This is a genomic window from Haloferula sp. A504 (assembly GCF_044385805.1).
GTDB lineage: Bacteria > Verrucomicrobiota > Verrucomicrobiia > Verrucomicrobiales > Akkermansiaceae > Haloferula.
On sequence record NZ_JBISBU010000045.1, the window covers coordinates 1 to 43396 of the forward strand.

At 62.6% G+C, this 43396-nt stretch carries 33 protein-coding genes; 15 read left to right on the forward strand and 18 right to left on the reverse strand.

Annotation, left to right across the window (positions count from 1 at the left end; genetic code table 11):
* Positions 1-427, forward strand: a 427-nt coding sequence (locus ACG2LG_RS17605; protein WP_396261185.1) for a hypothetical protein, incomplete at its 5' end; no start/stop codon positions are given.
* A 95-nt stretch (positions 428-522) separates the two neighbouring features.
* Here the strand turns inward: ACG2LG_RS17605 and ACG2LG_RS17610 are convergent.
* The 8 genes from ACG2LG_RS17610 to ACG2LG_RS17645 all read right to left on the reverse strand — a co-directional run bounded on the left by ACG2LG_RS17610 (position 523) and on the right by ACG2LG_RS17645 (position 12829).
* Positions 523-1836, reverse strand: coding sequence for a glycoside hydrolase family 16 protein (locus tag ACG2LG_RS17610; RefSeq protein ID WP_396261186.1), 1314 nt, complete (start codon positions 1834-1836; stop codon positions 523-525).
* A gap of 106 nt (positions 1837-1942) precedes the next feature.
* The gene (locus tag ACG2LG_RS17615; protein ID WP_396261188.1) at positions 1943-3070 is read right to left on the reverse strand and encodes a patatin-like phospholipase family protein; all 1128 of its coding nucleotides are present in this window, start codon (positions 3068-3070) and stop codon (positions 1943-1945) included.
* Between the two features lie 19 nt (positions 3071-3089).
* On the reverse strand, positions 3090-5798 hold the full coding sequence (locus ACG2LG_RS17620; RefSeq protein WP_396261190.1) for a RyR domain-containing protein: 2709 nt from the start codon (positions 5796-5798) through the stop codon (positions 3090-3092).
* Positions 5799-6099: 301 nt separating this feature from the next.
* The gene (locus tag ACG2LG_RS17625; RefSeq protein ID WP_396261192.1) at positions 6100-7431 is read right to left on the reverse strand and encodes a hypothetical protein; all 1332 of its coding nucleotides are present in this window, start codon (positions 7429-7431) and stop codon (positions 6100-6102) included.
* Between the two features lie 7 nt (positions 7432-7438).
* On the reverse strand, positions 7439-8455 hold the full coding sequence (locus ACG2LG_RS17630; RefSeq protein ID WP_396261194.1) for a toll/interleukin-1 receptor domain-containing protein: 1017 nt from the start codon (positions 8453-8455) through the stop codon (positions 7439-7441).
* A gap of 34 nt (positions 8456-8489) precedes the next feature.
* Positions 8490-11462 (reverse strand): NUDIX domain-containing protein, encoded by a 2973-nt coding sequence (locus ACG2LG_RS17635; protein WP_396261195.1) that lies wholly within the window; start codon positions 11460-11462, stop codon positions 8490-8492.
* Positions 11463-11822: 360 nt separating this feature from the next.
* A complete protein-coding gene (locus ACG2LG_RS17640) occupies positions 11823-12491 on the reverse strand; it encodes a hypothetical protein (RefSeq protein ID WP_396261197.1) in 669 nt (222 codons plus the stop codon).
* Positions 12446-12829 (reverse strand): DUF2188 domain-containing protein, encoded by a 384-nt coding sequence (locus tag ACG2LG_RS17645; RefSeq protein WP_396261199.1) that lies wholly within the window; start codon positions 12827-12829, stop codon positions 12446-12448. The genes ACG2LG_RS17640 and ACG2LG_RS17645 overlap by 46 nt, the downstream gene beginning before the upstream one ends.
* Positions 12830-12886: 57 nt before the next feature.
* Between ACG2LG_RS17645 and ACG2LG_RS17650 the strand changes: the two genes are divergently transcribed.
* Both ACG2LG_RS17650 and ACG2LG_RS17655 read left to right on the forward strand, forming a co-directional pair.
* Positions 12887-15490: a DUF294 nucleotidyltransferase-like domain-containing protein gene (locus tag ACG2LG_RS17650; protein ID WP_396261201.1), complete on the forward strand. Its 2604-nt coding sequence runs from the start codon at positions 12887-12889 to the stop codon at positions 15488-15490.
* Between the two features lie 247 nt (positions 15491-15737).
* Entirely contained in the window at positions 15738-16187 is a 450-nt protein-coding gene (locus ACG2LG_RS17655; RefSeq protein ID WP_396261203.1) for a division/cell wall cluster transcriptional repressor MraZ, read from the forward strand.
* A gap of 36 nt (positions 16188-16223) precedes the next feature.
* Here ACG2LG_RS17655 and ACG2LG_RS17660 read toward each other — a convergent pair whose 3' ends face one another.
* Positions 16224-17948, reverse strand: a complete 1725-nt coding sequence (locus ACG2LG_RS17660; RefSeq protein ID WP_396261205.1) for a TIR domain-containing protein — start codon at positions 17946-17948, stop codon at positions 16224-16226.
* Positions 17949-17967: 19 nt separating this feature from the next.
* Here ACG2LG_RS17660 and ACG2LG_RS17665 point away from each other — a divergent pair, with 19 nt between their 5' ends.
* The gene (locus tag ACG2LG_RS17665) at positions 17968-18249 is read left to right on the forward strand and encodes a hypothetical protein (RefSeq protein WP_396261207.1); all 282 of its coding nucleotides are present in this window, start codon (positions 17968-17970) and stop codon (positions 18247-18249) included.
* 317 nt (positions 18250-18566) lie between these two features.
* Here ACG2LG_RS17665 and ACG2LG_RS17670 read toward each other — a convergent pair whose 3' ends face one another.
* From ACG2LG_RS17670 to ACG2LG_RS17680, 3 genes are all read right to left on the reverse strand, one after another.
* A complete protein-coding gene (locus ACG2LG_RS17670) occupies positions 18567-22940 on the reverse strand; it encodes a TIR domain-containing protein (protein WP_396261208.1) in 4374 nt (1457 codons plus the stop codon).
* Between the two features lie 6 nt (positions 22941-22946).
* Entirely contained in the window at positions 22947-24749 is a 1803-nt protein-coding gene (gene tssC, locus ACG2LG_RS17675; RefSeq protein WP_396261210.1) for a type VI secretion system contractile sheath large subunit, read from the reverse strand.
* A 174-nt stretch (positions 24750-24923) separates the two neighbouring features.
* Complete coding sequence (locus ACG2LG_RS17680) at positions 24924-26201, reverse strand: sigma 54-interacting transcriptional regulator (protein WP_396261212.1); 1278 nt, start codon at positions 26199-26201, stop codon at positions 24924-24926.
* A 279-nt stretch (positions 26202-26480) separates the two neighbouring features.
* Between ACG2LG_RS17680 and ACG2LG_RS17685 the strand changes: the two genes are divergently transcribed.
* The 11 genes from ACG2LG_RS17685 to ACG2LG_RS17735 all read left to right on the forward strand — a co-directional run bounded on the left by ACG2LG_RS17685 (position 26481) and on the right by ACG2LG_RS17735 (position 37021).
* Positions 26481-27062 carry a hypothetical protein gene (locus ACG2LG_RS17685; protein ID WP_396261214.1) on the forward strand — a complete coding sequence of 194 codons (582 nt, stop codon included), beginning with the start codon at positions 26481-26483 and terminating at the stop codon, positions 27060-27062.
* A gap of 201 nt (positions 27063-27263) precedes the next feature.
* Complete coding sequence (locus ACG2LG_RS17690) at positions 27264-27647, forward strand: hypothetical protein (protein WP_396261216.1); 384 nt, start codon at positions 27264-27266, stop codon at positions 27645-27647.
* A 6-nt stretch (positions 27648-27653) separates the two neighbouring features.
* Complete coding sequence (locus ACG2LG_RS17695; protein WP_396261218.1) at positions 27654-28712, forward strand: ThiF family adenylyltransferase; 1059 nt, start codon at positions 27654-27656, stop codon at positions 28710-28712.
* Positions 28705-29208 carry a hypothetical protein gene (locus ACG2LG_RS17700; protein ID WP_396261220.1) on the forward strand — a complete coding sequence of 168 codons (504 nt, stop codon included), beginning with the start codon at positions 28705-28707 and terminating at the stop codon, positions 29206-29208. Before ACG2LG_RS17695 ends, ACG2LG_RS17700 begins: the two co-directional genes overlap by 8 nt.
* Entirely contained in the window at positions 29205-29849 is a 645-nt protein-coding gene (locus tag ACG2LG_RS17705) for a hypothetical protein (protein WP_396261222.1), read from the forward strand. The genes ACG2LG_RS17700 and ACG2LG_RS17705 overlap by 4 nt, the downstream gene beginning before the upstream one ends.
* A 22-nt stretch (positions 29850-29871) precedes the next feature.
* A complete protein-coding gene (locus ACG2LG_RS17710) occupies positions 29872-30165 on the forward strand; it encodes a hypothetical protein (protein WP_396261224.1) in 294 nt (97 codons plus the stop codon).
* A 19-nt stretch (positions 30166-30184) separates the two neighbouring features.
* On the forward strand, positions 30185-31150 hold the full coding sequence (locus ACG2LG_RS17715; protein ID WP_396261226.1) for a hypothetical protein: 966 nt from the start codon (positions 30185-30187) through the stop codon (positions 31148-31150).
* Between the two features lie 3 nt (positions 31151-31153).
* On the forward strand, positions 31154-32806 hold the full coding sequence (locus ACG2LG_RS17720; RefSeq protein ID WP_396261228.1) for an AAA family ATPase: 1653 nt from the start codon (positions 31154-31156) through the stop codon (positions 32804-32806).
* Positions 32807-32809: 3 nt separating this feature from the next.
* The gene (locus ACG2LG_RS17725) at positions 32810-34306 is read left to right on the forward strand and encodes a proteasome accessory factor PafA2 family protein (protein ID WP_396261229.1); all 1497 of its coding nucleotides are present in this window, start codon (positions 32810-32812) and stop codon (positions 34304-34306) included.
* Positions 34307-34331: 25 nt separating this feature from the next.
* Positions 34332-34526 carry a hypothetical protein gene (locus tag ACG2LG_RS17730; protein WP_396261231.1) on the forward strand — a complete coding sequence of 65 codons (195 nt, stop codon included), beginning with the start codon at positions 34332-34334 and terminating at the stop codon, positions 34524-34526.
* Positions 34523-37021 (forward strand): proteasome accessory factor PafA2 family protein, encoded by a 2499-nt coding sequence (locus ACG2LG_RS17735; RefSeq protein WP_396261233.1) that lies wholly within the window; start codon positions 34523-34525, stop codon positions 37019-37021. The genes ACG2LG_RS17730 and ACG2LG_RS17735 overlap by 4 nt, the downstream gene beginning before the upstream one ends.
* A gap of 164 nt (positions 37022-37185) precedes the next feature.
* Here the strand turns inward: ACG2LG_RS17735 and ACG2LG_RS17740 are convergent, their stop codons facing one another.
* The 6 genes from ACG2LG_RS17740 to ACG2LG_RS17765 all read right to left on the reverse strand — a co-directional run bounded on the left by ACG2LG_RS17740 (position 37186) and on the right by ACG2LG_RS17765 (position 43300).
* Positions 37186-37602, reverse strand: a complete 417-nt coding sequence (locus ACG2LG_RS17740; RefSeq protein WP_396261235.1) for a hypothetical protein — start codon at positions 37600-37602, stop codon at positions 37186-37188.
* A 41-nt stretch (positions 37603-37643) separates the two neighbouring features.
* Positions 37644-39323 carry a hypothetical protein gene (locus ACG2LG_RS17745; protein ID WP_396261237.1) on the reverse strand — a complete coding sequence of 560 codons (1680 nt, stop codon included), beginning with the start codon at positions 39321-39323 and terminating at the stop codon, positions 37644-37646.
* A 150-nt stretch (positions 39324-39473) separates the two neighbouring features.
* Complete coding sequence (locus ACG2LG_RS17750; protein ID WP_396261238.1) at positions 39474-40148, reverse strand: DUF4230 domain-containing protein; 675 nt, start codon at positions 40146-40148, stop codon at positions 39474-39476.
* A 14-nt stretch (positions 40149-40162) separates the two neighbouring features.
* On the reverse strand, positions 40163-41362 hold the full coding sequence (locus ACG2LG_RS17755) for a hypothetical protein (protein ID WP_396261240.1): 1200 nt from the start codon (positions 41360-41362) through the stop codon (positions 40163-40165).
* Entirely contained in the window at positions 41359-42459 is a 1101-nt protein-coding gene (locus ACG2LG_RS17760; protein ID WP_396261242.1) for a WGR domain-containing protein, read from the reverse strand. Before ACG2LG_RS17760 ends, ACG2LG_RS17755 begins: the two co-directional genes overlap by 4 nt.
* Positions 42460-42706: 247 nt before the next feature.
* Positions 42707-43300: a hypothetical protein gene (locus tag ACG2LG_RS17765; RefSeq protein WP_396261244.1), complete on the reverse strand. Its 594-nt coding sequence runs from the start codon at positions 43298-43300 to the stop codon at positions 42707-42709.
* Positions 43301-43396: the final 96 nt, after the last annotated feature.

Sequence of the window (43396 nt, forward strand, 5' to 3'; positions counted from 1 at the left end):
GCATTCCTCTGGGGTCCGGGGCGCGCGGGAGCTGGCTGACGGCCGGATTCTCTCTTGGTCGTGGGATAAGAGGCTGCGCTTGTGGAACGGGCAGAGCGGTGAGTGCCTGGAGATCGTTGCACAAGCTGATGCCGCCAACCTTCATCCCGAATGGCTCCATGCTCGATTCTTAAAGGAGTCCCCTGATGCGGTTGCTGGAGATTTTCATGCCATTTCCTCCAAGCGATCGGCACATCTTCGCCACAAGAATACCCCATCCCCGCTTGCTGCTTGGAATGCGGAATCCGATTCAGAAGCGCCCTTGCTGTTCCCCGATGGCACCGCCGTCGTCACCCAACAAAACGGTCAAGTTTGCATCCTCAAGCTGTATCACGGCAACCGCCGAGTGACCCTCGAAGAAGTGGAAAAGTCGCTTGCTTGCGTATGAACGTTCTCCAGTTCACTGGAGTCCGGATCTGATGCCTATTCGACAACCGAATCCCTCTCAGCAGTTGAATTCCCTGAGCCGACTCGTAAGCCTCATCACTGGCCCGGCACCACGGCCACTCGGTAAAACCTCCGCGTTGCCGAAGCCGCACTGGTATCCGTCAGTTCAAAGTCCTGCTCGGGTGCGATCGTCGTGGAGACCAAATCCCATTCTTTGAGATCATCGGAGCGTTCCAAACGATACCAGAGCTGGGGGTCGCCGGTGAGCTGGAGATGGAAGATCCCCGCGACATCGAGGGATACCGCGCGCACGCGTGGAGCCATCGGCTCCAACGGGATAAACGCAAAGCGGCTGATGACGACCTCGACCTCCTGCCCATCGGAGGGAGACGTGCCGTTGAAGAGCCAGAGGTTCATGCGGACGCGCTCGTCGCCGGGAGTGGGTACGCTGGCACTTGTGTTGCTCCAGGTGGCGATCTGAGGAATGGACGCGGGCGGCGGTGCGAAGGTTCCGTTGTGGCTGACGTAGTCCACGCGACCCGCCGACCAGGTGAAGCTGTGGGTGGTGGGGGCAGTGGCGGGAACGCTCCAGCGTGTGAGATTGCCGGAAAGGATGTAGGGCTGGACGACAAACTGGGCATTGGTCGAGTCTGCGGCATTGCCCCAGCGTGAAAACTCGACATCAATCTCACGATGACCGCCGGTGGTGGTGGGATCGTGGTCGTAGGTGAAAAGCCCGAGCACGACATTGGGATCGAGATCGTCCACGGCGGAATCGAGGAAGAAGCGGTAGCTGCCGTAACCGAAGGCGCGACTTGAGACGACCTCCGGGCAAAGCCACTGGCCGTCGCGGAAGGTGATGCGCAGGTGCAAGCGACCAGTTGCATCCACCCAGACGTTGTCGGTGCTGTCGGTGAATCGATTCGGCCCCGGCCCGAACAGGTAGCCACCGGAGTTTTTCACGTCCCAGTCGTAGCCGCACCAGTGAAAGGCATTCGGACTGCCGCGCTCGGTGATGACGCTGGCCACCGAGTTCGTCTCCAATTCCTCGGGAAGCACCGCCAGTCCATGCGCCAGCGGCGGCGTGTAGCTCTGGGGCACGAGAAACGCCGCGATCTTCGTGGCATACGCATCCGCACCACCGGTGGTGATGTCGCAGGACCAGGTGCCGTCGTTCTGGATGACCGTCAGCGGCGCGGCATCGGTGGGTTTGGTCCACCACCCCTGCACGAAGAGATAAACCGCGACCCGGAAGTCCGCCGGCGTGACCTCGCTGACGACACCCGAGAGGTCGGCAGGGGAACCCATCACCGGCACGGAGGTCAGGGAAATGCCGGGCGTCTGCGCGGCGAGCGGCGCGGCCCACGCCAGCCACGCCGCAGCCGTGATCCTCGACCATTTGGTTTTCATCCCGACGAACGGCTGACTCTACCACCATCCACTCGGACCCGGCGAGCGGCATGTCGGGCGGGGGCGTGGAATCGAAGGTACCCGGTGGCTGCTTTGGGCGGAGCCCTCACAACAAATGCTCCAGCCGGACGTGGTGCTGCGCATACGCCGCGCCGGCGCGCTGCAGCCACGGGATCATCGCGAAGTTGTCCGGCCGGAAGCGCCCGGCGAATTCGCTCTCGGCCGCCGCCACCTCTTGCCGGTTGAAGACCTGATTGTAGCGCACGTAGGCGAACTTCTTCTCGCCGTCGGCGAGCACGCCGGGGCCGGCAAGATCTCCGAGTTCCATGTCGATCGGATCCCCGAACTCGCACTGCCCAAGCACCCGGCAGATCAGGTCTTGTTCGGTGTTGATCGACTCCGTCAGCTCGATCGGCAGGTTCACCGCGTCCTGCAGGATGCCCAGCCGATCCCGGCGGCCCGGGCCGGTCGAACTCTTCGCCCGACCCGTCCCCACCGAGACCACCCTCAGGCGGTCCGTTCCGCAGGGCCATCCGACCCGGTAGCAGGGCAGCGTGGCGGTAAGAAAGGCGATCACCGACGGATTCGCGTAGGCGGTGACGCCTCCATCAACGAAGGTGAACTCGGTGCCACCGAGCACGACCTTCTCGGGCGGGAAGAACACCGGCAGGGCGCTGCTCGCCCTTACGAGCTGCCACAGCGGAATGTCGAGATTGCAGTCGGGCAGGTCCCGCTGGTTGAACTTCGCCCGCGGATTGTTGGTCACCGGCCAGGCCGACCCCGAGTCGGCATTCCTCATCACCACCATCAGCAGGGTCCGCAGCTTCTCGGTGCCGAGCAGCGCCGGCACTTCGCCCTGGTCGTCCTCGCTGAAATAGCCGCGCAGGAATTCCGAAAGTGCCTGCGCGGAGTAGAGGGCCTTCCGCCGCTTCAGCAACGAGGGCCTCGCAAACATCCGCGGCCCGATCTCGGCATACATTTCCCGAATGTGAACCGCCGAGTCACCCCACGAGAGAAAGGTCGCAATGATCGCGCCGGTGCTGGTCCCGGCGATGAAATCGAAGTGATCGGCCAGAACCAGTTCGGGATTCCGGTGGTGCTCCCGCAGCAGCTCCTCCATCCGCACCAGGATCTCGATCGCGAACACCCCACGGATGCCACCCCCATCGATGGTGAGGATGCGCTTGCGGCTCGTCCCGCCAGCTTCCAGGGAGTCTGACCGCCGCGATTTCACTGGGTCGGGTCTTTCCTGCTCAATCACCTCCGCAGGGCTCAGGAGGCACCCCGGGCACCAGCCGATATCCCATCTCGTCCAAGACCGAGTGCATCGCCCGCACGATCGCTTCGTCGAGCAACTTGTCAGCCTCCGTGAGGGTCGCGAAGGGCTGAAGACTCCGGTGCAGCCTGAGCTCATCGGTCGTCTCGTCGCAATGCTGGTATCCTCGGATCAGGTGATCCCGCACCCAGAAGTCATGTTCCGCCATCGCCAAGCCTTCATCTACCTTGTCCGGTGGCCTCTCTCCGGCCGACCGCGGGACGGTCCGCTCCAGTTCCAGCCCGGCGAGCTGCGCCTTGACGAGCAGCAACCGGGCCGGCTTGCGATTGCCGTCCTTCTCGCCCTCGGACAGCTCCGAATAATCCTTCAGGAGCGGATGGGTCAGCGGGCCTTTGGCGAGGTCGTCGTTGCGCCTTGCGCCGTACCGGTAATTGTCCTTTTCCATTTTCGCGGTCATCCACGATTCATGGGTCGCCTCCGCAATGCGCTCGATGACGTAAGGGTCGCTGAGTTCGGGCTGCGGAGGATCGAGGAAATCCTCGGTGACGTGCAAACGGATCACGTCCGGCGTGGGTAGGGAGTTTCGGGTAAACCACCCCGCACCGCACACCCGGCTGGTCGAGACGAGGGCCTCGATCGAGCGCGCCCCGTGCAGGAATTTCTCAGCGAACAGGAAGGCCCGCACGACATCCAGCCCGACCTTGGCAAACTTGGATTTGGGATCGATCACGCTGCCGCAGTGAGTCTCGATCATGTGGCGGACGATGCCTGCCCGTCGGATCCGGTGGATCCCGATCGTCCGGTCGAGCTCGGTGATGGCGTTGGGCCCCTTGATGTCCAGGTAGCCCCGCAGGCGGCTGATGAAATCCGGGACCTTGGCATTCCTTAGTCCGGAATCGTATCCGCCATGCTCGTTCCGCTGGTCGAAGGCCTCGAAGCTCTCGCACTTCCCGCCGGCGAAGACGAAGATCGCTTTGCCAAGCGGGTGCATGGCACGGCCGTCCCAGAACTCGGCATCCTGCATCGGTGCGAGGAAGTACTTCAGCCAACCAAACTCGCCGCCGAAGTTCGAGTCGAACTCATCGAAGAAGATCAGAGGCAGGTTTCCCCGGATCGTCTCGTCCCGGACCTGATGCAGGGCCTCGTAGAGTTCCTCCTCGTCACGGAATTGCGACATGTTGAAGGTGATCGACTGCTTCTTGCCGCCGAACAGGGAATTCATCAGCTGCTTGATCGCGAAGGACTTTCCGGAACCCGGGGGGCCGAAAACGGCGATGGACAGCGGTCTCGTGTCCTTGGAGTTCTCCTGATAGGCACGTACTGCGCGCCGGAAGGCGTTGATCCTCTCGATCTCCTCCCGATCGACGGTGAGATAGGCTCCGAAGTGAACCTTGGGAATGTCGTCGAGCGCGGCCTCGGCGCCGCGAAGGATGACCTCCGTCGCGAGTGCGGCCACCGCCTCCTCCTGGTCGCCGGCGGCATCCCGAAGGATGTGGCAGGTCGGCTCGCCCTCCTCGTGCGGATCGACTGGACCATAACCATACCGATCTCCGGTTCCTTCCTCCTCGATTTCCGGGAATGCACAGCGGAACATCTCCTCCGGCTTCGGCTCCGGCTTCTTTCCCGGTTCCGGCTTCTCCTCCTCCGGCGCGAATGCCTTGGCGAGCGGTTCAGGCAACACCTCGCCGACCCGCGGCCCCGCGGCTTCTTCACCGCCTCCTGTCTCCAGCGCGGCCCGGCCCGCGCCGAGAGCACGTGACGCAGCGATGAACAGGGGATACGACTCCGGAGCCAGCGTGTTGAGGACCACTCCCGCCGTGAGATACGAGCCGGCCCCGAAGATCATCCCGGGGAACTGGTCGTCGTAGACGCCCTCGTGGCATTCGGGATGGTAAAGAAAACGGACCAGACGTCCCCGTTCCCAAAGACCTTCCCCGGCTGAAGCCTGATACGCCAGATCCGCCGGGTCCCGCGAAACAATCCCAACCCCGCTCAAGCCGAAGCGAACGATCACTCGGCGGCAGCGGGCGAGCTGCCCGAGGACACCTTCGCCCCAAAGCGCCCGCAGCAGATCCTCGATCGTACTGTCCCATGAACTGCCCTCGGAAAGCCGCTCACCCGCATCGCGTAGCGCCGAGGCCGACAGCACCACCGTGAGCCGTTCTGCGCACTCCGGCGCGAACTCCCGCAAAAGCGGTGAACACGGATCGACCACGCTGGTCTTCACCAGAATGCTACCGCATCCTTTCGCCCGCTCGCGGAGCTGCCGCCAGGCAGCGGCATCGTGGGAGAAGTCCAGGCCCAGGTTCTCGACCACCAGGACGTCCCCGGCTCCGAGTTCAGGAACATCCGGGGCTCCGGACTCCCCGAGACGGCATCCCAGGAACTCGCGAACCCGCCACGTCTTGTCGAACCGGGCCCACACCTGGAATGCCTCACTGGGCTTGTTCTTGCGACGCGCAGCCTTGGCCATGGCAGCGGGCCCGAGCACGTCCGCATCCAGTCGGCCGCACACCTTCCCGAGGAGTTTAGCCAGGAAATCCGCCCCACCCGGGCTCTTGTTCAGGAAGGCCTTGTTTCCGGCCGACGCGTAGGAGCCTTCGGCCTCGGGATACTGCACCAGGTGGAAGTCCGTCAGGCGATCGCCCGTCACTACCACCCTCCGTGGCACGCGTTCTTCAGACATGGAGTCAGCCTGCCCTAACGACCTCGCCGAAGCGAGTCCGAACTCAAAGTGTTGGGTAGGCTATCTCGACTTCGCGAGGATCGTTGTCTCCGCACCCTCCGAAACGTCGACGACTCGATGGGAACGTGAACGGGGAACCAGCTTAGAACCGCAACGCGCGATCCCATCATCAGCAGCCAACAGCCCGTCCAGAACTCGTGTACCGCATCTTCGAATGCACGCCCTGAGTTCGTTCTCCAAGACCACGCCGAAAGGTCCTCCAACTGAAAAACCGTGGGCAGCAATCATTCCAACCACTGAATCATCGGGGCATCACGAGTTCAACGACTACGTCTGAGACCTCATGGCGATACTCGGGTGCGACTTGCGGCAAATCCTGGGTATAGATTCCCTGCCCCCGTAGCGCCGGGTCGCGCGCCCGTTCATCGATAAGCTCTTTTGCCACGGGATCAGGTGCCGCGAGGACGAGGAGGCTGATGGTTTGCCCCTGCCGAGGGGGATATTCGCTGTTGCCGATTTGTCCTCTGGTGGACCACTCCCCACTGTCGCGAATGTCAAAAACGCCATTTGGCGGAAGCTGCAAGAACCAGCCGGGTGCAGCAGGATCTTCAACGTTCACAAACAACAGCAAGGTGTGGTCTTTTCCGAGATTGCCACAGTGCCCTGAGACACTAAAGAAACCACCATCTGGCAGCCTGCGAACCTCTAACTTTGACTTGTTTTTTATGCTGTCAATCCGCACCGGGGAACCCTCGGCGGGCCCGTGTGAAGCGTCCATCAGCCAAGTCGCGATCTTTTTCGGCTTCCGATTCGCATCAAAAATCCCCCAAAAGGGCTCTGCCGGGTGATGAGTCTTCCAAACTTGATCGAAGGCCTCGAAATAGACGAACGGCACCTCCAGCACGTGCAACGCCTGATAGTATTCTGCCTGGGCCTGCTCATCAGGCAACTTGACACCGTCGTCGAGGCTATTCGTTGGCAGTCCCACCTCCTTGCAAAGGATGGGGACTCCAGTCGCCTTTGCGCGCAACTCTTCGACCTGGGCCTTGGTCCACCTGCTGGCCCCCGGTTCGGATGTTTGGCGGTTCCAGAACGGATGGACATTGGGAAACAACCAATCGCCCACAGTCAGCAACTCGGGGATACTTGTATAATCCTCAATCTGCTCGCTTGTGGTGACGGGTTTCCCGCTCCATTCGCGCAACTCCTTGATGCGTGACCTCAGAACATCGAGTGTGTATCGATTCTCGCGCCCGATTCCTTCGTTGCCAACGCAGTATCCGTCCACCACTCCAGCGAGAGACCGGGCGTTCTTCCACTCCTCTTCGTTTTCGGGATTGTAAACACCCAGAATCACAAATTCGATACCCGCCTCCCGGGCAAGCTTGGGGATCTCCATCTTGAGGCCATCACAACCATAAGTGACGATGCCGCCAAAGCCGGCAGCCGCGAGGGTTTCAAGATCAATCGTGATCTCATCAGCGCATTCAGGCATCGGTGATCTCCCTGTGGGGGAATATGCAACCCAACGGGTGGAACGAAAAGACTCGTCGAGATAACCTGGAATCCCAGCGTTCAGGGAAGAGGTCATACTTGCAATAGCGGCGGCCAAAATGTAGGCTTGTGTTTTCATGGTAGAATCAGTCAGTGAGAAAGAATGATAGCGAGCTGACGGGAGAGACACTCGGATTATCCTCGGGTGGCCATGCGTAAACTCCTGAACGCGCGGCCGATTGATACCGTTTGAAGTCGCTTTTCGGGACGATGTAGGATTTCAAGACAAAATGGTCGCCAACGTTCGGTGGAAAACTCGCGTTTCCAACCTGAACCTCCTTGCTCCATTTGCCGGTCTCATCGGGATGAATCCGAGCCCCGCCGTACTGGGGCCGCTCGATCCCGTCTGCGGCGGTCACCGTAAGGAGAATCGCGCCGGCTTCGGAGATGCCGTAGGCGATTCCTTCCACCGTCACACGGGCTCCCTGCCCCGACGCGAAGCGGAAAGAAGCCCTTCCGCCATCGTCTGGCCTGGTGATTTCAACACGCTGAATTGAAGGGTCCATTTTCGTGGACCCGTCCCCGCTTCGGTTTTCGACAGCTTGGTTTTTTTCGTAGTAAACCCACAAGGCCGAAATACCGGCGAGAACGATGAGCACCACAGCAGCCAAAGGAATTTGTGAACGACGGCCAGCCTCAGAATTTAGAGCTCTATCAATATCTTTAATGAGATCCCTAATCCCTGACTCAAATCCTTCGGGGAACTTGACCGCATGGGAGGTGGTTAATTCTTCCAGGGAGGGCGGGAGATCTCGAGATTCCGGGAGCTCTGCACCATCAACCATGACAGGCATGACTGGGTTGCCAGTCGCTAATGCGATTTCAACTTCCTTGCGGTGCCAGTCGACAGAATCCGCTTTCAGACGCTCTTTCAAAGTGTGAACCCACCCGGGGTCAATAATGACGATAACCAAGGAAGATGACCGGATCTTCTTTTCTATCACTCGCGGGAATTTGGATGCGGGCGGAATGCTAGTTTTGTCGAGGAAGACATTCTTCTTCCCGAATTTTTTTCGCAATCCTTCAGCAATACCACTCACCAAAGCGGGAGTGTCCTTATTATTCCTCGTCCGACGATAGGAGATGAAGATATTCGGCTTCATGCGTTCGAATCGACTTAGGTAGTTATTAGGTAAATTATCCCACCACCCACCCCGCCTTCGCGAGGATCTTGGGCCACTGGTGGACGGCGTTCCGGTCGTAGCCCTTGATGTCGTCGGGCAGCTTGGACCACGGCACGAGATAGGGGCTGATCTTGCGCTCGGTGTCCTTTTTCTCGCCGTGCCGCCAGCCGTCGTGGAGGCGCTCGGCGTTCCAGCGACCGTGCTCGGCTTCGGCCATGCTTTCGATCAGCTCCTTGTCCTCGTCGGTGTCGGCGAACTTGAACACCGGGATCTCTTCCGGCGGCAGTTCGCTTTTCTCGACGGTGAAGCCATGGCTGCGCAGGATCTCGGCGGCGTAGAAGGCCTGGTGGCGGTTCGAGTGCTTGAGCCCGGCGGTCAGCCGAGCCCACGGTCGCAGGTTCGGCTCCTTGATCCGTTGGCTCTGGTCGAGCAGGTAGGCTTGGTGAACCGCCTTGCCGGGTTCCTCCCATTGCTTTTCCCATTCGCTGTCGGGAGCGGCCGAGCGGAAACAGAGCATCGCGGAGAGCGTCGGAACATCGTCGGGCACGAGCATGCCGTCGGCCCGGCCCTCACCGGCATGGTCCAGCAGCTCCTTGAAACGCTCCGCGGCCTCGCTCTCGTCGTCGATCACGGCGGCCTTGGCACCGAGCGCCCAGGCAAGGGCCAATTCGGCGGCTGAGATCTTGCCGCCACCGAGGCACAGAAGCACCACCTTCGCCGGGTCCACCCCGGACGCCAGCAGGTCGGTCCACATCTGAAGCGGTTCGTGGATGGTGAAGTCGCCTGCACCGGGGGTCTTCACCGGAACGACCGGCTCGCCCGCCGGCCGGGTGCCCGGTGGCAGGTGCTCGGGGATGTAGCCATGCACCGATCCACCGGTGGATTCCTCTGCGGCGTCTTCCCTGGCGAGCTTGGCCAGCAGGCCACAGACGCCGGCGTCGGTGCCGCCGCTGAGCACCTGGGCGTCGCATCCGGCGAGCGCGGCCCGCAGGTGGGCGTCGAAGCGGGACAGGCGCCCGGCATCGATCTCGCCGGTGGCTCCGGCGATGATCAGGGCGTGGCGGTCCGCGTCATACTCCACCAGGGGATGGAGGTCTTGGGAATTCCACGATGAGCGATCGCAACCCTGCCGGCCGAGCTCCGCTTCACGCGCGAACAGGTCGGCGGCGCATTCGAGAATCGCCACCATCGGGAAATCCTCGCCCATCGCGTCCTCCAGCCGTTCCAGGCTGCGCCGGATGTCGGCCATCGGGCGCGGGTTCTCGGAGCTTCGGGCCGCCAGGCAGAGCGCCTCGAAGGCCCCGCCGTCGTCGCCGAGGAAGAGCCGGATGCGGGTCAGCGCCAGCCAGGCGCGGTTGACCTCGATCCCGGCCTCGATGTGAGCCTTGCAGCGCTGCGCGGCCGCGCGCAGGGAGGGCGCCAGCAGGTCGAGTTGCTGCTTCCTGGCGCCGGCGATCACCTCAAGCTCGACCAGCCCACAGAGGTGGTAGGGATCTTCGGGCACCAGTTGCACGGCACCCTGCAGGCTGCGGCGCGCCAGGGCGCGGCTGCCCGGGCTGCCGATCAACACCCGGCCGAGCCAGCCCAAGGCCGTCGCGCGGCGGATCCGGTCATCATCCTCGAGAAACGCGTCGAATCCCTCGTCCGGTTGCGCGACCGATTGGAGAAGCTCCAGCCCCTGTCGGAATTTCGGGTCCTTGGGCTTGTCCTGATGCATCCGGCACAGCGCGTGACCAAGCTCCATCCGGATCGCCTCGGCGCAGGGCGCATCGGTCCCGGCGTGGGCATCGAGCGCCTCGATCAGGGTTTCCCAGTCCCAGGCCGAGCGCGCCAGGTGGGCGATCCCGAGGGCCAGCTTCGCCTTTTTTCCAGGATCCGGTTCAAGCTCGATCAGCAAGCATTGATCCTCGATGCGCCGGTTCCGCTCGGCGCAATCCATCTGCGCGGCGTACTCGCCGACATAGGCATCCACCTGCGCGACGAAGCGGCCGAATTCGGCGTCCGCCGACTCCAGCGCCGCGGCCACCCGGGCCGCCTCGCGTTCGCAGTGGGTGGGCGGCTTGAATCCGCTCTTGTAGAGCCGGTCGTGGGTCACCTCGGAATGGGCGTGCTGGAGCAGCGTGCGGACCTGGATCTCCGCGACCCGGTCGCCGATTTCCTCCGGGATGGTCACGCCGAGCAGGCTTTTCACCCGCGAGCTGCCATCCTTTTCCATCGGGATCCGCACCAGGAAATGCACCGACAGGTAGCCGAAGGCATCGCGGGCATGCCGCACCGCGGTGTCGTCATCCTCTTCGATCTCGAACACCTCCCGGATCTGGCGGCAGATCAGCTCCGCCTCGCGCTCGGTCGGGGCGATCATGCGTCCACCGCAAAGGTCGGTGAGATCGTGGACCGGGTCGGAATACTTGTCCGCCTTGCGCAGGCACTTCCCGGCGAAGCTGTCGACCGCCTTCGGGCGGGCCTGGACGATCGCCAGCGGCGCCCAGCGCGAACGCAGCTTGTTGAGCACGTCCACCAGCGCCCCGGCGTAGGTCTTGTAGCGGGGCAGCTCGTCGGTGGCGTAGACCTCGATCTGTCGCCGGAGCCAGTTCCATGAGAAGAACTCGAGGTGCGGCGGCATGACCTTGTCTTCACGGGCGAGCTTCTGGAGCTCGACCGGCGTGACCCAGCGGAACGCCGAGTGCTCGTCGCTCAGCGTCACCTCGGGCCGCGAGTCGGTGAAATCGTGGCAGAACATCGAGTATTCCACCTCACGGCTGTTCGTGACGATCACCTTCTCGGGCTCACCCGGCAGCTCCGGGATCACCAGTCCGGCCTCCTCCTCCGCCTCGCGGCGGGCGGCCTCAGACGCCGTCTGGCCCTCGTCGATCTTGCCACCGGGAAACTCCCACATGCCTAGAAAATGCCGGCTGGTGCCGCCGCGCTCGAGGATGAGAATGAGACCTTCGGGATCGCGGACGAGGATCGAGGCGGAGTGTTTCATGGAGGGGAGAAAATAACGATGGGGATCTGGGATCAATCAGGCCACGAGAGCCAACATAGACGGACAAGGGTTTCACCAAGCTTACCGCCTATTGCCTAACGAATCGCTGTTCGCTAGGCAAGCACGCCTCGGTGTCATCGAGGATATGCGCGGTGGATGAGAGACCGTGCAGAGGTGCCGGGTGTTTTCCGCCGTGCAGGCACCGCCGAAACCGCCGATGGGAGATCCACCACCGCACTCACTCACCGGAAATGGTGGACATCGGCCCGCCTGGATGGCCTCCCTGCAAATCCCAAACCGCGAACGCCGGAAGTTCGGGACGCGGCCCAGCCGGGTCCATTGCTTCAAGTCCGGGCAACCTTACCCGGCCTTCGATCTCGTCCCGATCCACTCCCTGACCTTGTCGCAGAATTCGGCGATGATCATGCGGTCCAATTCGGCTTGCTTGCGCATCCTTCCATCCTTCGTGAACTGGAGATCCGCCAAAAATTCGTTGTATTCGCGCCAGATATCGTGCCCATCGGGATAGTCGTCCCGTCCGTCGCCGTGGCGGTATTCATAGAAAAAATCCCTCACGACCGTGATCAACTCCTCCGGACTGTCGTCATGGACCTGAAAGTCACTCCCGTCGAGGTCGCTGATGGCCGCCTTCGCGGATCGCCCAGTCGATTCCACGATGAGGAACTTCTTCGGGAGGCCTTTCCCATATTCGACGGACTTCCTCGCGTAACACTCCCACGCCCAGTCGATTCCGAGCTCGAAGGGCATGTTCATCCGGTAGTATTCCCCCGCTTTCGACGCCCTGTTCCTCGACAGGTCGTGGAATCCGAAGCGGCAGAGCGGAATCAATCCCGCGATCTTGTCGAGTCGAACTTCTTTGCAGTCCAGCCTTTCTGCCGCCGTCTCGGGCCGGTAGCCGAGCCGGATCACCGCGAAGAGCACGGCCCTCAGGAGGGGGATGTAATCCTTGTCGTAAGGACAGTTTATGAAGACACCTTGGCGGTAGTCTTTCGTTTCGGGCGGGGGCATAAGCGGGCGGCTGCCGTTGCCGGGATCCGGGTTTCAACGAGACCGCTGCGGTCGTGCACGAAGATCACCATGTCGCCCCCCTTCGCGGCGTTGTCCTTCGCGAATTGCACCGCCTCATGGCGGGTAGGCCGAATCCGCAAAGCACGCCGTGCGTTCGGTTTCACCACGGCCCAGCCCTTCCCGTTCGAGACGACATGGATGGGCTGGGGGCCTGCCTTGGACTTGGCCATGCCCAACAATCTACCCTCCACCGACTCAGCGTCAATGACGATCCCCCTTGCATGTCGGGCGCGACGATGCCGAAACGTTCCAATATCTGAGCCATGGCTGACCGGCATCTGGAGTTTGCTTGACCGTGGCGGGTCCCGAGGCGGATGACTCTGGCAAAAATGCCCATGAAATGTTCACCCGAAACTCCCGAGACCCACGAGGACCGCGTCCGGGGTCTGCTCGGCGGATCGGCTCCGCTTGAGATCCACCGCCAGTGGCTCGCGGACAACAACCAGCTCATCCTCGGCCCCGATCTGGACAACGCCCGGGAGATCATGAGCGCCCGCACGGCCGTGCACGACGTGCTGGTCGCCCGCTGGGCCGAGGCCCGGCAGCAGGAGTTCGGGTATGAACGACCCTTCGCGGTGGTCGCCCACGGGGGCACGGGTCGCCGCGAGCTGACCCCCTGCTCCGACCTCGATTACACGCTGCTGTTCGACGATGACATCGAGCACAACGCATTCGTCCAGAGTCTAGCCGCCGAGACCTGCGAGTCGCGGACCTTCGAAGAGCACCACGGCTTCGCTTTCGAGCCGACCCGGTTCAATCTCGACGTCGCTCCGTTGCTGGATGAGAAAGACCTAAACTCGTTTCTCGACATGCGTGCGGTCTACGATCCGACCGGTTTGGCGGAGAAGTTCCGGGCGCGCATCCGGGCCACCTACGATCCCTTCCAGCACTTCCTCCACGTCCGCGAGTTCTGGCGGACGCAGCTCAACCGCTCGCCAGCCTGCGACCGAATCGACGAGTTCGACATCAAAAACGACGCGCTGCGCTTGTTCCAGAGCGGGGTCTGGACCCTGGCGGGCCGGGACTATCTGCACAGCGGGGAAATCTATCGCAGCCAGGTCCACCCGCGCGATCTGGAGGCCTACCTCTTCCTCCTGCGGATCCGCTGCTGGATGCACCTCCGCAAGCCTCCGGCGGCAATGACGGCGCTCGGCAACCACCCCCAGGACGTGTTCCGCTTCGACGACTTCGAATCGTTCGGCGAGATGGCCGGGCCGGACGCCGGGCCCAGGGAGCAATTCGAGTTCGCCAACGAGGTCCGCGCCCGCTTCCTCTCGGCGCGCCGGCGCGTGCTGGGATTCGCCCGGGGCATCATCCACACCGAACTGCGCCGCGGCCGGCAGGTCCGGCCCGGCAGCCCCATCACCCTCGGTCCCGGCGGACTGTTTCACGCCGAGGCGCGGCGGTCCCGCACCGACCCAGGCCGCAGCCGCGCCGCGCTGTCCCTCCTGCATGCCGCCCAGCGCTACGGGGTGCCGGTCGATCCGTCCGAGCTGCAGGGTGCCTTCGACAACGCCGGCGACTGGCTCGAACGCGTGCCCGAGGTCGCCATGCTGTTTTCCGAACCCCGGGGCAGCCTCGCCGACAGCTTCGAATTTCTTTCCCAGATCGATGGCGCGGAAGACCGCCTCTTCCCCGGGCGCCGGGCCTTCGAAGCCTCCCTCGATGAACGGGTCCTGGCGGAACGTGCCGATCTGCGGAGCCGCTTCGAACTTGGCAAGCTCCGGAGACTCGAAGAACTGCTCAGCATCCAGGCTCCCTCCCCCACCGACGGCGACCCCGGCGCGGTCTCGCCTGCCGCCGCGGCCGCGATGCTCGACAGCGACCATCTCACCGCAGTGAAACTCGCGCTCAAGACCAAACGCCTGCCGCTGACGGTGGAGGACGAGAAGGCACGACTCGACGAGAGCCGATCTTGGATCGAGCGGTTCTCGTCGGGCTTCTCCGGTGTCCCGCTGGAGGAATACTACCGCCGCTTCGGCCGCGAGTATGGCTTCGCCGATGACATCCTCGCGATTACCGAGTTCCTCATCGCCAACCGCCGCGCCTTCAAGGACCACACGCTGGAAGGCCAGAACGATCGCGAGCAGGTCCGCAGGTTCCGGGATCGCTGTGCCACCGAGCAGCGCCTGCACGCGCTCTACGTCTTCACCTGTGCCGACCGCTTCGAGTGGGGTGCGGAAAGCCGCGAGCCCGCCCGCTGGTTCGTCATCCGCGAGCTCTACCTGAAGACCCTCCACGCCTTCCGCAGCATCTCTCCGGATGCCGCCGCGGTTCTGCGGGCCGATGGCTACGATGCGGAAGCCCGGGCGGTGATCGAGGACCTGGGCACCGGCTTCTTCGGCGGGCTCTACGGACGCCACAAGAACCGCTTCGGCAGCCATCTCGTCCAGCTCGCCTCCCGCGACACCGACGAACCCAAGGCCGCCATCCTCCACGACGGGGCGGCTGTGATCCTCGGCGTGGCGGCACGCGACTTCCCGGGTCTCGCGGCGTGCATCACCGGCGAACTTTGGAAGCGGGGGGTCCGTGTCGGACAGGTCCACTGCTTCAGCGCCCGGAACCACGGCCTCGTCCTCGACTTCTTCCACCTCGCGCCCGATCAGGACATCGACACGCAGAAACTCCCGGCCCATGTCGAGGAGGCAGTGGCCCGACGCCTGCATCTCGATTCAAGCGAGGCGCTTCCGGAACTCGCCGGCACCATCGAACTCCACGAGCCCCAGCCCGGGAAATGCCGGATCCGCTACAGCGGCTCCCAAGACAGCGCCGGCCTGATCCACGCCCTGTGCTGGAAACTCTTCCACCATCTGCGGGCCGACATCCACGGGCTGAATGCCCACAACACGCGCACCGGCCCGGTGATGCTGGCGCATGTCTCGCTGCCGCACGATCTGGCTGGCGATGCGGCCCGGCGGATCATGGAGGAGAGGTTCTGATACCAATGAACGGAATAGGCTGGTAGAATGGCAGGAGTGATTTTCCTCAAGCTCAAGGCGTGACGAGGGCGCGGTGCGGGCACCGCAACCGAGGAACAACGCCGAGATTGAGGAAAAGCGCCCGGACTTCCTTCCCTTCGCGAAGCGACTGACGTTCAAAACCTTCCGTAGTCACCATTCTACCAGCCTATTCCGTGAGTTGGTATGAGGATCAGCCAGGACCCTCGCGAACCGATACCCACCCATCATGAATCCCGAACTCCACTACCACGGCTCCTTCACCTTGACCCTGGACCGCGACCACCGCGTCCGCATCCCGGTCGAATGGAGACCGGAGGCAGGGGGCACGCTCCTACTGCTCCCCGCGAGGAGCTTCGACCTGCCGATGCTGAAGGTCATGAGCCGGTCCTGCCACGAGGGCATCATCGCCATGATCCGCGAAGCCCCCACACCCCCCGCCCGGCGCCAGGCGATCGCCGCCGCCTTCATGGCCATGTCCCATGAAACTGCGGTCGGGCCACACGGCAAGCTACGCATCCCGAAGCCGCTCTGCGAGAAGGCGGCACTCGAACCGGGTGGCGAGGTCGTCGTCGCCGGTGCCGGCGATCACTTCATGATCTGGAACCCGGCAAACTTCGAAACCATGTGTGAACTCGCCACCGACGCGCTTGATGACGACAACCTCGGGATCCTCTGATGCCCGATCCCAGGCAATCAATCGCCTACGCACGGCCTACGCACCACGGGAAGGCAGGAAGCGAAGCAACCGGGGAAACACCGATTCAAGCGAGCCCGGGTCCGGGCAGACGATCGATTCGCGGAACCGCAACTGGCCCGGGAGGCTCCGGGGATCAAAACCGGAAATCACCGAGATCAGCTGGGCGTCCGGCTTGTTGCCGCTGAGGATGTCCTGATGAAAGCTGCGCCACTCATACTCGGGCCACCCCTTGACAAGATGCTCGACCTTGCGCCCGACCGCGATCAGGCACCGGGCGCTCTGCAAGGCCTGGTCGATGGATTTTCCGTAGTCGGAGTCGCAGAGCGTCCGCTCGCTGAAGAAGATCTCCAGCGCCGTGCGACGGCTCAGCTCTTCGTGGAGGCGGTGGGCGAAGTCCGCATCCTCGGAGGCGAAGGTGATGAACACATCCGCCGGTTTTCCTCTCATCCACTCCCCACCACCGCTTGCCACGACATCACGATGCCGGGAGATGATGTTGCGGGTGACGGGGCATAGATCAAACTGGCGGCTCTCGCCCTCGGCTTCTTCGTAGTCATCTTGATCGTCATCGTTCAGTTGACCTCGATCCTGCTTATCTTCGCGGAACTCCTCGACCACCTTGTCGAGTTTTTCAGCTTCCCTCAGCAGCCCTCCACGGAACAGAAAATCGGGTATGAACTCCCGGTTGACCCTGCCCTCGTCCTTGCCCTCATCCTTGACCTTCATTTGGTCCCAAACCCGATTGACCTCAAAGAGCCCGATCGGCGAGTCGAGGAGCCGGCCCTCAAGCAACTCTCCATCGCAGAACACCGCCTCTTCCGGCACCCGCAGCTGGACGATCCGGTCGATCTCAATTCCCTGGTCCTCGGCGGTGATGTTGAGGAAGACGTCGTCCACCGCCGGGCGCGGCTTCCCTTCAAACTCCACCACCAGCGAATCCGGCCCGCGCAACCATTTCAAGGGCACCTGGGCGGTGCGATGATGCAGTTCGTCGGGGAACTTGTGCATGATGAACCGCTGCCGCCATTCGCGCCACGCGGCCTCCGCGTCCCGATCGATGGATTGCCCGTTTTCATCGCACTCGAACACGTAGCGACACGCCCATTCCGGTCGCGGATCGACGATGATCAACTCTTCGAGGAGCTCGCGACCGATGATCAGGTCCGGATTGAGCAGTTCCTGACGGTTGTCCGAACCACCGTTCGCGATGTTCCACCCCACCGGATCCACATCGCGCCAATTCAGGCAGTAGAATTGCTTGCCTCCCATGGAGACGACCACCAAGGCTCCGCCGCTCGCAAACCGGAAGCGGAAATCCGCACTGCTATGATCCAAGAACGACTCTCCCGTCCCATTGAGCACCCCGTCGATTGAGCCCTGTAGGTCAGAGACTTGCTGATCGGAATTCTTGGCTTCGTCTGTCAGGGATTTCTTCTGTTCTCTCCGATGAATGGCCGGCGTCGAAGCATCGAAGGCGACCCGGAGACAGGATCCTCTTCGCGCGATGCGGGCGGCCTTTTGCTTCTCGGCCTTCTCTTTACACTTCTCGCACTTCTCGGTCTCTTCCCGGCTCGCCAGCTTCTCGCACTCGGCGCAACCGTCGGCATTCTCCGCCACCTCCCTCCGGCAAGGCTTCCTGCTCAATTGGAACTTCTTCAAGAGCACCTGCAGGAAACGATTCTCCACCTCGACCAAAGCGCGCGGCCCCTCGACCGCCCCGAGATCTTCCTTCTCGTCCATCGGTTGCATCATGATACCGGTGTCATCGCAGGAAAAGACAGAATTTCGCGCGTCCACGAGGCCACAGATCGAGCGGCACGAATCAAGGCCCGCGCACTTCCGGCTCCGCTTCAGCGCTTCCGCCGATACCCCCGGCCTCATCCACACCCTCTGCTGGAAACTCTTCCACCACCTGCAGGCCGACATCCACGGCCTCGCCTCCAACACCACCCGCTCCGGCCCGGTGATGCTGGCGCGTGTCTCGCTGCCGCAGGATCTGGATGGCGGTGCGGCCCGGCGGATTGTGGAGGAGAGGTTCTGAGATTCAGACTTGGAATGATACGCGGTCCTCCTCAGCACTTCACCACGCCAACTCCATCGGAATTTTCGAAGGGGCGGAACACCTATCTATGCCCCGACTACGCGAGTCTACTCCGGAGGGTCGCCGGCATTCTCAGGGCTCGACTTTTCAAGAAGAGTTCCAAATGCCTCCGGCAGTCTTAGTTCCGGCCTGTCACTGCGGCGGGGCCGTGGTATCCAGCGCCGTGTCAAGACACTTTCCTCGACCTGGAGGCTTGTTGAATCCCTCTCATCTTCATCGCTGGAATCGACTCTACCAGAATCCAATTTTGATGCGCGTCAAACACCGTTATCCTCGAAGACTTCACCCGCTTTTAGAGAAACTCTCTTCGGACCTTGGTAAAGCTTCAGAAAGCACACCTCGCCGTTCATTTGCGTCACGACCAAGTTCCCGTCCGGGAGAAGGCAGGCGGCTTCCGCGTCAGATTCTCCGTGCCACGCAGCCAGCGGCACCCCGCGCGATTTATGCCACAGGCAAGCGCTCCGTGCCAAGGAACTAGCGGACAAATCTCCAATGACACATGATTCGCTCTGAGCCAAATTGAGCATATGTCGCCAATTGGGGAAGTCCCCAAAAGCTTGGGACTCCATGTAATGCTCATCACATTCACCCCTTTCAAGATCCCACACACGGAATCCGAGTTCCCTTGTCTCCCGATCTTCAGACCACGAGAGCAAGCGATGGTCCTGCAATTCGGCAGCCCCCGCAATCCCTTCGTTGTTCTCCCGTAGGATCTTGCAACAACTTCCCGTCTCGTGATGCCAGATCCGGATGGTTCCGTCCGCGGACCAGGAAGCTATTCTGCCACCGGAAAGGAATGAGACTCCACCGACTCCAACTTCCCGGGTGTGGCCTTCCAGAACCACCGGAGATCCTCTCCCGTCGACGTCCCAAATCAGGATCGCGCCCCTCGATGACCAGGCAATCAGGCGCCCGCCGGGCAACTCACGAGCTCCTCTGAGGAAGCCTTTGCTGCCCCACCCCCGTCCTTCGAGGACGCTGATGCAGGTTCCACCCCGCTCGTCCCACACTTTGAGGGCTTCGCCACCCCAAGTCGCGAACCGTCCTTCCTGAAGGCGAATCGCTCCACTACAACCCTCCACGTGGCCCATGACGGCAAGCTCACAGACTCCCTCATTCCCGTCCCATATCCTGAGCATCTGGCCACTCCAGGACAGCAGCTTGTCGCCTGCCAAGGCCAGGAGGCCGGATATCTTCGGCCTGGTCTCAGGGCTAAAGGTCCGCAAACACTTACCGCTGGCGACATCCCAAAGGCGGATCTCCCTGTCCTGGGACCATGAGGCGACACGACCATTGGTTAGAAGCACCGCTCCCAGCGCGGCTCCTGCATGACGCTCGGTGCCTTCGCTCGCAGGCGGCTCCTGAGCGGCACGCACACCGCTACCGCTCTCGCGCAATCGCGGGCTCCCTCCCCCACTGAAAGGCACTCCCCCGGTGCCGGGGGCGCTGATTGCCTTGTCACAGTTCCAAAGCCTGAGGGTCTGATCCCAGGACCAGGAGATCAGGCGGCCATTCACCGCCAACAATCCGCCGATCACCGCATCGGTGTGCCCCTCAAGGACGCCAAGACAAATGCAGCGAACCGAATCCCAGAGTCGGAGCGTCCTGTCTCGGGACCAAGAAAGCAGCCGATCCTCCGCCAGCTTGAGGGCTCCTTTGACCTCGGCGGTGTGACCCCTCAGAACACCACTGCATTCCCCGCGGGCGACATCCCACAAACGGAGGGTTCCGTCACTGGACCAAGAGGCCACCTGATGCTCACCCAACACCATCGCGCCTCGTATGCCACCTTCGTGTCCGCTTAGCACCCTGAAGCACTCCCCGGTGTCGCAATCCCACAGTCTCAGCGTCCTGTCCCCCCACGAAATAATCCCTCCATCCTTCAGTTGGGCGGCCCCTATGATCTTCTTGGTATGGCCCTTGAGGACCTTCAAACAGGTGCCTGTCTCGCAATCCCACAAGCGAAGATTCCCATCCCATGCCCAGGAGAGCAGGCGACCGCCGGCAAGCTCCTGCGCTCCAAGAACCAAGTTTTCATGCCCTTCCAGGGACAGCAGGAATCCGCCCGTGGCAGCATCCCAGAGTTTCAATGTTTCATCATTCGACCACGAGAGCACGCGCCCATCGGAAAGAACCATTCCGCCTGCGACCTTGTCCGAATGTCCCCTGAAGACTGCTTCACAGGCACCGCTCGAAAGGCACCACAGCCGAAGCGTCCAATCCCTTGACCATGAAAGAAACCGGCCCGGGCCACACGCGAGCACGCCCAGGACACCTTCCGTGTGGCCCTCGAATATCCTGACGCAAGAAGCGGTAGATGCGCTCCAGAGGCGGATGGCTCCCGCCTCCCAAGACCATGAAAGAAAACCGTCTCGACCGACTGCCATCGCTCCGTTCACACACTCGGGATGTCCCCGGAGATCCGCGAGGCGCGCCCCAGTATTGGTGTCCCAAACACGCAGCGTCGTGTCTATCGGTAAAGCCGACCACGATACGAGATTTCCGTTACCCAAAGCCCGGGCTCCCGAGATCTCGGCATTGTGTCCCTCAAGAACCGAAACACATGCCTCAGCCCTCGGGGTGGAGGGCCGGCGGCTGTTCCTCCACCACAGCCAGTCGCAGCCACCATCGGCTACCCACTGCTGGGCACCCTTGGTCAGTGGGCTTTCATCGGCATACTCCATCGCAAGCTGGAGCAGGATCTTGTACGCGGGCCATTCGGCGGTCCCGCGCCGCAAGATGTGCGCCTTTTCATGGAAAAACGATCGCTCTACGCCTGTTGCCTCGCCGGAACCGGCGGAGGCATCGGGAATGCTCCGGAGGTCCGCCAGCAAACCCTCAAGCATCCCTCTCCGGACCTTCTCCATCAAGTAGCCGAAATCAGCGAGCAGGCGTAGACATCGCGGCTCGTCCTCAAGCGCCAGCAGATGGCTTGGCAACCATTGGATGAAGTAATCATCCATGCGCTCCGGCCCGTCGAGATATTGCCGCCAGCCATGCTCCGCCAGCTCACGGTGCCCATCGGAAGCGGCAATCACGTAGTGTCCCGCCGCTTCCCGGTTGGTGATCCAGTCGCACAAGGACCGGTGGAACGGTCGGATACTGGCGTCGGGGCCTTCCCCTTCGATCGGAAACATCGATCCCAACCGGTTGAGACAGCGGCTCAGCTCCGTTTCGGAAAGGTCTCCGCACTGGCGCTTCAGGAAGCCAAGCGTCAGGGGTTCAAATGCCGCCAGAACGGGCTGCAGGATGGGCGTGATCCTTTCCTCATACACGTCCAGATCACCGCCAAACTGGCGATTGAAGAAATGTTGATAAACATCACCGAGCCCACGCGGAAACTCGTCGCACCTGGCAAGGCTAAGGTGGCCAGCACCGATCGCGTCCACCACGTGTTTGACATAGAGAAAGACACCCTCGCTGCGCTCCACAATGGTATCAATCTGCTCGCGCGCGATCGTCGGAATCCGGGCCTGCACGAAGGCCCGTAGATCCTGGACGTTCTCCTCCTTCGCCGTGTCGAGAACATACGGGGAGAGCCCTTGGAAGGACGCTACGATCTCGGGCTCAGGACGGGAGGTCACCAGGAAACGCAGCCAGCCGGGCGTCTTGTCGGCACAGAGCGTGAGAAAACGCACAATCTCGTTCTGGCGCCGGCAGCTTGCCTCGTCGAGCGCATCGACAAGCACCACAATGGGCCGGTCGGGCTTGGGAAACCGGTCCGAGAGGGGCTCAATCATGAGCTTGTTGAATAGCGTGTATGCCTCGTGATACTCGCCAACGATGCTCTCCAAGGGCAAACGGGCGAGCAAGTCCCGATAGGCGGGCAATTGGGTCGAAAGCTGGTAAACGATGGAGCGGACCAATTTCGTCGGATTCCGCTTCTCCTCACTGTTGATGTCACAAAAGTGAAATGCCGCAATCTCGCGACGGTTGTCCCGGATCCATGCCGCGATGGCGCTCTTGCCCGCTCCGGGTGCCCCGGTGATCCAGAACAGCTTGGCTCCGTCGGGGTCGTGAAACCACTCGTCAACCTCGGCAAAGACCCACTTCCTTCCGGTGAAATCGCGCAGCAGTTTAGAAATATCCGCCGTAAACGATATGGGCTCAAGCACGCTGAGCAGGCGACTCTGGGCGCCCTCGCAATCCAACTCCCTCTCCTCCAGGGCACGGCACAACTGGACGAACTTCGTGCCATAAAACGCCGCTTTCTCGTTGAGAGGAATGCATTCACGCATATCCAGCCACTGAATCCGGCATATCGAGAGCGGTGGCTCGCTGTCCACCACCATCACCGGGACGATCCGGAGTCCTTTCGAAAGGGCGTGCGCTACCTCGTTCAGGCAGAAGCCATCTGGCCGCCTCACCGAATGAGGCGTCAGCAACAACACCACCGCAGCCTTCGACTTATCTTCAGCCAGATGCGCGATTCCATACTCGATCGAACGTTCCCAGTCATGCCCGGGACGCAAACGTTCCTCATCGTACCAGACCTCGTGACCTCTTTCACGAAGGTCGTCCCGCAGGCGGATTGCCAACGAAGCATGCTCATCGTGACCATAGCTGATAAAGACCCGCAGAGAGTCGCGACAAGGGTTACCCTCTCCTTGCGTCATCACGTTGACAGACATGGCGGATCAACCCTTTTGTTTCAAAGTGATCAACACGCGCAGGGGTCCTGTGAGTCCCTCAAGCTGGAAATGGGGGTGAATGTATAGAATCGCCCTGTAGCTTCCGGGGCTGCCCACGACGTCCGCGACATCGACGCGCGCCTCGGCCAGAGGTTTCGAAGCTTTGACCTCCTCTTCGTCGGAGTCAGAGACGTAGTTGGCGAGCCATTGGTTCAGCCAAGCTTGAAGGTCCGATGTTTTCATGAATGATCCGATCTTGTCTCGGACCATGCACTTGAGATACTGGGCGAAACGACAGACACCGAACGTGTATGGAAGCCTACATGCGCAATTCTCATTTATCTGGGTATCGGCCTCCATGTAAACATCCGGCCTCTTGAGTGCCTGAGCACCGAAGAAACAAGCATAATCACAGTTTTTGTAGTGGGAAAGGGGCATGAGTCCAAGATCCGCCAATTCCTTTTCTCTCCGATCGGTGATGGCAATTTCGGTCGGACAGCGAAGATCGATGACACCGTCGTCAGTTGGGAACGCATGGCCGGGCAGGTTATCGACGATCCCACCGCTTTCCAATCCCCGGATTTGGGTTGGCCAGCCATTTTCCTGAAAGCTCCTGTTGATATTGGCACCGAAAGCGTAGATCGCGTTCGAAAAGCAAAGCTCAGCGCCGGAGCCGACATCAGCAGCCTCCTCAAACTCAAAAGCCTCCAGCGGGTTGGTTGCGGACCCGTAGGGCATTCTCGCCAGAACCCGTGGCATGGTGAGGCCTAGGTAGCGGGCTTCTTCATCGCTGCGCAGGCTGTTCCAAGCAACGTGAGTGATGCCAGCAGTCGACCTTCGAAGATCAGGTGCATTCATCAACTCGGCCCAGCTATCCATGTCGAATAGATCCGCCGCAGCGGCCCCGATGAAGGGCGTGTGGGAGGCGGCGGCAATTCTTGACATGCCCCGAAGCACTTGAACATCTTGACCAGAAGGGCCGAAGTCATAGTCGCCTATGACGACTCCGAAGGGCTGGCCTCCCGGTGTACCATACTCCTCCTCGTAAATTTTCTTGAAAAGCTCGGTCTGGAAGTATTCCTCAGAGTCCCTTACCTTCAGTTGCTTGTGGATCTCCTTCTTGGAAATATTGAGCACTTTAATTCTGAGGGAATCACTGGTCGCTGTATTTTCGACCAAATAGGCCAGCCCCCGCCAGCTTCCCTCAAGCCTACGAAACTTCTCATGGTGGATGATCAGGTTGATTTGCCTGCTGAGTCGGCGGTCGATGTCCGCGATGGCTGCTTCGATGGCATCCGGAGCCTTCGGATTATCTTGCAATGCCTGGGATCGCTCATCGGAAGTTCGGGCGTACCCACGGTGATTTTCACAAACATCCTCACCAACCGAGGTGGCTCCATCAAAAGACGAAAGCTGTTGCTGAAGTCGCCTTCTTCGGTCGAGCAAGCCAGTGAGAGGCTCAGCCTTGGAAGGCGATTCGTGCCCTAGCTTCCAGACAATTTTTCCCGGTGAGAAATCATCGATCTCTTCAAGCACGATGTCCACATCTATGATGCCATCCCCGGCTATCAGGTTAGCGACCGTAAACGTGACCCGTGGCTTCTGCTCCTTGAAATAGGAGCTGAAGTTCCCTGCATTCAGTTCGAAGAATGACCTGTCTCTGATATCGCACCAAATGCCCGCATTGTCGCCGGATAGGTCCGCCATGACTCCCGTAACCCACGGGAGTTGCACTTTCCGGACGCAATCCCCGATCTCGACGTCGTATTCAATCTGAACGCGTGGCTTGCGGGGTAAGGTGGTCATCATCTGGATTCAGTAAAGGTGCGGATTATACGATGCGGAATGGCGCCGCATCAATACCTGAGCGGCAGTCTTGGGGACAGCGGGGTCAACGCCGAAACCGAGAATGAGACGAAGCTCCTCGGCTGGTCTCGGCGAGGTTGGCTGGCAGCAATTTTGTTTCCCGTCATAACGTCGCTGTCACTGATCCCCCCCACCCGGCACGATCCCGCGGCATTCCTCCAGCACGGCGATGGCGAGGGCCTTGGTGACGGGCTTGCGGTTGGAGAGCAGGTGGAGGTGATTGAGAAAGGCGCGCAGTTCGCGGACGTTGCCCGGCCAGGGCAGTGCCATGAGCAGGTTCAGCACGGCGTTCGGCAGCGCCCGGGGTCCGGCGATGCGGTCCCACAGGCTCCGTGCAATCTCCGGGATGTCATCGGCGTGGTCGGCCAGGGCTGGCGTGCGGATGCGGAAATTAAAAAGCCGGTAGTAGAGGTCCTCGCGGAAGGTCCCGGCGCGGACCATGGCAGGAAGGTCGCGGTTGGTGGCGGCAAGAACACGGGCGTTGCTGGTGACCTCGCGGTCGGCTCCGACTGGCGTGTAGGAGCCCTCCTCGAGCGCCCGCAGGATCTTGGCCTGTTGGTCGAGCTTGAGCTCCCCGATCTCGTCGAGAAAGAGGGTGCCATTGTGCGCCATGCTCCAGAAGCCCTTCTTCTTGCGGACCGCACCGGTGAAGGCACCGCGGTCATGGCCGAACACTTCGGACTCGAAGAGACTCTCGGAAATCCCGGCACAGTTGACCGGCAGGAACGCGCCCGCGGCACGGGAACCGAGCGCATGAATCTGACGGGCGACGACCTCCTTGCCGGTCCCGGTTTGCCCGAGGATCAGGACGGGGTGTTCGCTGCGGGCGGCCAGGACGATGAGGCGGCGCACCCAGTCGGCGTGCACGGAACCCCCGAGGAACTTTCTGCGGAGGTCGTCCGGGATCTCCAGATCGGCGCACCGGTCACGCAGGACCTGCATCGCCGGGGAGAGAAGTTGGAGAGCCTCGTCTCTCTCGGCCGCCCGCGCCCGGATCCCGGAAAACACCTCGTCGGACACCGCCACGATGCAATGGCAGTCATTGCCCTGCCGCTCGCAGTGATCGAGCAGGGCGCGTGCGCCGCGGAGTGCCTGCGCCGGGTCGCGGTAGGGCGCGCGGAGCAGGATTCGCCCGCTGCGGTTCCCGACGTAGTAAGAGAGGGCTTTCGCCCGGTTCTTTTCGCCCCGGTCCCCGAGCTGGCTCGCGGGACAGCGGCCGATCACCTCCGGGACGTGGTCGAGGGAGATGAAGGTCACGCGGGCGAGGGCGCCATCCCCGGCGGCGTCCTGGAACGCCAGGGTGTCCGGCATCAGATTGACGCGACGACCCTTGCGCGCCCCAACGGCGACCAGCACGGCCGGGATCGTTTCCCCTGCTGCATGTTTCAGAGCCATCGAGACCTCCGGGAGTCAGTCACAAGCCGGCTGCCGATGCAATGTCGGAGACCCACAAGCCCCGTCGGGTTGAGTGGATTCAACCTGCCAGACAGCCGAACCCGCCCGTTGAGTTTGCCAACTCTCCCCTTTGCGCGTTCCCCCCGGATCGGCGCAAAGCCCGCAGCCATGGGCCTTGCAGCGGACCTAGCCAAGGCTGGCACGGCGCTTGCCATAGAGATTGGCGTGGCGATGGCCCATCGGATCGGCCTGCGCCCGAAAACCCAAAAAACCAAAATCATGAATTCACCTGACCGCGCCGCCCTCCAAGCCCAGCTCGATGCACTCGCCACCGAAGTCCGTGACATCAAGAAGCTCGTAACCCGCCTCGTCGCCGCCCTGCTGGAGGAGCGCCAGTTCCCCGATCTCCGCGGCGCGAGCGAAATCCGCAACCTCGAGGCCGGATTCATGACGCGGGACCAGGTGCAGTTGATCGGCTGCACCCTGCGGGTCAATCACCGCGAGGTCATCCTATCCAAACGCCAGGCCGTGCTGGTGTCGATCCTGATGCGGCACGCGCTGGCAGGCGATCACGGGTTCATCTCCGTTGCGGCCATCATCTCCGAGATCGAGACAGAGTTCGCGGACGAGTGGCGGCTGGCGATGCCGGAAGATGTGCACCAGGTCGTTTACCGGATCCGCCGGAAGCTCGGCCTCGACCGCGACCTGCTCGAAACGTCCCCGGCCAAAGGGGAAGGCATCCGCCTCTCGACCCCCGCCGGTCACATCACCCGCCTCAAGAGCCCGTGGGACGACCGAACGCATCCCTGCACCCCGACCCGTGACCGGGACTCCGGATCCGACGAGGCATCGACCATCTAACAAGCTTTCTCCCGTGGAACCTTCCCCAATCCAAAGCCCGGGGCCCCGACCTCCTTCCCAAGCTGCGTCCATGGACCTCCACCCTCCGGTTCTGGCATATTAGAAACCGTTATGGACGCCCTTCGATACCGTGACCCCGAGGCCGAAGCTGCCTGGCTTTCCTTGCCTCTTACCGAGCCCGTCCCGCTCCCTTTTCCAGGGATGCCGGTCGATCGGGAAGAGGCTCTGGTCCTGCCCTCCGGGGCATTGGTCTGCCGCGGCGACTCGCCGATCCGGGTCAACGGCCGGGCAGTGCCAGGCGGCCTGCGCGTGCTCCGGGAGAAGGATGAGATCCGGTTGGCCAGACACCGCTTCTACTTCAGCACGAAGGACGCCCTGACGATCGCCCGGCACGAGGGAGAGCCAACCACCTGTCCCCGCTGCACGGAGCCGATCAAGAGCGGAGCCGACGCGATCCGCTGCCACTGCGGGACCCTCTTCCATCAGTCGGAGGATCACCCTTGCTACACCTACGGGGAGACCTGCCCCAGCTGCGGGGTCACGACCCGGATCGATGGGAGCCCCTGGAATCCCTCTGAACTCTAGCTGCCCATGCCCGACTCACGTTCCATTCTCCTCGCCGGCCTCGGCAACACGGGATCGCACCTCGCGCCGCTGATCGCGCGCATGGGTCTGAGCGAGCATCTGGTCATCGTCGATCCGGACATCGTCGAGGAGGACAACATGACGGCTCAGGCCTACCGTCCGGATGAGGTGGGGCAACCCAAGGCCTCCGGCACCGCGGATCTGCTGCGGCAGATCCGTCCGGCGCTTCGCGTCGAAGCTTTCGTCGGAGAACTCGAGGACCTGCCCCTCGGGTGCTTTTCCGGACTGGTGATCCTGTGTCTCGACCAGGATGGGGCACGCCAGGTCGCCGCGGAGCGATGCTGGCAAACCGGCGGCGTGCTCTACGACGTTGCGGTCAATGGACCGGCAGGACTTGCCCGCCTGACCCGGATCCTCCCCGGCGCTGGCAGGGCCTGCCTTGAGTGCAGCTGGTCGGACGGGCAGTATGCAAAGCTCCCGGTCCGGAACTCGTGTCGAAAAACGCCACCCACCGACGCACCGGCTGCCTTGGGAAGCTTCGCCGCGAGCCTGACCACCTTGTGGATGAACTCGGAGGAGGCCGGCGACGACAATGTGGAAGTCGTCTCATCCCCGACCGACGGCGAGATGTTCGTTACCCGGCTCACTCCCAATCCCGATTGCCGGTTCGACCACCGCGTTCCCGGTATCGCGCATTTCGGTGCCCTCGACCCCCTTGCGCCTCTGCCCGTCCTGTTCGATCGCCTCCGCACCAAGGTGCTGGCGGTGCCGGGGTTCACCTTTGCCCGTCGCACCCGGTGTGTCGGCTGCGGTTCCGAGGAGGAGGTCCTGCAAATCGCCCGGGGCCCCGCCGGGCCGGGTCCGTGCAAGCGTTGCGCCAGCCCCCTCGAGTTTCCCGGTTTCCACACCAACAGCCAGCTCATCCGGTCCGAGCTCAGTCCGGCGGAAGAGGAAACGAGCCTTGAAGCCATCGGGCTGAGGGACGGCGACGTCGTCGTCGCCGATGACGACCAGTGGGTCCAACTCGGACTCCGCCAATCCAAACCCGGGCATCTCCATGTCTGATCCGATCCATCAACGATTCGTCGACGCACAGAAACTCGAGGCCGAGCGCTTCGTGGCCATGAATCCCGGCTTCTGCGAGATCCTCAGCCTGCCGGACGCCCGGTTCCTCGTGCACCTCGACTGTCCCGTCATGCGCCTCCGGCCCGGCCGGCCGCCGGTGCGGGGCACTGGCTGCCACATCGGCATCACCTTCAGGCCCGACTACTGCCGCCGCCCCGATCCGCAAGCGGTCTCGATCCTCACCCCCTTCATCTTTCACCCGAACATCGTCGGCACGGCCGCCTGCCTGGGTCGAATGGCGCCGGCGACGCCGATCGTCGACCTACTACTACAGGTCTACGAGATGCTCGTGTGGAAGACCTATTCCGCCCACGACCCGATGAACCCCGAGGCGGCGCAGTGGGCCCGCAACCATGCCGATGAGGTCCCGCTTGAGGCCGATCGAAGCGTGCGCATCCCGAAACCGGCGGAAGCCGCCAATCCCACCGTAGGATGAATTCCACCATTTCCACACACGACGAACTCGCCGCCGCTACAATCGCCAACGGTTACATGGCGGGCCTGTGGAAGCACGCGCTCGACGACGGGCGGTGGGTCATCAACGACCAAACGGGGGGGCGAGAGAAAACGTCCCCGCCCAACCCCGACCGGGAACCCGCCACCCGCACCCTGACCGGGAACCCGGAGGCCACGGCTGAACTGCTGTCCACGATCCAGGATGAAGGCTGGGCCGTCAGCGAAGAATCGGGCGTGAAGCGGATAGACCTCGGGCTCACACAACGGGCACGGGCAGATCTCTGCTTCGACGAAGAACCGGACCACGCCGGGTCGCTGTGTGTGCGGATCCTGCCGGATGACCTTTCGCCGAATGAGGCGGTCATCGCTTTCGCCCTTCAACTCACCGCCTCCCATCACGGGGTGCGCGCCTCGCTCCTCGAGCTTGGTCAAGGCCCCACCCTCTTCTGGGAAGCACCTTTCGACTCAACCGGTGTCTCCAGCCACCCGCCCGGCACGGCGCTCCAGTGCCTTGCCCAGGTCGTCGGCTCCGGCCAGGCCGAAGCCCGCCTGCTCGCCGCGGACCCAACCACCGCGGCACGGTGGGTCCGCATGAATCTCCCCGATCATCCCCCGTACTGAAACCAACAAACCAAACAACATCATGGTATCCAACGAAACCAACACCCTGACCATCACCGCCCGCGACGTCACCGGCCAACGCCGGACCGCCTACGAAGTGTCCCGCGAGTCCTCCGTGGACTCACTGATCGAGGGACTCGGAGATCGCATGAACCTGCTCCGCGAGGACGCCGACGGACGCCCGGTCACCTGGTACGCCAGGCACGAACGGGAAGGCCGCGCGCTGCATCGGAGCGAAACGGTCGGCGAGGCCCTCAAGGATCAGGATGAGATCCGCCTGCAGCCGGAAATCAGCGCCGGCGCTACCGGAAACTGAGAACGAACCCCGAAACGACATGATCCCCCACGACTACCAGTTGCAGTGCTTCAAGGAGGACGGCACCCCCTTGGGCAAAGCCATCCTTCTGCCTCTGGGCGGCGTCCTTTCCGAAGGTGTCGAGGCACTGCACTGGCAGTCGTTTGTCGAAACCGGACGAGGCCTCGCGGATCCGATTGAGGTCGTTCCGCGCTGGTCCCCCGATGCCGGAGAGCCGGTGGTTGAGGCACTCTGTCTTGAGTCCGGAAGCTCCACAGTGTCCCTGCCTGCCACCCGACTCTTCCACCCCATGGCGGTCCGGCAACGGACCCGCCTGCTAGAAGATGGAGCCCTCAAAGAAAGCGAGTCCTACGGATTCCTCGTGACCGCCCGGCCAGCGGAGGAACCTTCCCCCTTGCCGGTGTTTTCCCTCGCCGATTATCCCCTCTCCACCCAGCGCATCGAGATCGGCGGGGAACCGGTTGATGCGGAGTTTGCCGCCGCTGGCGACTTCCCCGTCCTGATTGCGCCCAAGGTGCTCCGCGATGCGGTCAACCTCGCGGAAGTGGCGGGAGAAGCCGAGGCAGGGGGCGTGCTCTTCGGGCACCTGATGAAGACCGTGGACGGCACCACGGTTGCCCTGTCGATCACCCATCTCTGGCCGGCCACCGGTGGCCGGGGCGATCAAAGCTCCTTCACCTTCACCCCCGAGACCTGGACCTCCGCGGCAGTCGCACTGGCCGAGCGTTCTGCCGACGAACTCATGGTCGGATCATTCCACTCACATCCCGATTTCTGTCGCAAGTGTCCGCCCGAGCGCCAGGCCGTCTGCAAGCTTCGCGAGCCGTTCTTTTCCAGGGACGACGAGCAACTCCAGCAGTCCGTGTTTCCCGCCGGCTACTCGGTCGGACTACTTGCCAGCCACGATGGCGAGAAGCCAATCCCTTCCCTGTGGGGATGGAGGGATGGATTCACCGCACGTCGCTCCTACCTCATCCCATCCTGAATCATGCCAAGACAAGCCACCAGAACCAGAGACACGCGCACATCCACCCGGGAGAGTGCGCTGCAGAAGGCACTCGACCCACGCCGGGACATCCCTCTCGGTGTTCGGCTCCAGCTTCTGCATCAATTCCGGCAAGGAAACGTCGATGAAGCAATCCACAAGGCGGACGAGCTGATCCTACGCGGCGCGATCGGTCTCGGTCAGACCCTGCTGAAAGCCCATGCCGATCTCAAAGATCACATCGATATCCTGACCTCGCCGCCATTCTTTCCAGGTATCTATCTCGGTCCCTCCGGAGAGCGGCGCGCCCGGGTGCGCTGCGGCGAGGCCGAGCGCATCGTGGGGATCGATGGGGATCACGAACTCCGGCCGGGCGATCCGATCTTGCTCAACAGTGACCGGACCGTGATCCTCGACCGGTGCGAGAAGGAAGCCTCGCTGGGAGAGGTCGCGCGGTTCGTCCACCTGGCGGATGGCGGCAGGATCGTCCTCGATTTCCGCGGGGAAAGCCTCGTCTGCCTGCCCGTCAACGGGCTTGCGCCGGACGCCCTTCGCAAGGGTGACCTCGTCCTCATCAATCCGCCCGCCAAGCTGGCCATCGAGCGAATCACAGAGCCCGAGGGCGGGCGCATGCCCTTCGAAGTGGAGGAAGAGATCGGGGCCGGCCCGGAAGACGTGGGTGGCCTCGAGCGGGAACTGGATGAGCTTCTCTGGAGTCTGTTGATCGCCATCGAGCACCCGGAGACGGCACGCCGCCACCGGATCGCCGGATTTTCCTCCATCATCCTCCAAGGCCCCCCGGGGGGTGGCAAGACCCTGATGGCGAGGGTGGCCGCTGCAGAACTTCAGCGTCGCACCGGGAAACGAACCCGGTTCCTCACCGTAAGGCCGTCGGAGTGGCGCAGCGAATGGGTGGGCGTGGGTGAGCGGGCCATCCGCGAAACCTTCGCCGCGATCCGGAATCTCGCATCCCAAGGCGGACACGTGGTCGTGTTCCTCGACGAGGCGGAAAGTCTGGGCCGCGTTCGAGGAGGGCGGGCTACCACGGTGCTCGACGACCTCACCAACGCCCTGCTCGTCGAGCTGGATGGATTCTCCGGAGACGGATTGAACAACGTGGTCGTAATCTCGGCGACCAATCGCAAGGACCTGTTGGATCCCGCCCTGAGGGACAGGCTCAGCGGGGTTGAAATCCGCGTCCCAAGACCGCGAATGGACGCGGCACGCGCGATCTTCCGGGTTCATCTCCGGGAAGATGACCCGTGGGCCGACCCGCAGGCTCGCGAGGAGGCCATCGAGACAGCGGTTTCGCTCCTCTACGCCCCAGCTGGTGACACTAATGAAGTTTGCCGCATCCGCTTCAATGACGGTTCCTCGCGCGTCGTGCGGGCCGGGGCGCTCATCAGTGGCCGACTCATCCGGCAGATCTCCGACAACGCCCGACGTCTGGCCGCGCGCCGCGAAGTCGACGGGCAGAGCGACGGGCTCGGCATTGATGACCTGGTCTCCGCCACGGAGCAGGCCATCGACACCTTGCGAACCACCCTGACTCGCGACAACGCAGCCAGCTGCCTCGAGGACCTTCCCCAGGATCTGGCGATTGTGGCGGTGGATCCCATCTGGCCAACACATCGCCGCCACCGACAACCCCGCTGAGCCATGGATCTCTACATCAAAAGGGATATCCCGGATCCCCGCGCTCCGAAAATCGTCGGATTCGACACTGAGTTGATGAACGTCAACCCGGCCAAGGATGACGCCGGGTTCTCTGCCTCGAGGGCGCTTCTGAGAGAGGTGTCCGGTTGTTCCGCCAACCTGCCCGGCTCGCTGCAGGACAGCGGCCGGAAGTTCCTCCCCGGATCCGGTGGCAGCATTTATATCGACCTCAACCACCTCGAACTCGCCAGCCCCGAATGCCGGAGCGCCGTGGATTTCATGACATGGTTTCACGCCATGCTCGGAATCGCCCGCGAGGCCACCCAGGCGGCCAACCATGACCGGCTCGAGGAACGAAAGCTTCGGGTGCATGCCAACAACTCCGACGGTCTCGGCAATGCGTGGGGCGGGCACGTTTCGGTCATGCTCTCCGACAGCGCGTATCAGTGGATCTTTTTCGAGCGGCTGCACCTCCAGCTCTACCTGGCCTCGGCCCAGATCAGCTCGATCATCTTTACCGGTGCCGGGGAGGTCGGGACCGAGAAGGGGAGGAACAAGGTCCCGTTCAGCATCTCGCAAAGGGCCGGCTTCATGGAAGTCATGAGTTCCATCGAAACGACCCGCAACCGCCCGCTGGTAAACACTCGCGATGAGCGCCTGGCAGGCGTCGGCTTGTCCCGCCTCCACTGCATCTTCCACGACACGACCCTCACCCACACCTCCCTGGTAATGAAGGCGGGACTCATGCAGATCTTCCTCGCCTCCATCGAGGCGGGGCGGGACGATCCCGGGCTCTGTTTTGAAGAGCCGCTCGTGGCGCTCCGGACCTTCAACACCGATCCAAGCTTGCAGGCGAAAGCACGGTTGCTCAACGGCCAGCAGGTCACCGCTGTCGAACACCAGATGCTCCTGCTCGAAGGAGCAACCAAACTGCTCGACGGCGGAGGGGAAGCCTACATCCCGGGTTTGGCGGAGCTCCTCGCCTTGTGGGAGAGGCTGTTGCAGGCGTTCCGGGACGAGGATCGCGACTTCCTCTTCCCGCGAGTGGACTGGATTGCGAAGCATGCGGTACTCAATCGTGCCGCCTCCGCAAGGGGTCTCGCCTTCTCGGAGCCGTCGATGAAGGCCCTGGACTTCGCGTGGTCCGATCTGGAAAACGGCATCTACTTCGATCTTGAGCGTTCCAAGTCGGTCGAACGGCTTGCCTCGCAGCATCACATCGCCCACGCCGAGAAATCCGCTCCCGCGGACACCCGCGCCTACCCACGCTCCCGCCTCATCCGCGCCTTCGGTGGCCGCGGTGGAGTATCCATCGACTGGCACCGCGTCGTGGTGGGCCGCGGCAACCGCAAGCGGGCCGTCGTCCGTCTCCCCGACCCTGGCGCGGGACGCCAACAATTCGGCGACCTCGACGGGCTGACGGAGCACGAACTTGCCGCCACGCTCGGCGTCACAATCGAGCCCGACAAGTGGTTCTTCAGCGTGCTCAACACCCGCTGACACAGCGGTCCGGACACTTTGCATCATGAAAGAAAAACAACGACAACAACACGACATCCAACCGGGGAACGAAGACGACTGCGGCTCGGAGGAACCATCCCAAAATGCCCAGCAGGCCCTTGCCAAGGTCGCTTCGGTGGACGGGATCATCGATGACATCCTCTCGTCGGCCACGACGGGGAACTACCTGGAATCGATCCGGCAGCGTGGCGGACAGTGAGCAACGCCCTTTGGTTTGGAACCGAATGGGAGATTGCCCTCTCGGCAATTGACCGGACCGGCGCGGTCGCGGACACCGGGAACCTTCTCGCCCACATCGACCGCACCCTCGTCCAGCACCTCAGGCATGTTCCTGACGGCGGGCGGGGGTGGTGGCTCGAGAATGGGGCGCGCTACTACCGCGACGCGGCCCAGGGAGCTGAAGGGCATGACGAGCTTTGCTCCGCGGAGTGCTGCCACCCTGATGAGTTATTGCTCCAGGAAATGGCGGGCGAGCGCCTCGTCCTCGGCCTGGCCGACCTCGTCGCTTCCAAGGCTCACTTCGAAAAGGTCAACGTTTCGAAGTCGAACGTCTGCTACTCCGCGTCCACGAGCTGGGGATCCCACGAGAACTACGAAGCGAGCCAGCAGGTGGATCCGGTGCCGATGCTGGCATGGCTGGCCAGCAGAATCCTCCTGACCGGCTCGGGAGGGCTGGAAGCCGGCCATCCGGGGATTCGCTTCACGCTTTCACCTCGGGCCCACTTCATTGATTGCCCGGTCAGCAGGGAAACCGAGTTCTCTCGCGGGCTCCACAACAGCGGCAAGGCGGAGCCTCTCGGAACCCGGCATCGCGTGCATGTGGTGGCCGGAGACGGGAACCGGGCACCGCTGTCTACCTGGTTGAAGGTCGCCACCACCGCGATTGTCATTCGCCTCCTCGATACCAACCAGGGGCCGGACCTTGCTCTGGAACGACCCGTGGAGGACCTGAAGGCCTTCGCCCTCAACTCGGGAATGACATCCGGGGCCCCGGACTCAAGGGAGCAACTCGAAAGGGCACTTGATATTCAGTTCGCCTTTCTCGAGTCGGCACGCAACGCCGCTGGCGATCTTCCGGGCTGGGCACCACTCGCCCTCGCCCGGTGGCAAAGCGTTCTCGAAACCCTGGCCTCGAAGTCGACGTGGCGGGGCTTGGTCGGACAACTGGACTGGCCGACCAAACTTGCCACCTTCGAGATGATTCTGAAAAAGCACGGCTGGAATTGGGGGCGAGTCGGGGAGGTCAACAACCGGATGAGCCAGACCCTTGCGGACATCGATGAGGGTATCAGCCAAGGCAACCCTCCAAGGAGAGGACGACACGCAGCGATGATGACAGCCGTCGGAAAGTCGTTGGGGCCAACTCTTGTCGAAGAGTTCGTGGAACTCCGACAAAAACTGGCCGTGGTGGACGCTCGCTACATGCAGTTGGGGCTCGATTCACTTTACGATCATGTCGCGGACCCGCTCCCCGAGTTCCGGAAGCTTGCCGACAGCCTTTCGCCGGACCCCTTCGAGCTTCCCCTTCCCAAGTCGGGACGGGCCCGGGCACGTGCGAAACTGATCCGGGAACACGGAGGAACCGGGGAACGGGGAGAAAGCGAGGCATCCTGGACCTACTTCGTCGCCAAGGGTCGTTACCTTTCCATGCCCAATGTTTCTGACGAGAACCCGCGGGACTGGTCTGAAACTTCGCCGCGGCTCCCCCATTCCAGCGGGCAGGAACGAAGAGAGCCCAACATCTTCACCATCCTCAGGGCAGCCAGACGATCTTCAAGCTCCCTCAATTCCGGCGACTACCCTCGGGGGACGGCGCTACTCCGCGAAGTCGAGCCACTCCTGAGCCCTCCCCGACCGGGAAGTTTCGAAATCATCTCCTATTGGAGGCAATCCGTCCGAGTGCATGCACGCCTCCAAGATGAGAGGTCGATGGAAGATTCCCTCTACTACCTCAAACTCGTGGACCCCGAAGACATGGAATACCTCTGGGAGGAGTGCAACGCGAAGACCTGGTTGGGGCTTCGTGGGCATGCCTGTGTGCCAGAGCTTGGCGACCAGGTGAAACGAAAGATGGCTCAAGTGCGCACCCGCGCCTCCGGGGTTGCTTGCTGGAAATCCCATTTCGCCACGTGGTTGAACCGCCACGGCAAACCAGCGGAAGCACTCGAGTTGCTGGAGAGCACCCTGGAAAGCGAATACGGCGCAACGAGCCCCAGCGTCCAGGTACGAATCCATACCCAGATGGCCGAGGCCGACCGCATTCTCGGCAATTACGACACCGCGGAGCAATACCTCAGCTTTGCAGAACGGACTGGCCGAACCGGCCGGGTGCGTTCGGGCCTCATTGACTACGTCCAAACCGGACAGGCCCGCCTTCTTGCCCAGAAGGGTGACCACCCTGCGGCCACGCGCCTTATGCTCGAAACGATCCTTCCCGCTCAGCGGCGACTGAGAATGCCGAACCTTATCCGGACCCAGCTGATGCTCGCCCGCCTGCAGCCTGGCCGGCAATCCCAGCTTACCTGGGAAGATGAACGGCGAATGATCAAGCACGCCGCCCATGACTACGCCGGATTCGCCAACTGCCCGCTTCTCGCCCAGATCTTCAAGCACTGGGTTGCCTGGTGTGAGGGGAAGCCCCACCCAACTCCGGACTCGGAGATCAACAAAGAGGATTTCTTCTGGGGGGCCTGAGACTCTCGGCGGTCCGTTTGGACACAGCATGGAGTCGCTCGCCCCCCGTGAACAAACGTTCCCGGAAGACGTCCGGAAGTGCCTCGGAAAGGCACCGCCTCGCCGCGAATGATGAAAACCCTTCCATTGGCCGAGGACCTGGGCGAAATGCCGGGTGGGTCTCTTCAATGCTTTTCGGTCCGACGCTGGAAGAGCCTTTGAACCTCCCGCAGCAATTCCTCCCGGGGAGGCAGTGACGGAAGGATCATCTGCTGGACCAGCGGCAAATCCCTCGGAGTCATCTGCTGGGAAATCCGGGCAACCAAGCTGATCATGCCGCGGCGGCTCAGGTGAAAACGATGGAAGATGACCTCGACCGGAGAGGCTTCGAAAGGTTCCCCAATGACACGCGTGCTCAGGCGGTCATCCTGCTGGCTGCTCCTGAGCCAACCCGTACCGACAAGACGCCGACCCTGGTAATCGAGCCGATACTCGACCCTCAACGGCGAGAGAGCGAGAACCGCCCTTCCAACCCGACTGGCGATGGAAAGGGTTTCGATCTCCCGGTCGCAGATGAACGGCTTGAGGCTCCTGCTCTCCATGGTTTGCTGATCGTTCTGGGAGTGACTGCCTGCACGCCATGTCAGTGACCCAGGCCCGACTTCTGGGTAGCGAGCCATTCGATATTCTCAGCGAGCAACCTCTCTTCGGTCCAGCTGACTGTCCTCCGAATCGTCGGCAACGTTTCCTGGGTGCGAAGCCGACGTTCCATGTGTTCGAGGGTCTCGACCATGACCCCGTAGCCAAGGCTTCGGCGGCCAAAATCGAAATGCGCCATGAACGCAAAACTCAAGCTGGCCAACAGAGGGAAGAAGACCGGAAGAAAGAGAAAGAGGAGGGCATTGCTCCAATCGCCCTTGAAAACGGCGCTCCAGGTATGCCCATGGTCGATCGCAATCCCCGCCTTGGCGACAAACGCCACACCGACGGCAAGCAGCGCCGCCGGACTGGCCAAATGGGCGAGCTTGACAAACGCCTTCCCGGGACCGGCGGCCCGCTTCTTCTCACGGGTGAAGTAACCGATCTGATCCTGAATCCGCCCTTCAATGTATTGGTCCCTCGCCTGGGCAATCGCCACGGGATCATCCGTACGCAGGGGTTCCCTTCTGGCATTCATCTCAAGCGCGCAACTCGTCGCGAACCGACCCCAATCCGGGAGGTGCCGGTGGATCTTGAGAAACAACGGATCGAGAAAAGGTGCCGCTGACTCAAGTCCCCGGATCACTTCGCGGGCAAACCGGCAGTCAAGCCAAACACCCTCGACGTGATCACGCCCGACTTTGAATTCCAGAAAGAAGCCATAACCGACGAGCAACAGTTCAACGAGGGCGAACAGCGCGAGCAGCCAGTAGCTCACCTCGGCAAGATCCACCTTGAAGACGTGGTAGCAGGATGCCGCGAGCGCGGCGATGAAACCCGCGGCGGCATGGCTGCAGATGGCTCGTTTGGTGAAGGTTCGGAACCGTTTCGATGAATGGTTCGCTGCTTGATCCAAGCGCTCGGCGAAGTCCTCGATCCCTTCGGCTTCGGTGCCCCCATCGTAGCCTAGATGATCGCCGAGCCGTTCAAAGACCGGAAAACCCTCCACCTTGGATACTTGGAACGCAGCCTCGCTGAGCAGGCCGGTCGAACCATCGGCAGGATCAACATTCACGTGGGGAAGCCCGAGCGCCGCGGCCTGTCGCGTCACATGGGCGGTCCCGCCGGTCTCTTCCGCGCCCCCGAGGAAGTTGACCGTGAGCAGGACATCGGCAACATCCAGAAGCAAGAAGTTCACCGCTTCGTAGCAATCCGGTTCCCGGGAGGGGGCATCGACCACACGGAGCGTGCAATGTCGCTCCCCTGCCTCCGAAGGTCTCACGCCCGACTTGACGTGATCGAGAATCGAAACCGCACGATCCCGCCATGCAGCCGCATCCCCTCCGAAATCTTCGGCCAAGAATTCCTCCTCCGGCTTGGGAAGGATGAGATGCATCGGCATCTCCCGATCGCGAGCGATCTCACAAGCCACCAAATCCGCCCCCGCAGCCACACTGCACACCAGATGAAGCTCGCCACCCACCGCTTCGACCTCTTCTTCCAGCTTCGACAGCTCCCTCTCCAGTTGCCCGCGTACCGCGTCGAGGCGCTCGGACGTGCGCCACGGCTTCGCTCCGACCGGCCGATGTCCCGAAAGCGCAACCATGAAGCACGGACGCATGAAAGCTGCGCTGCAAAGGGTGGAATTCGGCCGCTGCACGTTAAGAAAAGTTACCTTCGGCATTGAAGCGACTAACCCTCCTGATGGGAACTCAGAACGACAACGGACACGATGTTTGTCACCCAATCCATCCAAGCTTGGCGCGGAGTAGCAAAAAGAAAGCCGCGCGCTCGGGGCACACGCCCCGAACGCCGGCTGTTGTTCTTTTCGGCGTTACGCCGGGGGCGGCGGGAGGATCTCGACGCGTACGTCGAGGCCCAGGTCGCCGAGGCCGTCACGCATCCGGCGGACCAGGCGTTTTGTGGCGCCCTTGAGCAGCTCGGGGTCGTCAAGACGCCGTTCGGCTTCCGCCCGGTTGGCCCGGTAGGCGGCTTCCATTTCGGCGGGTTCCAGTGGATTCCACCACGATACGTCCTCCGTCTGGCGCCGGACCTTGAGGGTCTCGAAGGCGAGCACCCGGGGCTTCGGTAGCCACAGGCGCAACACCCCGTCCTCGACTTCGGCCGAGGCCTTGCCCAGGTCGAAGCCGACCTTGGCCCGGTAGGTGCCACCCATGACCACATGGGACTTGCCCCAGCCAAACCATCCGGTCGACCGGTAGCGGGTGCTCGCCTGAATGTCGTGGTTCTCCAGAACGACCTCGCACACCTCCCGGGGGAAGGCGACGATGCCGTCGGAGTGGATGGTGACGGTGCGGCCGAGGACCTTTTGGATCTGCCGGCCGACCTTCTCCATGGCCCGCTCGCCAGCGGCGGTGGCCGGGGCCTGGACGATCGAGTCGCCACAGGTGGCCAGCAGCAGGCCGGTCACCGACAGGACGACGACACCCATGATCAGTAGAATGGGCCGGACCTTCTTCCGACCCTGAGACTGGGGATAGTATTCCATGACGTCCTCCCTTCTCAGTTGGCGAGTCCGACGACGCCGTCGCAAAGCCCGTGGAGGGCCTCGCTGCGGGCGAGCGTCAGGCTGGGGTTCTGGCCCTTGTACACCTCGGTGAAGGCGTTGAAGAGCGACCACAAGTTCCGGGGGCGGAACTCGCGGTGGCTCGGTTCGCGCCATTCGTGGACGACGTCGGGCACCTGCATGGGAGTGATCGCCCCGCAGTCGGTGGCCCGGATGACCAGATCGTGCGCCGCCCAGTCGGGGACGGAGCAGTCGCGGTAGGCGTCGATGCGCTTGTCGAGGCTCCGGAACCGGTCACCAAGACGACCGACGGCACGGGCCGTCAGATGCCGCAGGTCGCGGTAGGCGAAGCGGGTGTGCTTGCGGCTGATCTTCACCTCGCCGGAGAAGGCGAGGTTGTCACACGTGAAGACCGAGGTCCCTGCCACTAGTCCGGCCGGGAAGGTCTTGTCGTGGCTGTTCCGCAAGCCGACGACCCAGGCGTAATCCCGCTCGGGGGTGTCGGGCTGGCGGACCTCCATCACGCCGAAGTAGCGTCGGCCCTCGTGGGAGAGGGCGTGACTTTCGCGGCCGATGGAAAACCCGGCGGTTTCGAGCTGGTTCTGGACCTCCTCCAGCAGCGCCCGGTGGGCGAGCGGATACCAGGTGTTCGTGCCCCTCGGGGTGGGCACGGCGTTGAGCGTGGGCCGATCGACGAGCTCCGCCCCACAGTGGAGCAGCATCCCGGCAACGGGCTTCTGTTTTTCGGGATCGACGATCTCGTAGGGCACGGGAGCGTCGGGATTCATGAGTTGGTTCATGTGTATTTGGCTGGTTGTTGGTTTGTTGTTTTCAGAAGGCACGAAGGACGGCATCGGAGCCGACCCACGCGCGGAAAATGAAACGCCCGCCACGGCAAGAGGCCGGGGCGGGCGTGGGTAGCTGACGCTTCCAGCGGCAGGCGGTGTCCGTGGCTTCCAGCCGCGGTGCCATCGATCGGGCAGCCGGATGAGCTGGCTCACCTCAATCCACTCGGTCGGCGGATGCTCGAAACCCGGGATCAGGGTGCGGACAAGCACCCGGGGGCTGTCGGCTGGTGCCTCGATGACGACGCGCTCGAAGTCGTCGTCGCCGGGGTCCTGCCACTCCGGGTGGATCCGCACCCGGTCGCCGACCCGGAAGGGTCCGGGTGCGGCGTGGGAGTCGGACTTGCTCATGGCGTGACCACTGCAAGCGGCTCGGCCTTGAACTTCAGTTGGTCCACCGTGCATTCGTCCGCCGGGATGTCGTCCCGGGGGCCGAGGTAGACCGGCTGGTAAATCGCGCCGCTCTCGCGATGGGCGTAGAGGTAGCGTGCCTCGACGACGGTACCCTTTTCCGGCACCTCATGGTTTGCGGGAATGGTCACATTTCCGGCGGAGACGCGGTTGCCCTCCGCGGTGAGCAGCTCCAGGCCGACGCTGTGCTTCGTTCCGTTCCTCCCGGCGACGATGAACGACGCGGTCTCGACGAACTTGAACTTGAGCTGGGGTCCCCCGCTGTTCGGACGACCGGGACGGTAAGGCGCGTCAATGTCCTTGAATACGACTCCCTCGGCACCGGTAGCGCGGAGTTCCTCGTAGGTCGCCAGCTTGTCGTCGGGATCGAGCGGGGTCGCGATCCAGCAGAGGGCTGGGTTTCCCATGGGAAGAACGCCCATGAGAACCTTGAAGCGGTCGAGGTAGCCGAGTTCGCGCAGGGTGCGGCCTTCGAGCTCGAGGAGGTCGAAGGCGTGCAGGGCGTCGCCGACAGCCTCACCGTCGATGATCACATCGCAGGGAAGCCCCGCAACCGCATCGTGGACTGGCCCTGGGATGGCAACTGCCAGTCCCCGGCGGTTGATCCCGGTGATGGTGTCCCCGCGCTTGCGGACGAGCAGCCGGCGTCCGTCGTGCTTCTCTTGGAGGCAGAACTTCGGCGAGCCGATCAGGCGACCCACTTCGCTCTCCTCGATGGGATTGAGGAGCTGCGGGCGGATGCCGGTGTCGATGGACCCGGAGGCGGTGCCCCGGTAGGGCGTGCCGTCGGTGCTCCGGGTGTATCCCTTGCGGAGCTTCGAGTGGACCAGCTTGTCGAAGACCTGCCTTGCCTGCTCCAGCGGAACGGGCTGCGGGGTCTTGATCCCGGTGGTAAGCGTGTTGCCGCGACGACCATAGGCGAAGGTGACGATGTAACCATCGCCCTTCGATTCGATGGCGGCGTGATAGACTTTGTCGGACCTTCCCTCGCGGAAATGGAGGGAGGCCGAGTCGATGGTGGTGATGCTGGTGGACATGTTGTTTCAGTTGGTGGTTTCGGGTTGAGTTGCCCTTCGCGGAATGCGTCGGGCGGAGAATGGAGACGCCCGCCAAGGTGTGAGACCGGGCGGGCGTCGGTTTTGGGAGTGCGGAGGCTTGCCTCCGCTTTCGACCTGCCGGTGGCGTGGTTGCCGGATGGAGCAGATCTGGTCCTGTGGGTGCTTTTTGAGCTGCGGATCCCGGGAGTAGCTCCCAAAGCGGAGGCAAGCCTCCGCAGTCCAAAGCTCACGCGGCGGCGCGATCGGATGCCCCGAGGCGCATCGGCATGACGACGCACAGGGTGTCGTCGAGGCGACGGGCGACGACCGGGCTCATCTCGTCGATGAACCACAGCGTCGGTGCGATGGTCAGAGCATCGGCCAGATAGGCGGCGTTGAGCGCCACCGGTTGGGGTTTCCCGGTGATGTCCGCCGGCACCTCGATACGCGACGCGTGGCTGGTGCCCGGCGCGTGGCTCAGTTCGAGGTGTCCGCGTTTCGCGGGCCGCAACTCGACGGCGACCTCCTTGCCGCCCTTGGCCAGCGCCTTGAGCCAGTCGATCACTGCGACACGGTTGTTCTCGTCGAAGCCCGCCGAAGCGACGCGCTCATTCGGGACGACCTGCTTCCAGTTCGGGTAGTGGCCATCGATGAGGCGGCTGACCAGGGTGTGGTCGCCAGCCTCGATGCGGACGTGGTCGGGATCACCCGGCTTGCCCTTGGGCTCCTCCTCCGTCACCGGACGCGCGAAGGGCGTCACCCGCACAACTCCCTGTTGGAAATCGGCATGGCCGAGCACGTGGACAGCCACGGTCGGGATCACCAGTTTGCGATCCGGCACACTAGCCCGGATTTCTCATACCGAGAATTGAGGGCGGTTGGAGTTTTGGTGTAAGTTGTTGGTGTTCAAATCAATGACTCACACACAAAACCCAAC

Coding starts and splice junctions, on each gene's coding strand:
- ACG2LG_RS17610 (WP_396261186.1), bottom strand. CDS start 1,836: ATGAAAACCAAATGGTCGAGGATCACGGCTGCGGCGTGGCTGGCGTGG.
- ACG2LG_RS17620 (WP_396261190.1), bottom strand. CDS start 5,798: ATGTCTGAAGAACGCGTGCCACGGAGGGTGGTAGTGACGGGCGATCGC.
- ACG2LG_RS17625 (WP_396261192.1), bottom strand. CDS start 7,431: ATGAAAACACAAGCCTACATTTTGGCCGCCGCTATTGCAAGTATGACC.
- ACG2LG_RS17630 (WP_396261194.1), bottom strand. CDS start 8,455: ATGAAGCCGAATATCTTCATCTCCTATCGTCGGACGAGGAATAATAAG.
- ACG2LG_RS17635 (WP_396261195.1), bottom strand. CDS start 11,462: ATGAAACACTCCGCCTCGATCCTCGTCCGCGATCCCGAAGGTCTCATT.
- ACG2LG_RS17640 (WP_396261197.1), bottom strand. CDS start 12,491: ATGCCCCCGCCCGAAACGAAAGACTACCGCCAAGGTGTCTTCATAAAC.
- ACG2LG_RS17645 (WP_396261199.1), bottom strand. CDS start 12,829: ATGCCGGTCAGCCATGGCTCAGATATTGGAACGTTTCGGCATCGTCGC.
- ACG2LG_RS17650 (WP_396261201.1), top strand. CDS start 12,887: ATGAAATGTTCACCCGAAACTCCCGAGACCCACGAGGACCGCGTCCGG.
- ACG2LG_RS17655 (WP_396261203.1), top strand. CDS start 15,738: ATGAATCCCGAACTCCACTACCACGGCTCCTTCACCTTGACCCTGGAC.
- ACG2LG_RS17660 (WP_396261205.1), bottom strand. CDS start 17,948: ATGGACGAGAAGGAAGATCTCGGGGCGGTCGAGGGGCCGCGCGCTTTG.
- ACG2LG_RS17670 (WP_396261208.1), bottom strand. CDS start 22,940: ATGTCTGTCAACGTGATGACGCAAGGAGAGGGTAACCCTTGTCGCGAC.
- tssC (WP_396261210.1), bottom strand. CDS start 24,749: ATGATGACCACCTTACCCCGCAAGCCACGCGTTCAGATTGAATACGAC.
- ACG2LG_RS17680 (WP_396261212.1), bottom strand. CDS start 26,201: ATGGCTCTGAAACATGCAGCAGGGGAAACGATCCCGGCCGTGCTGGTC.
- ACG2LG_RS17685 (WP_396261214.1), top strand. CDS start 26,481: ATGAATTCACCTGACCGCGCCGCCCTCCAAGCCCAGCTCGATGCACTC.
- ACG2LG_RS17690 (WP_396261216.1), top strand. CDS start 27,264: ATGCCGGTCGATCGGGAAGAGGCTCTGGTCCTGCCCTCCGGGGCATTG.
- ACG2LG_RS17695 (WP_396261218.1), top strand. CDS start 27,654: ATGCCCGACTCACGTTCCATTCTCCTCGCCGGCCTCGGCAACACGGGA.
- ACG2LG_RS17700 (WP_396261220.1), top strand. CDS start 28,705: ATGTCTGATCCGATCCATCAACGATTCGTCGACGCACAGAAACTCGAG.
- ACG2LG_RS17705 (WP_396261222.1), top strand. CDS start 29,205: ATGAATTCCACCATTTCCACACACGACGAACTCGCCGCCGCTACAATC.
- ACG2LG_RS17710 (WP_396261224.1), top strand. CDS start 29,872: ATGGTATCCAACGAAACCAACACCCTGACCATCACCGCCCGCGACGTC.
- ACG2LG_RS17715 (WP_396261226.1), top strand. CDS start 30,185: ATGATCCCCCACGACTACCAGTTGCAGTGCTTCAAGGAGGACGGCACC.
- ACG2LG_RS17720 (WP_396261228.1), top strand. CDS start 31,154: ATGCCAAGACAAGCCACCAGAACCAGAGACACGCGCACATCCACCCGG.
- ACG2LG_RS17725 (WP_396261229.1), top strand. CDS start 32,810: ATGGATCTCTACATCAAAAGGGATATCCCGGATCCCCGCGCTCCGAAA.
- ACG2LG_RS17730 (WP_396261231.1), top strand. CDS start 34,332: ATGAAAGAAAAACAACGACAACAACACGACATCCAACCGGGGAACGAA.
- ACG2LG_RS17740 (WP_396261235.1), bottom strand. CDS start 37,602: ATGGAGAGCAGGAGCCTCAAGCCGTTCATCTGCGACCGGGAGATCGAA.
- ACG2LG_RS17745 (WP_396261237.1), bottom strand. CDS start 39,323: ATGCCGAAGGTAACTTTTCTTAACGTGCAGCGGCCGAATTCCACCCTT.
- ACG2LG_RS17750 (WP_396261238.1), bottom strand. CDS start 40,148: ATGGAATACTATCCCCAGTCTCAGGGTCGGAAGAAGGTCCGGCCCATT.
- ACG2LG_RS17755 (WP_396261240.1), bottom strand. CDS start 41,362: ATGAGCAAGTCCGACTCCCACGCCGCACCCGGACCCTTCCGGGTCGGC.
- ACG2LG_RS17760 (WP_396261242.1), bottom strand. CDS start 42,459: ATGTCCACCAGCATCACCACCATCGACTCGGCCTCCCTCCATTTCCGC.